We start from the raw sequence: 55318 nt of genomic DNA, 5'->3' as shown, positions 1-55318 counted from the left end.
AGAGATCGACGCCGGATTGCTGGGTGGGACGGCAATCTCCAGGACGTTGGTGGCGAAGTCGGTCGCCGTACCATCCACGAGTTTGGCATCGGCAAGCTTGGCCATGTTCTTGGTGTCGGCTGAGGCGAACACGTCAGCGGGGGCGCCTTGGGTGATCTGGGTGACCAGGTCGGAGGAGCCGGCGAAGCTCAGATTCACCTTGGTGCCCGGGTTCTTGGCTTCGAAGTCCTCGGCCAATTGCGTGAAGGTCGTTTTCAGGGAAGCTGCGGCGAAGACGGTGATCTCCCCTGATAGCTGCCCCGACGTGGCACTGCCGCTGGTAGCAGGTTCAGTGGTGCCGTCGGCGCAGCCTGCCAGGCTTGCGACCAAGGCTCCCGCAACCAACAACGCTGTGAACGGCATACGGGTGATGCTCATATGATGCTCTTTCCCTGAGGGGTTTCGATGATGACTGTGGTGGCCTTGACCACGGCGGTGGCCACCGAACCAAGCTCCAGGCCGAGCTCGGTTACGGCTTCACTGCTCATGAGTGACACCACCCGGAAAGGACCGCATTGGAGCTCTACTTGCGCCATGACCTTGTCCGCGGTAATCCCCGTGACCAAGCCGACGAACCGGTTCCGGGCCGAGCTTCCTGTCCGGGAGGGATCATCGGGAAGGTGGGATTGCTCGCGGGCAAGCGTTGCGAGTTCAAGCCCGTCCACTGCGAGGCGTCCGGCCGGGTCCTTCTGGGCGGTCAGCGTTCCGTTTTCCGTCCAGCGCCTCACGGTGTCGTCGCTGACACCGAGGAAGCGGGCGGCCTCGGAGATTCGTATTTGCGGCATGGAATGAGTGTAGTTCCGTATTTGCGGGTTGGGTGCCGTCTTTTCAACGCAAACGTAATATGACTGCTTAGGGCCGCGGCGCACCCCTTCCCGCCGGGCGCACCCTTTCGGCGTGACGGGCGCTACCTTTGCCGCCCGACGCAACCTTAGGCGCTGGTGCGTTAGGCGCGAAGTGGTGCGCCGCCGTCGTACGCAACCTCAGCACCTCGGACGAACTTACTCCGCCTCACGGGTGAAACCCGCCGAAACGGCGCCGACGCCATGTCCGGGCACCCTAGTGTTGAGGACATGTCCACGAGCATCCAAGCCCTCCGCCCCGCAGCCGCACCAATCGTTGCCGCTGCCATGCTCGTGTCGCTGATGATTCTCGACGAGCACGGCTTCGATTCTGCGAGCGCCGTCCTGTTTGCGCTGACGGCAGCGGTGGCCGCCGCGGAATTAATACCGGTTCCGGCCTTCATCTTCGCGTTCGCAGCCTTGGGGCTCCAGGCGTTCGGAGTCTTCCCGAGCGTGATGATGACCGGCGCGACACAGTTCGTCATGCTCCCCGTTCTCGTCTTCTTCGCAACCCTGGGCTGGAAGGAACCGCAACGGTGGCCGCTCCCCGTCGCCGCTGTCGCCGCCGCGGGGATGGTGGCAGTGAACTGGTTCGCTGACACCAGCTGGATCAATTTTGTGTTCGGCAAACAACTCGCTGAAGCAGGAACTTTCCGGATCGCGTTGTATGCCTTCCTGGTTTTTGCTTCCTTCACCGCCCTCAACCTTGCGGGGTGGGCGGCAGCAACCACTGTTCGGCAGGCTGCCGTCAACCGGCAGGCCAAAGAGCAAGCTGAATCGCGCCTCGAATCGACGGCCGGCGCGTTGGTCGTTGAGCAAGAGCGCAACAGGATCGCCCGGGAATTGCATGACGTCCTTGCACACTCGTTGGCCGTGATCACTGCGCAGGCCGAAGGTATCCGCTACGTCCACCGGACCGAGCCGGAATCAGTGGAGGAAGCGGCCGGCATCATTGCATCGTCGGCCAGGGGCGCGCTGCAGGAAACCCGGCGGCTCGTCCAGAGCTTCGGTTCTGAGCTCGACGGCCCTGCTCCCGGCACAGCGGACCTCCCAGCCCTCGCCGAACGGCTCCGCAGCAGCGGCATGCCCGTGGAACTTCACACCTGCGGCCTGAAAGGGCTCTCGCCCGTGGAGGATCTCACCGTGTACAGGATCGTGCAGGAGAGCCTCACAAATGCCTTCAAGCACGGAGACCGCAGCGCGGGCGCCACTGTGACGGCGCATCGCGACGGCACCGGCCTGCGTCTGACCATCCGCTCAAGGCTGGCCGACGGCGGAACGGAACTACCGCCGTCGGGAACGGGCCGCGGCATACCCGGCATGCGTGAACGCGCGACGGCGGCAGGCGGCCACCTCTCAACGGTCACCAACGGCCAACTCTTCGAAGTGGAGGCGATCCTGCCATGAGTAGGACAAAGATCCGTGTGGCACTGGTGGACGACCAGCCTCTCTTCAGCGCCGGCCTGAAGATGATCCTTCGCAGCCAGCCGGACCTGGACCTGGTGGGAGAGGCAACGGACGGCGAGCAGGCCGTTGCCCTCGCCGCGGAAGTCGGGCCGGACGTCATGCTGATGGATATCCGGATGCCAGTGATGGACGGGATTACCGCCACCCGCCGGATCACGGACAGCACGGGCCAGACCAAAGTCATAGTCCTCACCACCATCCAGCACGATGAGGCAGTGGTCCGGGCGATTCAAGCCGGTGCCGGCGGTTTCCTCACCAAGGATGCAACACCGGAATTCCTGCTGGCAGCCATCCGGACTGTGCACTCGGGCCACGCAGTCATGGCACCATCGGTGACGAATGAACTGCTTCGCGACTACACCACCCCTTCGGCCGCCAATTCGTCCGTACTGGAGCCGTTGTCCGCCCGCGAGCGCGATGTGTTCATGCTGGCGGCCAAGGGCCTGGCCAACGGGGAGATCGCGGCATCGCTGGTGCTCAGTGATGCCACCGTCAAGACCCACATCGGCAGCATTCTTTCCAAGCTCACTCTCAAGAACCGTATACAGCTGGTGGCATTTGCCTATCAGAACAGGCTGCTCGGCTAGTTCTACCTGACTTACCTAACGCCCCGGGACTACCGGGTCCGGCCACCGCATTGCCAAAAAGCAGACGATATTTCGTCGCGAAGGAGAACATTGAAGAAGAAGACCATTGGGGCAATGATTCTTGCCGCAGGTGCAGCCGCCACGTTGGCCGCCGCTGCCACACCTGGAGTTTCCTCCATGCTGACCAAGCCGGCCGACCATCCTGTCTCCGGCATCACCGCTGCCGCTGAGCAGTTTGCGTCCGAGGATGCGACGACACACAGAGGCGTGGCGGAAGCCATCCGGCTGTGCATGGCCAAAGCCGGCTATGACTACACTCCCGCCCCATCAGGACAGCAGCCAGTGGATTTGAAACACCACATCGGTTTCACAACGCTCACCGTTGAAACTGCCCGCGCTTCCGGCTACGCCTCGTTGAAGCCCCAGGGTCCCGGTGAGCCTGCCACGAATTCCGAACTGGGAAGGCTTTTTGCCGATCCTGCCTTCCAGACGGCATTGAACGGCGGCGGGCCCTCGGAGCAAAATGTGGTCCAGTCTTCGGAAGGGACAGGCATGCATTGGGGAGGGTGCACGGCCGAAGGCATTACAGCCATCTACGGCAATGCCAACGACTACATGCGGGCCACCGGCTTGGCGTTCAACTCGCTATTGGTTGCCACGAACGCTGCGGCTGCGGACGCCGACATCCATAGTGCGGTGGACGCTTGGAAAAAATGCATGTCCACCACAGCCTTCCCTTACAGCCTCCCCGATGAGGCCGCTTCCGCCGGATTGGACGCTGGAGGCCAGAAGGAGCTCAAGATCGCCGTCACCGATGCCACCTGCCGCGCGGACACCAACTTCGATGCCAAGCTCACCACCGTCCTGGATAAATACCTGACCACGCGGATGAAGGAGTTGCAGACCGAAGTGGCCGCAGTGAAGCAAATCCGCAGGGATGCCTCAGCGCGGGCAGCGGCCCTCTTGGGTTAGCCGGCGCGCTGGCATGGCGGTTGATACGCACCCTCACGCGCCCGGCGCGCCCTTTCGGCGTGACGGGCGCACCCGTACGCGCGCGACGCACCCGTAAGCACTGGTGCGCGCGGCGCGAAGTGGTGCGCCGCCGTCGTCGTGCGCCGTTGTGCTCTAGCCCCAAAGGACCCGCCGCCGTACCCTGTTCTAGGGAGAGAGTCTTAGGCGCGAAGGAGCGTCCCATGGAATGGATTCGTCCGGACAACCCCACCTATGACGAGGCCCGGAAACTCTTCAACGCGATGATCGACCGCAGGCCGGCCGTGATCGCCAAATGTGCTGATCCCGGCGAGGTTGCTGAGGCGCTCAGATACGCGCACAACCACAATCTGGACGTCGCGGTGCGTTCAGGCGGACATTCGGTGGCGGGCATGTCTACCAACGACGACGGATTGGTGGTGGATGTACGCCCGATGAAGTCCATCAGCGTCAACACGGAGGCAAAGACCGCTACAGCGGGTGCCGGACTCACGTGGGGCGAGTTCGACCGCGCAACCCAGCAGTACGGCCTGGCCGTTACCGGGGGCCGCGCGTCCACCACGGGCGTCTCCGGATTCACGTTGGGCGGAGGCTCGGGATGGCTGGAGCGGTCCTACGGCTTCGCGTGCGACAACCTTCTTTCCGTGGACCTTGTGACAGCTTCCGGAGATCGGGTGACCGCTTCTCCCGGAGAGAATCCCGAGCTGTTCTGGGCACTCCATGGTGGTGGCGGGAACTTCGGTGTGGCAACGTCCCTAACGTTCAAACTGCATGACCTCGGACCCACTGTGATGGCTGGGCTTATGTTGTTTCCCGGTGAGGATGCCACGGATCTCTCGCGGGCCTACCGTCAGCTCGCCCTGGACGCGCCCGACGCCGTAGGGACTGCACTCGTGTACCTCACCGCTCCAGCGGAAGAGTTCGTCCCGGAGGACATGGTGGGCAAACTCGCCGTCGGCATGGCCTATATCTATGCCGGCGATGTCGAGGCAGGCGAGGAACACGCCAACCCATTCAAGGAGCTCGGTCCGAGTGTGGACCTGGTGGCGCCCATGGGTTACGCAGGCTTCCAGTGCATGATCGATGATCCTCCGGATCTCTACAACTACTGGAGTGCCGACTACCACAACGAGCTCTCTGACGACGCCCTGGATGTTCTGGTGGACTCTGCCCAACGACTTCCGGGACCGAATTCACAGCAGTTGGTGGCACGTTGGGGCGGAGCAGTGGCTGGGCCCGCTGCGGCAAACACGCCGCTGCAACATCGCGGCGCAGCTTGGGTCAGCCACCCGTTCGGCCTGTCCGAAACGCGGGAGGGCGGTCAAGAGGCCAAGGCGTGGGTGAAGCAATTCAGGCAAGACATCGCTCCCCACACCACGGGCGGAGTGTGGCTGAACTTCATCGGCGACGAAGGCCAGGACCGCATCATGGCGGCCTACGGCGAACAGAATTACCGGCGGCTGTCCCGGGTGAAAGGTGAGTTCGATCCGGACAACGTATTCCGCGGCAACCAGAACATCCTGCCCGCCGAGCGCTGAGATATCCGTAGGCTCCTTCCCAGTTGCCGTGAACAGTACGGGCAGTGAAGCCCGGATTCCGGGGCGGCAGCACGGCGGTAGACGTCCCGACGGCCGGCAACTGGGAAGGAACGCTTGGGATTACACTTTGGCAATGGCCGTCTACATTGATCCGCCCTTGTGGCCAGCGCACGGTACCGTTTTTTCGCATTTGGTATCGGATTCATCGCTGGATGAGCTTCATGCCTTCGCGGCCGCCGCCGGAGTTCCGGAAAGGGCCTTCGACGGAGACCACTACGACGTTCCCGAACGTCGGTACGACGACCTGGTCCTCGCCGGCGCGATTCCCGTTGAGGCCCGGATCCTGGTCCGTAAACTCATTGCCAGCGGGCTGCGCATCCCCGCGCGGGAACGGAGCAAAGCATTGACGGTCCCCCTGATGGAGCGATGGAACAGCATCTTCCCCGGCCACGAGGAACTGGGCCTTGAGCTTCTGGAACGGTGGGGCGAAGACGGCAGGAAGTATCACAGCCGCACCCACCTCCTGGCAGTTCTTGAGGCCCTGGACATTCTGACCGAACCGGCCTTGCCTGCACGGACCGTTTCTTTGGCGGCGTGGTTTCACGACGCTGTTTACGAAGGTGTGGCCGGCCAGGATGAGGAAGACTCGGCCCTGCTGGCCGAGGACCGGCTGACGGCCGCGGGGCTCTCCCCTACCGATGTGGCCGAGGTGGGGCGGTTGGTCCGGCTCACGTCCTCCCACTCACCCAAGCCCGGAGACCATGCCGGGGCCCTCCTCTGCGACGCCGATCTCTCCGTCCTCGGAGGCGACGAGCAAGCCTATGCACGCTATCTGGCGGCCGTCCGCGAAGACTACGCCCACGTCAGCGACGCCGACTTCGCGAAGGGGCGCGCCGCCGTCGTCCGTCACCTTTTGGGACTTGACCCGCTGTTCCACGGCGAACGCGCCAAAGAGTTGTGGCTCGACGCCGCGCGCCGCAACCTCTCGGCAGAACTCGCGTGAGGGGTTCCGTCAGCGAACCTGGCGCGCCGCAGCGGCAACTTCCGTACGCCGTCCGCTTCGAATGGGGCCTCGACGGCGCCCGCGCGGTAGTGCCCGGAGCCGACCTTGCGGTGGTGGTTGACGTCCTGTCATTCACCACGTGCGTGAGTGTTGCGGTGGACCGCGGGGCGGTGGTGTTTCCCTACCCTTGGCGGGATGCGGCGGCAAGTGAGTTCGCCGCACACCATGAGGCGTTGCTCGCAGGGCCGAGGGACGCTGAGGGCTTGAGCTTGTCGCCGTCCAGCCTTCGCAAGGCGCACATGCTGGACCGCGTGGTGCTGCCGTCCCCCAACGGTTCGTCGATAAGCCACGAACTTGCGGCATCAGCACGGCAGGTGGTGGCTGTGTCACTCAGGAACGCGGCCGCCACAGCCGACTGGGTCCATGCCACGTTGCCTGCCGAGGCCGTCATCGCCGTGATCGCGGCGGGTGAAAGGTGGACCGATGGTGCGCTGCGGCCGGCTTTGGAGGATCAGCTCGGAGGGGGCGCCTTCATTGCCGGACTTGCAGCCGCGGGACGTCGCAGCTTTTCTCCCGAAGCGGAGTCGGCTGCTGCGGCGTTCGATGCCGCAGAACCCCGGCTTGCGGCTGTTCTGCGCGGCTGTTCCAGTGGGCGGGAACTGGTCGATGCCGGTTTTGCTGAGGATGTGAGCATCGCGGCGGAATTGGACGGGAGTTCAGTTGTGGCTTTGATGCGCGACGGGGCATTTCGACCGGTTTAGTGGGTCTCTGCGGTTCGGCTCTTCAGCCGTGCGCGAGGAGTTCGAGGCCGACAACCGCCAGACCCAGCAAGAACTCGGCACCCAACGCAATGAGTTTCTTCCACCAGGCCAATCTTCACCCTTCGTACGGCCAGTTAGCCGATCAGGACCAAGGCAGTGATCAGGGCGATGGTTGACGCACGCAGTGAAGCTTCAATGGTCCATCGACCTACGGCCGCTACGGCGATGAAGACCAGTGGCAAAACGATCGCCCCAAACGCACCGAAGCTGATGCGCGCCATGTGCTGGATTGAACGGTGTTGGTCACCCGCCAAGGTTATAGGGGGTTGCAGCTCCGAGATAGCATAGAGGTGTGACCTCCTACCTCTTGGAATCCTCCCGACCTGAGCTCCCGCTGGCTTTACCCGACGTTGAGCATGTCCTGGCTGTCCGGGGCGTCGGCGGATACCGTCAGTACCGCATCCCTGCCCTCGCCGTCAGCACGCAGGGCACCGTGTTGGCCGCCTACGACGGCCGGCCCAACTTGGACGACCTCCCCAATCCCATCGATCTCCTCCTGCGCCGCAGCTACGACAACGGAGTCACCTGGGGCACGCAGCAGGTAGTCCGCACGGGCTCGGGGCTGCAGGGATACGGCGATCCCAGCCTGCTGGTGGACGCTGACACAGGAAGAATCTTCATGTTCCACGCCGCAGGAACCCACGCCGGTTTCTTCGAAGCCGTCGCCGGTTTGGAGCCGGACGACGACATCCAGCACGCGGACCTCAGCTATTCGGACGACGACGGCGGAACCTGGCAGCACCGCCGGCTCACCGCGCAACTCAAGCACGGTGCCATCACTGGCCTGTTCGCCGCCGCCGGCCAAGGGATCCAGATGCACACCGGTCCTTTCAAGGGCCGTTTGGTGCAGCAATATGTGGTTCTTGTCGACGGCACGATCATGGCTGCGTCTGCGTTCAGCGACGACCACGGCGAGACCTGGACTCTGGGTGGTTTGGTTGATGCCGGCCCCTCCGGAATGGGGCCCAACGAAAACAAGGTGGTCTGCCTGGACGACGGCCGGCTCCTGCTGCATTCCCGGGCAACCCCGTGCCGTCTGTCTTCCGTTTCAGAAGACGGCGGCCTTTCGTGGAGTCCGCTTCAGCCTGTCGCGGATTTACCGGATCCCAGCGATAACGGCTCCCTGACCCGTTTCGACGGCCTGCCAGGTGATGATTCCCTCTCCACGCCGGGCACGTCCCAGTGGCTGATGGCCAGCAACAACCAGGATCCACATCTACGCCGGAACACCGTTCTCAGTCTCTCCCCCAATAACGGCGCGAGCTGGCCCGCCAAACTGATGGTGTGCCCGGGAAGTTCGGCGTACTCCACCGTCACGAGGCTGCCCGACGGGAACATTGGGGTTCTCTATGAACGGCAGGGGTATCGGGAGATCGTGTTTGCTTCCATCCCAGCGCATCAGTTGACGGACCAGCTTTCCGCTGGTCCACGCGCAGTTCCGGGTACTTTGGAACCCGCCGGCCTGGTCTTCGACATGGAACTGCGGTCCATCACCCCTGGCAGGCCGGCCGAATGGCAGAACTCCGGCGACTTCCATGTGGTTCCGTCCACCAGTGATGGCCAATGGGACGTGCAGACGTGGAAGGAAATCGGCCAAGGCTACGCCGGGGACCAGGTCCTTGGCACGCGCGAAGCCCAGGACCTCAACTACGGCCCGATCATTCCCGGTTACAAGACCGGCGACATCCTCGCCTTCACTGGGCGGGTCCGCAATAGCGGCACCGAGCCGATGACCGGCGTCGTGCTCCGCGGTCCGCACAACAACCTTGGCGACTTCCCGCCCGCGGACCTTCCGGCGGGCGAGGACGTCTTGTACTTCACGCCGACTTACACCATCACGGATGCGGACTTGGAGCAGGGCGCCTTGGAAGTCGCGTTCACCATAGAGGCCGACGGCGGGACCGTGCGTTTGGTGCGGCGGTTCAGTTTCGATCTGCACACCGGTGCCGTGGCGGCTAACTAAGGGTGCCGCTGCTCAGCGGTAGGTGTTTCCTAGCGGCAGGTGCTTCCTAGCGGTAAGTGCTGACGAACGGCTGGTTGGTGGGGACAATCTGCTTGCCCAGCGGCATCAGGGAGACCGGGATGAGCTTCAGGTTGGCGATGGCCAGCGGGATGCCGATGATGGTGATGGCCATGGCCACGGCGGTCACCACGTGACCGATCGCGATCCAGATGCCCGCAACGAGCAGCCAGATCACGTTACCGAGGAGCGCGAACACCCCGGCACCGCCCGGCTTCTCCACCACCATTTGGCCGAAAGGCCACAAGCAGTAGGCACCGATCCGGAACGAAGCGATGCCCCACGGGATGGTCACGATGAGTACGCAGCAAATGATGCCCGCCGCGAAGTAACCCAAGGCCAGCCAGAACCCACCGAAGACAAGCCAGATGATGTTAAGGATCGTTTTCATAGTTCTTATTGTCCCCTGCGGGTCTGACAAAAAGCCTAGGGGTCTGCCCTGATTCTTCCCTTACCTGTGGAGGTGTTTCTGCGCGGCTCAGGCCAGCAGTTCGTCCAACTTGTCGAACGAGGTGCCCCAACCGTCGCGGGTCATGTCCACCCACTCCTGGGATTCGAACGGTCCCTGTGTGACGTTCATGCGGGTACGCCCGTTGAGGTCTTCGAATTCCAGGCGCATCTCCTCGAACTCGTGATCGGCGTCCGGAGCAGCTTTGGCTTTAGCGACCAGCAGAGCCGGGGTTTCCAGCTCCGTAATCACGGCTTCAATGGGGGCTTCCTGCTCGCCATTCTCGTCCGACCACACCATGACCACCTGCCAGATGCCGCCCACCCGCGGCTCAACGATGATTTTCTCCCGGGGAGCCGCCACCTCCACGGGTCCGAACCACTGAGCAAGCTTGTCCGGCTCCATCCAGGCGTCGAAAACCTTATCGCGAGGCGCGTCAAACTCACGGCTCATGGTCAGGGTGAAGTGTTCCGTGCTCATTGCTTGGCTCCTGGTCTCCGTGTGATTCGTTCTGTTGGGAGCGAGTCTAGAGGGTGCCACCGACAACTCCGGCCCTCTCTTACCTCACCACCGGAAATGTCGCGGGAAGTGAGAGAGCGATCCGTTCAAGCGCGCGGGATGTGAGAGAGCGATCCGTTCAAGCGCGCGGGAAGTGAGAGACCGTCAGGCTTTCGCGGCTTCGACGAACGCGCGGATCTTGGCCAGGTCCTTCACGCCGCGGGATGACTCGACACCGGAGGACACGTCCACACCCCACGCGCCGGCCGCAGTTGCTGCGAAGGCCACGTTGCCGGATTCAAGTCCACCGGCGAGCAGCCACTCGCGGCCGTCGAGCCCCTTGGCACGGACCGATGCGTAGTCCCAGGCCTCCCCCGACCCCGGCACCGCGGCGTCAACCAGGAACACCTCCTCGCCCAGATCAGCGAACTCGTCCTGTGAGGCACCCATGGTGACGGCGCGGATAAGCCGCATCCCGGCGTCGTGCACTGTCTTGACGTCGTCGGCAGTCCGGTGACCGTGGAGTTGGACCCACTCCAGACCCGCTGCCCGGGCCGTGGCAACGGCATCAGCCGCAGACTCGTGCCGGAACACGCCCACTGCACGAACACCTTCCGGAACCAGCGGGTGCAAAATGCGCACCTGATCCGGGCTGACTTCGCGAGGGCTGGCGGTGAGCACGAATCCAACGGCGTCCGCACCGGCGTCGACGGCTTCACGGACTGACTCCGGCGTGCTCAAGCCGCACACTTTGACGAACATTCCCGCTCCTCCAGCCAAACTCGCAACGTTTTCCACATATGACGTTAGCAAGCCGCATTGCCATCGCAGAAGCGGGGTCCACCACTAGGCTGGTTGGATGGAGATCATCCGCTTTGCCGACATCCATCCCGAACCGTGGCGCAACGGGGGCGGGGTGACGCGTGAACTCGCCAGCCATCCGAAGGCCGCATCAGCCCAGGATGGGGCATGGGATTGGCGCGTCAGCATCGCCGACGTCTCCAAAGCCGGAGATTTCTCCGGCTTCCCGGGCATGGAGCGCGTGATCACCATCGTCGAGGGCGAATTGCTGCTGCTCACGGTAGACGGATCCGAGCACCCCCTCGAGAAATACCGTCCGTTCCGTTTCTCGGGAGAGGCTGCGTCGGGGGCCACTCTTCCGACAGGGGACATCCGGGATCTGAATGTCATCGCCCGTGCGGGAGCTTTCAAGGGCTACACGTCCATTGTGGAGATCTCCAAGAAACGCGCGCACCCGGTCTTCGAGGGCCAGCTTGCCGTCCTGCTGGAGGGCAAGGCCACTGTTGCGCCCGGCGCCGCTGTGGAGGAAGAGTCCGACGGCGAAGCCCCGGCACCCAGCGCGGCCGAACCTATCGAGCTGTCACGGTACGACGCCGTAGTCGGCTCCGATACCCAAAGCCCGGAAATCTCGGGCCGCGGATTCATTGCTGTCATCTCGATCGACCATGTGGAGGCCCACGCCTGAGGTGGTGACGTTAACCACCAGAAGTGGCCACCCCGCACGGGAGTTGCTAGCCTGAAATGAAGGTTCCGCTCTGGAACCTCCGGACGACGGTTCAGTACCCGGAATGCGACAAGACTGGCCAAAGGAAATGTCATGTCGTGGATAATTCTCATTCTTTCCGGAGCACTCGAGGCCGTCTGGGCCGCAGCGCTCCACCGGTCCAAGGGCTTCCGTAAACCCGTTCCCACTGTCGTCTTCCTGGTGTCCGTTGTTGCCAGCATGGCCGGACTCGCCATCGCGATGCAGTCCATCCCCACAGGCACGGCTTATGCAGTGTGGGTTGGCGTCGGTGTCGTACTGACCGCAACGTACGCGATGGTCACCAAGGTTGAACGTGCGACGACGGCCCGGCTGCTCCTGCTCGCCGGCATCGGCGCGTGTGTGGTCGGCCTGAAGGTGGTGGCGTAGCCATGACTGCGAACACAGCCAACACTGACAAAACCAAGAACTCCGGCAACGGAATCTTCTGGATCATCCTCTTGGCTTCAGCACTGCTCGAAGCCGTCTGGGCCACTGCTTTGGGCCTCTCGAACGGCTTCACCCAGCTCACGCCAACCGTGGTCTTCACTATTACAGCGGTGTTGAGCATGCTCGGACTGGGCATCGCGGTCAAACGAATCCCGCTGGGCACTGCCTACGCGGTGTGGGTTGGCATCGGCGCAGCACTAACCGTTGGCTGGGCCATGATCACGGGTGTGGAGTCCGCAAGCCCGCTGAAGCTGCTCTTCATCGCGGGAATCGTGGGCTGTGCTGCCGGGCTGAAGGCCTTGCCTGCCGATAAGCCTGTGGCCAAAGCCGAGTAGCGAACACTCCGCGGTGGGCGCTGGCCCATTTCGACGGCTCGCTGCGCATTAGACGTCTCCTACCATCGAATGCGCAGCAAGCCATCGAATCGGGCAGGGCAACACCGCCGACTTACTCCAAGTCGGGGGCCCCAGCAGGAATACCCGCCGTGGCCACAGAGTTCACGCCAACAAAGGGCCTCTGGAACACCTACGCGCATTGGAGAAGTTGATGACTGCAGTTCAGCTCGGCGACGGCCTCAAGGTCAGCCCCCTCGGTTTCGGCGGAATGGCACTGACCCCGGTCTACGGCGGAATCGATCCTGAAGAAGGCCTACAAACACTGAGGCATGCGGTGGACGCAGGCATCACGTTCATCGACACCGCAGACGTGTACGGTGCGGGCAGCAACGAGGAACTCGTGGGCAGGCTCTTGAAGGAGCGCCGCGACGAAATCCAGGTGGCCACGAAATTCGGAATTGAGGGCAACCCCGCGGACGGGTACACGGGAGTCCGCGGGGATGCGCCCTACATCAGGCAAGCGGCGGAAGCGAGCCTCCGCCGCCTGGACACTGATGTGATTGACCTCTACTACCTGCACCGCCGGGACCTCCGCGTTCCGATAGTGGAAACCGTGGAGGCTATGGCGGAGCTGGTCCGTGAGGGCAAGGTCCGGCACCTCGGGCTGTCGGAAGTGACGGCCGAGGAGCTCAGGCAAGCCAACGCTGTCCATCCCATTGCCGCGGTCCAGAGTGAATGGTCAATCTGGAGCAGGGATGTGGAGCTCAACGTTGTTCCTGCAGCCAAGGAACTTGGCGTGGGATTCGTGCCGTATTCGCCGCTGGGCCGTGGTTTCCTGACGGGAACCGTCAGCGCGGGCGATTTGGGCGAGAACGATTTCCGCCACAAGATCCCCCGTTTTGGTGACGAGGCACTGGATGCGAACCAGGCCGTGGTGGCCGCGGTTCGCGAGGTAGCCAGCGGGCTGGATGCAACTCCGGCCCAGGTAGCCCTGGCTTGGCTGTTCGCCCAAGGTCAACGCCTTGGGATTTCCGTGGTTCCCATCCCCGGCACGCGCAAAACGCACCGGATCGACGAGAACCTGGGGGCACTGTCCCTGCAACTGGGGACAGCACAACTTGAGGTGCTCGACCAGGCCGCGGCCGCCGTCGTGGGTTCACGATCTGCCGACCCCAACTGGGTGTCGCAGGGCCGCGAAGCCAACCCGGCAACTGCATAGACTGACACGATGGATTCGCTTATTCACTCATTGCGTGACGTCACCATTCGCAGCATCTCCGTCAGCGAGATGAACAACAACGTGTACCTGTTGACTTCGAAGTCCACGGGCGCGCAGCTGTTGATCGACGCCGCCGACGACCTTCCGGCCATCGAGCAGCTTCTCGAGGACAGTGCCGCGGACACAGCCACGAACCCGAAACTGGTCCGGATCGCCACCACCCACCAGCACTGGGACCACGTCCGGGCTCTGCCGGAACTGGTCGCCGCTACCGGCGCAAGCACTTCCGCAGGAGCGGACGACGCCGATGCGTTGCCGGTTCCGGTGGATGTCCGGCTTGGTCAGGGCGACGTTGAGCGGTTTGACGACATCGAGATCACGGCGGTTCACTTGCGTGGACATACCCCGGGCTCGATTGCTTTCGTGTATCAGGATCCAGACGGTCCGGCCCACATTTTCAGTGGGGACTCGCTGTTTCCGGGAGGCGTCGGCAACACACAGAAGGATCCTGCACGCTTCACTTCACTGTTGAACGACGTGTCGGAACGACTGTTCGACGCCTATCCGGACGAAACCCTGGTGCACCCTGGCCATGGACTGCCCACGACGCTCGGCGCCGAGCGGCCACACCTTGAAGAGTGGCGCGCCCGAGGCTGGTAACTTGCGGGGCCTGCTCTGCACGCTAAACCTCAGGAATAGCGCGCAGAGCGGGCCTCACAACGTTGAGACCTGGTCTTGCGGGGCCTGCTCTGCGCTCCATTCCTTCCGGATAGCGCGCAGAGCGGGCCTCACAACGGGAGGTTAGCGGCCGCGACGCTCGTTGGACGCGGGAGCCGATGCACGACGCGGGCCGCTCCGGGCCGGACGACCTGCGCCGGAGCCACCGCGACCGGAGTTGCCGGAGGCACCCGAACCGTAGGATCCACCGGACGTAGCGCCCGTGGCGGAAGACCATACGGCCTTGTTTCCACCGGTGCGGGTGCTCGTGGTGGACGCCGTGCGCGGAGCCGAAGCTGAGCGCTGACCGGTAGCCGGACGACCGCTGCGGCCGTTCTGGCCCTGCGAGCCGGGAACGTCGTTGCGGTGAGTGGAAGCTGCCTTGCCGCGACCGCGTGAGCTGCGGGCGACGTCGTCGTTCGCTGCTGCACGGCGATCCGCGCGGTTGGTGTCCGTACGAACCGGCTCAGCGCCAACCTTGCCGCGTCCGCCGCGACCGCCACGGCCACCCGCGGTGGGTGCAGCCTGGGTGGAACGACGTGCGCGCTTGCGCTGGGCGTTGGCGCCGGTGGACGTGCCGCCACCCTGCGGGGCTTTCGCTGCGAGGAGTGCTGCACGGGTGCGGGGGTCAACCTTGTCCGCGATGTCGCCCACGAGCTCGGCAACCAACGGGGAGTTGGCCGTGACGCGCTCGAAGTTGACGTCGACGCCGGCAGCCTTCATGAGCTTCTTGACGTCGCTCTGCTGCTCGGGGAGCGTCAGGGTGACCACGGTGCCATCGGAACCGGCGCGGGCCGTACGGCCTGAGCGGTGCAGGTACGCCTTGTGCTCTGTGGGCGGGTCAACGTGGATGACGAGTTCGACGTCGTCAACGTGTACGCCGCGGGCTGCGACGTCGGTGGCCACCAGGACGCGGACGTCACCGTTGGAGAACTCGGCAAGGTTACGGTCGCGGGCGTTCTGCGACAGGTTGCCGTGAAGGTCGACGGCGGGGATGCCTGCGTCCGTGAGGGTCTTGGCAAGCTTGCGGGCGTGGTGCTTGGTCCGCATGAAGAGGACGCGGCGGCCGGCGCCGGAGGCCAGTTCAACGATGAGCTGCTTCTTGACGGTCTGGTCGTTGACCACCAGGACGTGGTGTTCCATGGTGGTGACAGCGGCCTGGGGATCGTCCACAGAGTGCGTAAGCGGGTTGGACAGGTAACGGTTGACCAGCTTGTCAACACCGTTGTCCAGCGTCGCGGAGAAGAGCAGGCGCTGACCCTGGGTAGGGGTCATGTCCATGAGCTTCTTGACAACCGGGAGGAAGCCGAGGTCGGCCATGTGGTCTGCCTCGTCCAGCACGGTGACCTCAACGGCTTCGAGGGTCAGGATGCGCTGGCGGATCAGGTCTTCGAGGCGGCCCGGGCAGGCGATGACGATGTCGACGCCGGCGCGCAGCGCCTTTTCCTGGCGGGCCTGGGAGATGCCGCCGTAGATGACCGTGGTGTTCAGGCCCATGGCCTTGGCCAGCGGCTCGATGGTGGCGTTGATCTGGGTTGCCAGTTCACGCGTCGGTGCAAGGACGAGGCCCATGGGGCGGCCCGGCTTGCGGAAGTGCTTTGCTTCGCGCTCGGCCAAGCGGGCCACGAGCGGGATGGCGAAAGCGATGGTCTTGCCGGAACCGGTGCGGCCACGGCCCAGAACGTCGCGACCTGCGAGCGTATCCGGGAGGGTCTTCACCTGGATGGGGAATGCCTCTTCGATGCCATCTGCGGCAAGAGACTCAGCAATGGGCTTGGGCGTGCCAAGGGCAGCAAAAGTAGTCATAAACTTCATGTCTTTCGGGCGGTGTCCAGTTGCGGACATCGGCCCCCGACGCCGGTTGGGCCAGGGGTTCGCCGAGGAAAAGTCAGGTGGTCTACCGATTCGCTTCAACAGCGGTGGTCGGGACCAAATAGAACGCGTTCATCGACGCAGGATGTGCCTCTCACATGAAAAATGCCCCGCCGCGCAGCCTTTCAGGCCACCTGCTTTAGGGCGTCACCGCACATCAAGTGTTCCCAGCTTAGCAGTGATCGGCGCGAAGCCTTGCATCGGGGCAGGTCACGGTGCCGTTGCGGGGCCCGCTTTGCACGGCTCAGGGCCCGCGAAACGCGCAGAGCAGGCCCCACAACCACCCCCCACGCGTTGCGGGGCCCGTACTACACCCTTCCTGGCACGAATACCCTGCAGAGCGGGCCCCACAACTACCCCCCATACGTTGCGGGGCCTGCTTAGCGCGGCCCAGGGCCCGCGAAACGCGCAGAGCAGGCCCCACACCCCCCCGCCTTGCGGGGCCTGCTTAGCGCCGCTCAGGGCCCGCGAAAAGCGCAGAGCAGGCCTCACAACGCGTCAGGCGTGGTGCGTGAGTTCAGCGTCGGGTGTACTTGCTTCGGCAGGTGGCACGCCCCGCCTAGCGCCCTCCCCCGCAGCACGGGCGGCGACCCTCGGCGCGATCAGCACCCCGACGACGGCGATCACCGCCGTCAGCGCGAAGACCCCCGCAAACGAGTTCGTCGTCGTAAAGGCAGTAAAGACGAGTCCCGTGAGAGCCAGGGCGAGCGCGCCGCCGAGGGAATCGGAGATGGACATGGCCGCGCTGTTGAAGCCTTGGTTTTCCGGGGTGGACAGCGCCAACGTCATCACGGACAGCCGCGGGTACATGAGGCCCATCCCGGCGCCGGCGAGGATCCAGCCCCCGATCGCCACGGCCGCGGGCAGTGCAAACGCAGCCGTCACCAGCGTGGAGATCACGGCAACCAGCACCAGCGCGGCCCCGATTTTTACGGCGAGCGCGTCTGCCAGACGAGCACCAAGACGCCCCTGAACGGCAGATGCCCCGGCCCAGGCCAGTGCGGCGCCGGTCAGCGTCAGTCCAGCAAAGGTGGGCGTGAACGCGTACCGCTCAGTCAGCAGGTACGGGAGGTACACCTCGGCCCCAAAGAACGCCGCGGACGCGAGCCCACGCACCAGGATCACGCTGGGCAACCCTCTCCGGGCGGTCAACGTTCCGCGGGGCACCAGTGGACGGACCGCCATCAGTGCAAGGACAAGCGCGACGACGGCAATCGCCCCGCCCACGCCCGGAACCTCTGCTGACAGGTTCAGTCCGAGGACGGCAACGGCTGCGAGCGCAGCCCACCCCATGCGGCCAAACGCCCACGGGACGGGCTCGGCGGCGGGTTCGGAAGAAGACCCGGAACCCATCCCCCGCACGGCCGGAACCACCATCAGCAGCGCCGGGACCACCAGCCCCACAACGCCCAGGAACACCCAGTGCCAACTGCTCAACTGGGCCACGACACCTGCGGCGAAGGGTCCCACCAAAGACGGAACCACCCAGGAGGCAGCGAAGGCGGCGAAGATCTTGGGATGCAGCGCGGGCGGGTACACACGGGCCACCAATACGTAGAGGGCCACTGTCATCGCGCCCCCGCCAAGCCCTTGAACCAGCCGACCCAACACCAGGATTTCCATGGAGCCGGCCATGCCGGCAATCAGCAGTCCCACCACGAACAACGCCACCGAGGAATACAGGGGCGCCGCCGGACCACGACGATCCGACCAGTTCCCCGCTGCCACCATGCCCATCACGCCTGTTGCCAGCGGTCCTGCAAAGGCCAGCGCATAGAGGCTGGCTCCGTCGAGGTCGCGGCTCACCAGCGGCATGATGGTGGTTACTGCGAGGGACTCGAACGCGCTGAGGAATACCAAAGCGCAGGCGCCCACGGTGGCCAGCAGGTAGGGGCGGCTCAGTATCCCGGCCGTTGAGGTGTCAGAGGTCATGGTGGTTACCCTAGAACCTCAACTAATGTTGAGGTCAATCCATCGCCCTCCACCGGAAGCAATGTCATGTCGCAAGCCGCAACACACCGGCCCCTCACCATCGGCGAGCTGTCCGAGCGAAGCGGGGTGTCGCCGTCGGCCCTTCATTTCTACGAACGCAACGGGCTCATCGAAGCCGAGCGGACTGCCGGCAACCAGCGGCGGTATCGCCGCGACACGCTACGGCGGGTCGCGTTCATCAAGACCTCCCAGCGGGTGGGCCTGCCGTTGAAGGACATCCGCGAAGCGTTGGATTCCCTGCCGGACGGCCGGACCCCCACCAAACGGGACTGGGCAAGGTTGTCGCTGCGGTGGCGCACGGAGCTCGACGAACGCATCGCCGCGCTCCAGCACCTCCGCAACGATCTTGACGGGTGCATCGGCTGCGGCTGCCTGAGCCTGAAGTCGTGCACGTTGCAGAACCCCTCGGACGAGCTCGGCGCTTCAGGGGCCGGGGCGCAGCGCTGGAGTTTGCCGGAACAGCAACAGGCATTGCCTTCTGTCCGCCCGTAGCGGCACGCTTGGCATATGACTGAAAAGACCCACGACGGCGGTACTCCCCTGAGCGAACAGCCCACCAGCGCAGGCACCCACCAGCACGGGCACCAGCACGAAGGCGCCCAACAGCGCGGCCTCAACCTGCACGAGGACGCCGACAACGCCGTGGACATGTGGGACGGCATGTACCGGGAGCGGACCATGGTCTGGAGCGGGAATCCCAACCCGCAACTCGTGGCCGAAGCCACGGACCTGAAGCCGGGAAAGGCACTTGATCTGGGCTCCGGGGAAGGCGGTGACGCTATCTGGTTGGCCCAGCAAGGCTGGACCGTGACCGCTTTGGACGTGTCCGCCGTCGCGCTTGAACGGGCAGCTGCGCATGCCGCGGAAACCAGCCACGGGGACCGGATCACGTGGCAGCAGCAGGACCTTGCCGAGTGGAAGCCGGAGCCGGTGTTTGATTTGGTCTCGGCCCAGTTCCTGCACTCACCCCTGCTGCCGTGGCGTGATTCCGTGGCGTTGGCGGCGGCAGCAGTTGCGCCGGGTGGCACGTTGCTGGTGGTGGGGCATCATCCCCATGGGCTGCCGTCGTGGAGCCACCATCACGATTCCGGCATGTTCTTCACTCCGGAGCAGCTGGCCGGTGCGTTGCGGCTGGACCGTGAGCCGTGGTTTGTCGATGTGCTCACCGACAGGCGACGCGCCGTTGAAGGTCCCGACGGCGAGTCCGGTACCACTCTGGACACGGTCCTCAGGGCCACCAAGCACGCCTAAATGCCGTTGGGCAGCAGCTCCGCGTAGGGCGGGACCACGATTCCTGTGGCGGTGGAGTCCGGGTTCAACATCCACCCGACCCGCTTGGCTGTGTTCAACATGACCACGCTCTCCACCAGTTCGATGCCCGGGATGCGCTGCTGCACCGTGAGTTCCATTTCCAGGACTTCGGCCAGGGACCTCAGCCACATGATGATGGTGAAGTTGGTGCGGCCCGTGGTGGACGCAGCGAACCGGACATTCCGAATGGCACGCGATTCGACGGCCGCTGCCTCGTGCCGGCCCGGCGGGACGTTCGCGAACCACTGGATAGTCACGGGGTAACCCGAGAATTGTTGGGCAACTTCGCAGCGGAAGGACAACGTCCTGCTGGCCAAAACCCTCCCCAGTTGCCGCTGGACCGTGGCCGGATTCCTCCCCAGGGCCCTGGCGATTTCCGCCGCAGTGGCCCGACCATCCCTGGCAAGGAACGGTATCAACGCCAAGTGGCTCTCCGGGAGCGGAGTGGCCGTTGCATCGGGCCCCAAGGGATTGGTGGATTCGGGTCCTGCGAGCGCCCGGAGTGCCTGTTGCTCAGCCTTGGTCAGGACGTTGAGGCGCCATGCGTAACCGCTGATGTGGATGCGGGTGCACAGCGCCGTCTGGTACTTGGTGAGTCCACGGATTTCCTTCAGCCTCGGCAAGAACTGTGTGGTGAACTGCTCCAGATTCTGGGTGATCACCGTCAGCGTCAGGTCTCGGTTACTCGCCGCCTCCTCCACTGTGATGACTTCGGCGAGCTCTGCCAGGGCCGCGGTCACGTCCGGTCTGAGGTGCATTTCGCAGTCAACGTCCACCATAGCCAGGCACATGTTTTTCGGATCACCCGTGAGGTGGGATGTGGTCCAAGCCGCTCCTGCCTCCCGGAGCCGGTCCCAGCGGGCCGCCAAGGTGGTGGCGTGGACACCCAGGACCTGCCCGGCGTCCGACCAGCTGAGCCGGGGTGATATTTGCAGGGCGTTGATCAGGCGCAGGTCTTCCTCGCTGAGTTCCATTCCCTAATTCTCGCAGATGAGTGCATGTTTCCTGATTATCTTGGCAAAGAATGCATATTTCCAGATGTTTTCGAGCTTGTGAAGCACGTCACCACACAATGGCATGAGGAAGAGATCCCCGGATAGACCCAGGAGAAAACATGACCATTGCTGCCGACGCCAAGGACTTGCGGGACGACATTGTCCGTCTCCGGCACGAGCTTCACCGTGAACCGGAAATCGGCCTGCAGCTTCCCCGCACGCAGGAAAAGGTGCTCAAGGCACTGGACGGCCTGCCGTTCGAGATCACCCTTGGTGAAGAAACGACGTCGGTCACAGCGGTTCTCCGTGGCGGTGCTACCCACGCTTCGGCTGAGAAGCCCGTGGTGTTGTTGCGCGCGGACATGGACGGACTTCCGGTCCAGGAGACCACCGGCGTGGACTACACCTCCCGCGTTGACGGCGCCATGCACGCCTGCGGCCACGACCTCCACACCTCCATGCTGGCCGGTGCTGCCACCCTCCTTGCAGAACGCCGGGAACAACTGGCCGGCGATGTCATCCTCATGTTCCAGCCCGGCGAGGAAGGCTTCGACGGTGCGAGCTACATGATCAAGGAAGGCGTCCTGGACGCAGCCGGCAAGCGCGCGGACACCGCCTACGGGATGCACGTGTTCTCCTCGCTGGAACCGCACGGCCAGTTCGTCACCAAGCCCGGCGTCATGCTCAGTTCCTCGGACGGGCTGGTTGTCACAGTCCTGGGAGCGGGCGGCCACGGCTCCGCTCCTTACTCAGCAAAGGACCCGGTCACGGCAGCCGCCGAGATGGTCACGGCGTTGCAGGTCATGGTCACCCGTCAGTTCAACATGTTCGATCCCGTAGTCCTGACCGTCGGTGTCCTGCACGCAGGGACCAAGCGGAACGTCATCCCGGAGACCGCCCGCATTGAAGCCACCATCCGGACCTTCTCCGAAGAGTCCCGTCGGAAGATGATGGAAGCAGTACCCAGGCTGCTCCACGGGATCGCGGCAGCCCACGGTTTGGAGGCGGACGTGCACTACCAAGAGGAATACCCCCTCACCATCAATGATGAGGACGAGACCACCACAGCGGAGAAGGTCATCGCCGGAATGTTCGGCGACTCCAGGCACACCCGGTTGGCCACTCCCCTGAGCGGTTCCGAGGATTTCTCGCGGGTCCTCGCCGAAGTCCCCGGCACCTTTGTGGGACTCAGCGCCGTTGCCCCCGGCGCCGACCACGCGACGTCGCCGTTCAACCACTCGCCCTACGCAACGTTCGACGACGGCGTCCTCACCGACGGTGCCGCGCTGTATGCCGAACTCGCGGTATCCCGCATCGCCGCCCTGGCCGGCAACTAGCGTCCACCCCCCTTTCCCCGCATCAGCTTGGAGAATCTCATGACCACCACCGCAGGAACGTCCCCCGACGTCACGGTCCACAAATCCCACGCGCGGACGCTCGTCGGAACCGGCATCGGCAACGCCGTTGAATGGTACGACTGGGCGATCTACGCAACGTTCTCACCGTTCATCGCCAGCGCCTTGTTCAGCCAGGCCGACCCCACGTCGGCTGTGCTGTCCACCTTGGCGATCTTCGCCGTCGGGTTTGTTGCCCGTCCGTTTGGCGGTTTCGTGTTCGGTTGGATCGGCGACAGGATCGGCCGCAAGACCTCCATGACCGTGGCCGTCGCGCTGGGAGCGGTGGGCAGCCTCCTTATCGGCATCGCGCCGACGTTCGCCGCCGTCGGCGCCTTCGCATCGGTGATGCTCCTGATCGCACGGCTCATCCAGGGCCTTGCGCACGGTGGTGAGTTGCCGTCGTCGCAGACTTACTTGTCCGAGATGGCACCCAAGGAACACCGCGGCTTCTGGGCAACCCTGATCTACACCTCCGGCACCGCCGGAATCCTGGCCGGAACGCTGCTGGGCGCCATCCTGACCAACGTCCTGAGCAAGGAAGAAATGAGCGCCTGGGGTTGGCGGATCCCCTTCCTGATCGGTGGAGCCCTGGGCATCTACGCCCTCTTCATGCGGGCCAAGATGAAGGAAACCGAGGCCTTCGAAGCTGAGGCTCCCAATGAGAAGCGCCTGCCGATCCTGCCGCAGATCATCAAGTACCGGAAGCAGGCGTTCCAGGTCATCGGCCTGACCGTGGGCCTGACGGTTGTCTACTACATCTGGGGAGTCGTGGCACCGAGCTACGCAGCCACTGCTTTGAAGATGGACCGCGGTGAAGCCCTGTGGGCCGGTGTCATAGCCAATGTGGTGTTCATTGCCGCCCTGCCGTTCTGGGGCAAGCTCTCGGACCGGATCGGCCGCAAGCCCGTGATCATCGTTTCCGCCGCCGGCGCCGCCCTCCTGCACTTCCCCATGACGTGGCTGCTCAAGGACTCGCCGTGGCAGCTCGCGGTATCCATGTCCGTAATGCTGTTCTTCATCGCCGGCAGCGCCTCAATCGTCCCGGCCGTGTACGCCGAACTGTTCCCGACCCACATCCGCACCATCGGCGTCGGCGTTCCGTACTCAATCTGCGTGGCTGTCTTCGGCGGCACGGCCCCCTACCTGCAGACCTGGCTCGGCAGCATCGGGCAGGCTCAGCTGTTCAACGTGTACGCAGTGATACTGCTGCTGGTGGGCATCGCGTTCGCCTTCTCCATCCCGGAGACCAAGGGCAAGGACCTGACCGTCTAGGCCCTCCTCCCCCAACTAGGTGACAGCACATGTTCCAATGAGCCCTCATTGCGACATGTGCTGTCACCTACTTGGGTTAAACGAAGCGGTCGCGGCCTGCCCGGTAGCCAAAGAAGGCAGCCAGGGACCCGACCACCAGGAACAAAATCCCAGCTGCTGCGAACCCGCCCGTTGCCTGATGTAGTTGGCCCACCATCAGAGTGCCAAGTGAACCTACTCCATAGCCAACGCCCTGCATCATCCCGGACAGGTGCGCTGCCGTGTGGGCGTCGCGGGTTCGGACCATGATCATGGTCAGGGCCACCGCAGTCAGCGATCCCTGGCCCAGCCCGTTCAACCCCGTCCAAACCCAGATCAGCTCCGTGGGGCCAAAGATCGTGAGGGCAAAACCGCCTCCGGTCATCAGCGCCACCACCATGTTGATGATCCGCTGATCCTTGAACCGCGTGGCTAAGGCAGGGGCAAACAGCGAGCCCAGCATCTGCAGCACGATCGATACCGAGACGATCAGGCCCGCCGTACTGCCATCGATCCCCCGCTCGCGGAGGATTGGCGCCATCCACGCGAAAACACTGAACGACATCATCGCCTGCAGGACCATGAACATGGTCACCTGCCACGCCACCGCTGAGCGCCAGACATTCACGCCACTGTGGACGGCCTGGTGCTTTACTGACGGCTGGCGGATTGCCAACGGCAGGAAAAGCAAAAGTACGACGCCGGCTGGCACCGCCCAGAACCACAGCGCCGAGGTCCAGTGGCCGGTTGCCGTAAAGACCGGATACGTGAAGCCCGCGCCAAGGGCGGCCGAGGCGCAGATCGCAGTGGTGTAGAGGCCGCCCATCAGGCCCAGGCGGTGCGGGAAATCCCGTTTGACGACGCCCGGAAGGAGCACGTTACAGAGGGCTATCGCGGCACCGCAGGCAGCTGTTCCGGCCAGAAGTGCGGGCAAGTGACCCACGCCCGGGAACTCCACGGGCCGCAGGAGCAAGCCCATGGTGAGGACTGCCATGGCTCCGAGGAGCACCCGTTCCGCACCGAACCTGCGGGCGAGGATGGGCGCCAGGGGTGCGAACACTCCCAGGAGCGTGACCGGAACGGTGGTGAGGACCACCAGCGACCAGCCCGGCAGGCCGGCGTCGGACGTGATCTCCGGGAGAACGGCTGAGAAGCTGGAGAAGACGGTGCGGAGGTTGAGCCCGATCAACACGAGGCAGACGCCCAAGTAGATCAAGCTCTTCTTGCCACCCAGTTGCGTGGGGTCCGCTGGTGGTTCCTCGTCGATCTCCGCGTCCACTGCTATGTCAGGCAGGACTGATTTCTCTGGGTAGCCGGGTGTCTTGGAAGAGGTCACACGTCCTATTCTGTCAGCACAGGTTCTTTCCGGGGCCTGCTGGGCGGGATGTGACCTGCGGGTGAGCCCCGGCAGAGTTATCCACATAAGAACGATTTCCCATGCCTCTGAGGCATGGCGATCCATAGCGTTGAGGGCATGGACAAGACCCCCGAACCTTCACCTTACTCCACATCTTCCGACCGCCCCCGTCCGGCATCTCAAAAGACGGCCAGAGCGTATTCGCGCCCACCGGGACTACGGGCAGGCATCTGGAGCTTAGCGCTTGCCATGGGGGTTCCGATTGTCTTCCAGATCGTCTTTCCTGTGGGAATATTCTTCATGTTCGGCGCTGAGTCACCTTCCTATGCAGTCGCTGCGCAGACCATCTTCTTGGTCCCCACCGGAACTTGCTGGCTCCTGGCGGTGGTCTGTGGTCTGGGCTGTCTCAAGCTGGCCAAACACCGCGACGCCGATGGGCAGCGGACCATCGCGTGGATGTTGGGGATCTTCGGGCTTTGTATTGCAGGACTCGAGGGGCTGGTGTTGCTCTTGCTGTTGCTATACGGCTGAGCTCCGGCTCCCACCTCGCACGCTGGACCGGCCCCTACCCATAGCCTCACCGGCCGAACTAACCCGTCCCCCTGAACCAAAGTATTCTGGAAAGGATGAGTGAAAACCCAGATTCCCCGCGACCCGTCACGCCCGGCACCCAGGCCTCCTTTGGTACCTATGGCGGCCGCCCCGTCAGCTTTGTGCGTCGCGGAACCCGTCTGCAGGGCCGCAGGCAGGCAGCGTGGGAAGAGCACGCCGAGCGCTGGGCCATCCAAGTCCCACGACATGTTGCCAACACTTCCGTTCACCCTGATTACACTTTTGACGCCGAGGCAGTATTCGGGCGCAAAGCACCCCTGATCGTGGAGATCGGCTCCGGCCTGGGCGATGCTGTGGTTCACGCCGCAGAGCAGAACCCGGACAAGGACTTCCTCGCGGTGGAGGTCTACACCCCTGGCCTGGCCAACACCATCATCAAGATCAACAGCCGTGGGCTGACCAATGTGCGCGTGGTGGAAGCCAATGCCCCGGAGGTTTTGGAGTCCATGCTGCCGGAAGGCTCGGTCAGCGAGCTTTGGGTGTTCTTCCCGGACCCGTGGCACAAGGCCCGGCACCACAAACGCCGGCTCATCCAGCCCGCGTTCGCTTCGGTCGCCGCCAAGGCCCTCGAAAAGGGTGGGTACTGGCGCATCGCTACGGACTGGTCCAACTACGCAGTGCACGTCCGCGAGGTGCTAGCAGACTCCACTGAGTTCGAGAACATGCACGAAGGCGAGCGCAGCGGCGAGGAGAGTCCGCTGACGCAGGTATGGCAGTCCGGCGTCGAATCTGTTGTGGGCGGCGCCCCGGTGAGGGAAGGCCGCGCACCGGTCAGCACCGAGCACACCGGTCCGAACGAGGGCGTGGATGCAGAAGGTGGCTGGGCTCCGCGGTTCGATGGCCGCATTCGGACCAGTTTCGAGAACAAAGCCCACGAGGCCGGGCGCATGATCTTCGACCTCACCTACCGCAAGATCTAGCCGAAGGACCTTTGGGGGAACCATGAGCTATCAGCCACCGGTGGACTACTACCAGCAACCTCAACGGACCGGTAACCGCGGCCTTGCCGCCGGGATCACCAGCATCATCGCAGCTGTGCTCTCGCCGATCGCAGCCGTGGTCAGCATCCCCTTGGGCATCGCAGCCGTCGCATCCGCCATGAGCCGTTACAACGAGGGCAACGATGCCTGGTGGTTTGGTGCACTTGTCCTGGCTGGGACTGCCGTGGTGCTGGCGATCGTTGCAGTGGTGAGCGGGCTGATCGCTGTCTTCCGGGCCGGGCGCATGAACGCGGGACGCATCACGGGCATCATCGGCTTGGCCATCATGGCGATCAACATCTTTGGCATTGTCTTCATGGTGTTCCTGGTGCTCGGCTCAGGTCAGGGGTTCTAATGCCGCAGGTGCGCGCCGAACGATTCATCCGGCTGGATCCGGAGACCGCCTTCGCCCTCTCCCAGACCACGGGCGCATTCCGGCTCACCTGGGACCCGTTCATTTCCGCCCAGGCTTTTCTGGACGGAGCCACGGCAGCGGGTAAAGGCGTCAGGACACGGACTGTCTCCCGTATGGGGCTGAAAATGGTCAGCGAATACGTCTCCTACTCACCACCCCGAAACGTGGGCATGACCATGGTGTCCGGGCCGTGGTTCTTTGAAAACTTCGGCGGTGGTTGGCGGTTCACGCCCGACGACGGCGGCACCCGGGCGGTCTGGAAGTACACCTTTTCGTGCCGGCCGGCGCTGATAAAGCCGTTGGCCGAGAGGATCGGCGGCTGGCTTTTGGGCCGGGAGATCGAACGCCGGATCGAGGCATTCGCCAAGGCCTGCGAGAACCCGGCGCTGGTGGCCGAACTGCGCGCCCAGGGAACCGGCGTTACAGAGCAATAGATCGGGAACCACCGCTACGGCACCGAAATCGAGGCCACCGTGTTCTCGGCTTCATCGCGAAGCTCAACCCCAGCGATGCCTGCCAACTGCACCGGAGTGGCCCCGGTGATCTTGATCCGGCCGCTCTGAGTGGCCGTCCATCCGCACGTGCGTTCTTCGGCGCCGTCCCGGCCCTTCACCCACAGATACAGGGTGCCTTCCAGTGGCATCGAGCGGCCCTCCACAGCGAGCTCGGTGCCCCAATTCTTTTTCACCATGCCCACGGTCAGCTGCAATCCGTTGTCCGACTGCACCGAGTAGCTTGCGTCCGGTTTCGGGGGCTGGTTCAGCAGAGGTCCGGCGAGGAAGCCGACTGCAAGGCAAGCAGCGGCAACCGCACCCACCATAGCCGCCCACCGCCGTCGTGATTTCCGCCTGCGGACCGACAAGTCCACCAGGACTTTTTCAGGAATCGCCTCGGGTTCCAACGGTGAGAGGGAGTCCGCACCCCCGGCGACCGTGAGGGCGACAGCGTCAGCCCGGGGAACCGCGTCGAGCAGTGCGGGCAGGCTTTCAAGCTCCTCCAGTTCACGGCGACACTCAGCGCAGGTGGCGAGGTGGTGCTCAAATGTACGGGCTTCATCGGCCTCGAGCCCACCCAGAAGGTAGGCGCCCAGTAACTGGTGGACGGAGTTGCCGGTCATCGTTCCACCCCCATTTCATCAAGGATTGTTCGGAGGGCTTTCACAGCGTAGAAAGCCCGGGATTTCACGGTTCCCGCGGGGATGTTCAGCTGCAATGCTGCCTCGCTGACGGTGAACCTTTGGTAGTGGAGGGCCACCAATACCTGCCGGTGTTCGTGACTGAGCCGGAGCAACGCTTCCTCCATGAGCACCCGGTTCAGGAGCTCGTCCACGCGTTCGGTGGCCGCGTGGTCCGGGAGGTCGTGCTCCCCGGCTTCGAGCGGGCGCCGCTGCGCCTTCCTGTAGTTGTCAATAATGACGTTGCGGGCCGTCCGGAAGAGGTAGCTGCGCAGGCTTCCTGTGATCTGAGGGGCATGTTGCCACACCTTGAGGATGGTTTCCTGCACGACGTCGTCGGCTTGGTGGGCGTCGGAGGTGCAGCTGAGAACGAAGCGTTTCAGGGCCGTGCCATGGTCGCGGTAGATCGCAGCCACTACGTCCTCGTCCAACGGCATGGCCACCTCCCTCACTGTTTTCCTCCGCCCCTTCGCCTATACGACGACGCGCACTGGTAAATGGTTCAGCTCCATGAACCATTCTTCCCCCACCGGCGTCGTAGGGGTTAGCGCCGGTCCGTTCCGGCCGGCTCGTCAAAGGAGCTAGACATGAAGAAACCACTCAGCTTTGGACTCAGTGCGTTGATCCTGACCGCCGCTCTGGCGGGCTGTGGCGGGAGCCCAGGGACCAGCACCATTGCTCCGTCCGCCGCCACCTCCACGGCGGCACCCACCTCCGCTTCGCCAACCTCGTCTTCCACCCCCGCTGCCGACGGCGCCGAAATGAAAGTTGCTTCCTCCAGCGTTGGACAGATCGTCGTGGACGGGAAAGGCATGAGCCTCTACTTCTTCACCAAAGACGTCAAGGACTCCGGAACCAGCGCCTGCACGGAAGCGTGCCTGGCCGCGTGGCCGATTTTCACCACGACGGCGGACTCCCCCTCTGTTGACGGCGTCACCGGAACGGTGGGAACCATTGCATCACCGGATGGCAAGAAACACGTGACGCTCAACGGCATGCCCTTGTACTACTACGCCAAGGACAAGGCTCCCGGGGACGTCACGGGCCAAGGCGTGGGCGGCGTCTGGTACCTGGTGAGCCCTGCCGGGGAGATGATCAAGTAAGGCGCTGCGCCGAGATCGCGGGAAGCCTGCCCCATAGCCGGAAGGTTCCATGCGAACACGCAGGTTTCCCGCGAACTGGCGTCCGCCACGATCACCTAAGTTCCCGAAGGATGCGTTCCTTGAAGACGCGCTCTTGAAACAAGTCCTTCCACTCGACCCTGATGAAGCGCCAGCCTTCTTCCATGAGCGCCTTTTCGCGCCGCCGCTCTTGGAAGATGACTTCATCCGTTGGTTTGAAGTCAAAGTATTTGGTTCGCCCGTCAAACTCCAAAGCTAGTTTTTCCTCTTTCCAAGCGAAGTCCATACGATGCCGGCCCAGCCGCGACTGCACCTCGAATTGTGGCTCCGGGGGCCGGATGCTGAGTCTTTGGATCAACTCACGGGTGAGCGTCTCACCGGCGGACTCTGAGCGCGGATCTGCATTGTCCAAAGCCTTGCGCAGCGTGCGGATTCCCCGCTTTCCAGGGGAACTTGTTGCCAAGGCTGTCAGCTTGTTTCTATCGGCGCCTATGCGGAGCCCGTGATCCACTATTACCAGTGCTTTGGGATAGCTCAGCATTCTGGCACTGTCAAAGATGGTGCGTTCAAGCGTCGTCGCGCGAAGACCCCGAACCACCGCAACGTCCTCCTCAGTGAACGTCTCCGTGTGTCCCGTGACGTCTTTGCCCCAACGGCCGGAGGAGGGCTGGACCGGGTGCAGGATGTGAACCTTGTCATCAACAGACCAAATGAAGAGGCCGTGAAGGCGTGCCGCCGATAGGTGGCTGTAGAGGAACCCGCCGGTTGACGTTGTCAGCGTTCCACGAGCGTGTGCCAGGATCCGCTCCATGGCCCGACTCGCCGGGCCCAGAGCCTTCCACTTGCTGCCCCTGATGTAGCAGCCGTACCTCACACGGTGCAGCTCACCCGAATCCAGCAGTGCCCTGATCTTTCTGCTGTTCAGGCCGAACCGAAGTAACTCATCGGTTCTCCACATGTACCCTCGTGCGGGAAGTGGGTGGGGCCGCGGGACAGCAGTTTCGACAGATGTTGTTCGATCCATCGGTTCAGCATGCTGACCAGCCTGGGGGTTACTGAAGAGGTACGAGTCGCTATGTGGACATCCAAGCGCCGGGACCCCGGGAACGCTGCGAAGTCGCTGGAAGTTAGCTAACGCACTCGCAGGCTTCCAGCGAAGTCAGGGACAGTGGCCGTCACAGGCAATCAGCACCCCCGTTGCTAGACTGCAAGCCACTCACTGGGGAGAGAAAATGGCAGAGAAGACAAAAACGAAGAACCCGCCGAACTTGGCATTCCTTGTCCTGCAAGAGGTCGCGTGGGCTTTGGGACTAGTGGCCATGACACTGCACACCATCGACCGCGGTCTGGACTGGATCTGGATTGGCCTGCTTGTCGGGTGGCAAGCATCCATCGTCTGGGGCTTCGTAAAGCTCAGGCGTGCCCAAATCACCTAGCCAACCGCCGTCGTCGTCCAAATCGCGCCGAGTTCGTGGGAAACCTACCGCATCGCCGCAAGTATCCGGGCGAGCTCGCAGGGTTTCAGCGAACTCGGCGAGGACCAACCGACTAGCCCCGGACACGCCCATACAGCTGCCGGACCAGGTGCTCGATGTCCGGCTCGTGCAAGGACAGGTCGGCAACCTCGGCCGTGCCGGAGATGGCAGCCAGAACAACCGCCGCCGAGAGCTTGCGGGGGTCGAAGGAGACGCTGTGTCGGATCCCGTCGGCCTCAATGCCCTCATGGACGGCACCATCAGGCAGCACAAATAGATCAGCCGAGTGCACGGGGGCGGTGAGGTCAACCACCATGGTGCGTACGGCTCCGGCGACGGCAGCCAAACCGGTGAGCGGACCGTCGTAGGCGATGGCGCCGTCGTCGACTACTAAAACGCGCTGGCACAAACGCTGGATATCGCTCATGTCATGGGTAGTCAGCAGCAGCGTGGTGCCGTTCTCGCGACGCTCCGCGTCCAGGAACTGGCGCAATTTCTCCTTGCTGATCATGTCCAGGCCAATGGTGGGCTCGTCCAGGATGACAAGTTCCGGCCGTAATGGCACTCAGCAGCAGCGATGCGCGGATGAGCCCGAAAACCGAGTTGGTAAAAGCCCCGGCGACGGCGGCAGTACGGTACGTGGAATGGCGGCGGAATGATGACCTGCCGAGTTCCCAATACGCACGCACCGATCGAGTCTACTCACGGGTGGCACCGAAATCGCCGGAAACGCGTCGAGGCCGCCGGTACGCTACGGCGATTCCGCAGCGTTCCGGCGATCTCGCGCAGAAAGACTTACGCGTCCGCGAATTCCTCGGACTCTTCGAACTCTACGGCCGCGATGATTTCCTTGGTCTCCGGGTGGATCATGAAGGCCTCCTCGTCGTCCTCGATCATGAGGTAGTCGCCGTGGTCGGTGGAGAAGTGCCAGGCGAGGGTCTTCACGCCGTCGTGCTCGTAGTTGGGATCGCCCATGGTGATCTTTTCCAAGGAGTAGCCGGCAACATCGCACAGTTCGCGGATGATGACCTCGAACTCCGGGGCATTGGCGATGGCTTCTTCTTCGGCTTCGGCTTGGCGCTCGGCGAGGTCCGGGATCAACGCGACGCGCTCGGCAATGTGTGCATCTATTTCTTCGTCGGTCAGGACAAGCAGTTCGGACTGGTCACGGAGGTAGGCCGAGTTGAGGTCGATGATGTCCTCTTCCTCGAGCAACGCTTCAAACTCGCCGTCGAGCTCGTCCAAGGCAACCACCGAGGAAGGCGGCGTTTCGGACTCGTCCAGTTCGCCGTCGAGGTAGGCCTCTGCTTCGTCCTCGGTCAGTGCATCGAACGTGGTCGCAGTGCGGTTGAAGAGGTCCAGGTGGCGGGTGGCGCCCATGCCTTCGAGGCCTGCGCGGACGTAAGCATCCACTTCCTCACGTTCCGGTGCGGTGAAGACATACTGGGCGAACCCACCGGACAGTGCCTGCGTCAGGTAGAAGTCCACAAAGTAGCTGTTGAGCGCAGGGGCGGCAATTTCGTCACTGTTGAGGAGCTCCTGGTACATCTGATTCACGACGTTGACGTTGGAATCCACTACATCCGCGTTGCCGGCTTCGAAGCTGGTCTTGTTCAGGACGACGGGGTACTCGTTGGTAGTCATGGGAATTCCTCACTGCTGAAAGCTGGTGGTGCTCCGGACACTTTCAACGTACGCGTGGGAGCGGCGCGGCAATCGAGGAAGAGGTTAACGGAGGGCGAAGTTTGGGAGCCGTTTTCTGCTGACTAAGATTGAGCAGATAACCTCCTGCCGAAAGTAGCCCGACGCATGCCGTCCCACACAGACGAAACCTGGGAACTGGCCATACAGACTCCTGCCATTAACGACCGCTCCCTGGCGGCCGGACTGGCCTATGCCATGGGCAGCCGGGTCAGCGGGATTACTTTCGACGCCGCCACTGGCCTTCTGATGGGCAAGGTCCGCGGGACCGGTCCGCAGCCGTATTCGACGTCGGCAAAACTGGTCCGCAAGCCCAGCGGCTGGAGCTGCACCGTGGGTATCTGCAGTTGCCCGGTCCGCAAGGACTGCAAGCACGTGGCCGCGCTGCTCTTCACTGCGGAGGACCACCCCACCATCCGGGCCCAGCTCCTTTCCCAGGCGCCCGGAATTCAAACCTCGAGGGTCGGCTCGGGCCAGCAGGGCGGCACCGCGCGTCCTGCCTGGGAACAAGCCCTCAACAGGCTGATCACCAAGCCAGGCACTGCTCCGAGCGCGGCTGGCATCCAGCTCGCGCTCCAGTTCGAGGTGGAAGAGCCCGCCGCGCACTTCTCCTACACAGGCCGCCGCGACCCCATGCGCAGTGTCCGCCAACTCAAGGCCCGTCCCGTGATGATGGGCGCCAAGGGCAAGTGGATCCGTGGCGACGTCTCCTGGAACAACCTCAGCTACGTCAGCTTCCGGCGGGAATTCAACGAGGTCCACGTCGAATGGCTTCAGACGTTCCTCGCCGCCCACGGTTCCAGCAACGGCCGCCAGCAACCGTCGGGGGCCATGTGGTTGAGCCTGAACGACTTCGCTGCCAAGAACCTCTGGACCCTCCTCGCCGACGCCACCAAAGCCGGCATCCCTCTCATCCACTCCGCTGGGAGCGAGCCCGTCAGCGTGGAGACGCAACCCGCCGTCGTCGGACTGAGTTTGGCGCGTCTGGGCGCCGCCCCGGACGCCACAACGGAAGCGCACGACGGCGGCCTGCAATTGGCGCCGTCAGTCACCGTGGGCGGGGAGCCCGTTGACGCCGCCACCGTGGGCTTCCTGGGCAAGCCGGCCAATGGAATCTTCTTCACGCATTCCGGGGACATCCTGCCCGGGGTGCCGCAGCAAAAGAACCTGATTACCTTGGCACCGATCGAGGGTGGCATCACTGACGAACTCCTGGAATTCGTCATGGACGGCCAAACGCTTCAGATTCCTTCCGAGGATGAGAGCCGCTTCCTGACCTCGTTCTACCCCAAATTGCGACAGTCCACGCCGGTGCAGGCCGCCGACGAATCGGTGGAGCTGCCCACCCTGGCTGTTCCCACGCTGTCCCTGCTGGCCAATTACGGCAACGATCACAAGGTCCGGTTGCACTGGGAGTGGCACTACAAGTCCGGCACGCTGGTCACGGCGCAACCGCTTTGGCGGCACCCTGACGACCGCGGCTACAGGGACGATCCTGAGGAAGCCCGCATTCTTGAGTCTCTTGGCCGGCCGTGGGATGTGGTGTCGGCGTTGGCCGAGTCGGCAACGGGCGGTTGGGGCGCTCCGCGGCTCGCGGCGTCAGCGGAACTGGGCGGTTTGGACACACTGGCGTTCACCGAAGAGGTCCTCCCTGCGCTGAAGGAACTGCCCGACGTTGTTGTGGAAACCTCCGGTGACATCGCGGATTACCGTGAAGCTGCCGAAGCTCCCGTGGTGTCCATCTCCACGAAGGAAACGGCCAGCGGCGACTGGTTCGACCTCGGCATCGTCATCACGCTCGAAGGCGAACCCGTCTCCTTCGCCGCGGTGTTCTCCGCCCTCGCGGCTGGAATGAGCCGCATGCTGCTGCCCAGTGGCGCGTACTTCTCCTTGGATCTGCCGGAGCTGCACCAGTTGCGCGCGTTGATCGACGAAGCCCGGTCCCTGCAGGACAACCCGGACAACAAGGACGGCACCCTGCAGATCAGCCGCTTCCAAGCAGGGCTCTGGGATGAGCTGGCGCAGCTCGGGATTGTGGACGAACAAGCGGCCGCGTGGCGCGAAGCCGTGGGGGGATTGCTCGACGACGGCGTGACCGGGCTGCCGCTGCCGGCAGGCCTCAACGCTGAGCTGCGTCCGTATCAGCTCGAAGGATTCAACTGGCTCAGCTTCCTGTACAAGCACAGCTTGGGCGGGGTTCTGGCGGATGACATGGGCCTGGGTAAGACAGTGCAGGCCATTGCGCTGATCTGCGCGGCGAAGGACCTGGCTGAGGAGACGGCTGCCGCCGCACAGGGTGATGCTGCTGAGGTGACTCCGCGTGCTCCTTTCCTGGTGGTGGCACCCACCAGTGTCGTGAGCAACTGGGCCTTGGAAGCGCAACGGTTCGCCCCTGGGCTGGTGGTGCGCACCGTTGGTGAGACTTTCGCCAAGAGCGGCCTGTCCCCTGTCGACGCATTGGCGGGTGCCGACGTCGTTATTACCTCCTATGCCCTGTTCCGCATTGACTACGATGCCTACGCGTCGTTCCACTGGGCCGGGCTCATGCTGGACGAGGCGCAGTTCGTGAAGAACCACCAGTCCAAGGCGTACCAGTGTGCGCGCAAGCTCCCGGCACGTTTCAAGCTCGCCATCACGGGCACGCCGCTGGAAAACAACCTCATGGAGTTCTGGGCCCTGACGTCGATCGTTGCGCCGGGGCTGTTCCCGAGCCCCAAGCGGTTCGCGGAGAACTATCAAAAGCCGGTGGAAAAGAACGGCGACTCGGCGCAACTGGGCAAGCTCCGGCGTCGTGTGCGTCCGCTGATGATGCGCCGCACCAAAGAGCAAGTCATCAAGGACCTGCCGCCCAAGCAGGAGCAGATCCTGGAAGTGGTGCTCAACCCGCGGCACCAGAAGGTCTACCAGACACACCTGCAGCGCGAGCGCCAAAAAATCCTCGGCCTGATCGACGACGTGAACAAGAACCGCTTCACGATCTTCCAGTCGTTGACGTTGCTGCGGCAGCTGAGCCTGGACGCATCGTTGGTGGATTCTTCATTGTCCGGCGTGCGCTCCTCCAAGCTCGATGTGTTGTTCGAGCAGCTGGAGGACGTCATTTCCGAAGGCCACCGGACTCTGATCTTCAGCCAGTTCACGGGGTTCCTTGGAAAGGTACGCGAGCGCCTGGACGAAGAGGGTGTGGAGTACTGCTACCTCGATGGCAGCACCCGGAACCGCGGCGACGTGGTCAGCGAGTTCAAGAACGGTGCCGCTCCGGTGTTCCTGATCTCGCTGAAGGCCGGTGGCTTCGGGCTCAACCTCACCGAGGCCGACTACGTGTTCCTGCTGGATCCGTGGTGGAACCCGGCGTCCGAAGCCCAGGCCGTGGACCGCACCCACCGTATTGGGCAGGCCAGGAACGTCATGGTCTACCGATTGGTTGCGAAGGACACCATCGAGGAAAAGGTTATGGCGTTGAAGGCCAAGAAGTCACAGCTGTTCGCAGATGTGATGGAAGGTGACGCCTTGGCCGGTGGCTCGTTGACGGCGGATGACCTGGCGGCGCTGTTCGCGGAGTGACCTCCCCAAACAGCGCGCACTGCGTCACCCGACGTGTGTGGAAGCTGCCTGAATGATCGTGGCGAGATCGCGGGGGCGGCTCCACATGGGCCAATGCCCCGTGGGGAGGTCAATGACGTCGAGATTCTCGATGTTCGCGACTTCTGCAAACATGGCATGGCCTGCGTGGGCCAACTCCATCACCTGCGCGCCAGGGATCGAGCAGCACACCAGAGTGGTCCGGACCTTGCGGCGGGCATCGTTCATGAGCTCAACGGGCTGACGGAGCACAGGGCCAGGCTCGGGGACGGCCCGGACACGAAAACGCTCAAGGACCTCTGTGCTCAGGCCTTCGAGACTTGCCTGCTGTGCGAGGACGTCGAGGGACGGCAGCGGAAGCTCCTCCACCCCTTCCGGGAGATCAGGAGCGAAGACGCTCCCTGGTGCAAGAGGGCCGGAGTCAACCCACACCACCAGATGAACAAGCTCAGGGTGTCGGTCCAGGACAAGGCTGACAGGGGCGTTGGCCCCACTGTGAGCCACGAGAACAGCGGGCCGATCTTCGGTAACTCCAAGGCGGGCAAAGTTCTCCAGGACCGCTGCAGCTTGATCGTCCAAGGTCTTTGTCGCCCGCTCAGGATCGTCCCCATCGAGACCAGGGAGCGTCACCGCAACTGCGCGGGAGTGGTCGCTTTGCAGGTGTTCAAGGACTTCATCCCACGCCCAAGCACCCAGCCAGTGGCCGGCGATGAGGATGATGTCCGGATTGCTTGTAGTTGTTGTCATGTCACTACCCTCGCAGGCGCTACGGACAAGGGTGTGTCACTATTTATGTCATGAATTTGATATGGGCTGACAGGTGAAGCGTGCAGAACGCCTCCATGCTCTTTCCGAGTTGCTGCGTCGCAGCGGAGCGCGGGGGGTCTCCGCCGAGCGGTTGGCGGGAGAGTTCGAGGTATCCGTGCGCACTGTCAAGAGGGACCTGGATGCGTTGGAGAGCAGTGGTGCGCCCGTTTGGTCGCGCCCTGGACCCGGTGGTGGGTACGGGTTGGCCGCTGGCGCTTCCCTGCCGCCTGTCAGCCTGTCCCCAGCGCAGGCCGTGGCGCTCATGGCGGCCGTGTCCGCTGCACCCGACGCCCCTTATGCCGATCTGGCAGCAGCCGGGATCCGGAAGATCCTGGATGTCCTCGATCGCAAGACCCGGGCAAGAGCCGACGACCTGGCTGGCCGTGTCTGGGTGAACGCGACTCCCCTCTCCTCGCGCGCCATCAGGTCGGCTCTGGAGGAGGCGATGTCCGAGCAACGGGTCATCCGCATGCGCTACACCTCGGGAGATGGGAGCACCACCATCCGCGACGTCGAACCCGTACTGTTCGCCTCAACGAATGGCCAGTGGTACTTGGTTGGATGGTGTCGACTTCGCGACGCCATGCGGTGGTTCATGGTGTCCCGCATTGAGCGAGCCAGCGTCACCAAGACGGCTTGCAGCGGCCACACCATCCACGAAGTCGGGGAACCTCCGGCGAACGCCAGGCCTGTGCACGGTTCGTTGGATCAGCCTCGCAGCACCTAGTCGTCCAGCCTCACACCGCGCAACAACAGCATGGTCCCGCCCACGGCCACCGCGGATGCCAGGAACACGCCTGCGGCACCGAGCCCTACCGCTACAACGCCGATGACGCTGGGCAGGACCACTTGGCCCACCCTGTTCCCGGCGAGCCGCAAGGCCAGGGCCCGCCCGCGCTGGCCTTCAGGCGCTTGGGCAGAGAGCCAGGACATCGTCAGGGGCTGGCCGATTCCCAGCCCCAATCCGAGGAACGCCATCACGACGAAGAGCAACCACTCGGGCATCGGGACGGCGGCCACCCCCAGAGCGGCCGTGGAGATCGCCAGGCTCATGATCAGCAACTTCATGCGCCCCAGCTTGCGGGACACGCTGCCCAGACCCAGCCGGGACACCATGGAAAACACGGCGCGAACGGTCAGCATAAGGCCCACGGTTGCTGCGGTCAGGCCCCGCTCCGCGCCCAATGCCGGCAGGTAGACAACGGTCAGGTCCACCACGGCCAGGACGGTGGCGCTGGTAGCCAAGGCACGGACCACCCCGGGTGTCCTGAGGAGTGCGGCCGCGCTGCCCTTGGGAGCGCCCTTGGCTGTGCGCCTACCCTGGCTGACCTTCGAAGAAATCACGAACGTGGTCAGGAACATCACCAAGCTCATGGCAGTGGCGAGGAGGAAGATCGCCTGCGTGTTCGGGCGAACGGAAGCACCGCCCACGACGGAAATGGCCAACGGTCCCAAGGCCTGGCCCAGGGACGCGGCGAAGGTCAGGTATCCGAAGGCAGAATCCAGGCGAGACGACGCCGCGTTGTTCGCGACCACCGCTTGCTGCCCCACCACGCAGGCCAACTGCCCGGCCCCCAGAAGCGCGGTTCCCGCTACGAGCGCAGGGACTGACGTCCCCCAGAACAACAGAAAAGCGGAACAACCCAGGACGACGGCGGCCCCGATCGCCATGAGCCGACGCTCACCAAGGCGGTCCACCAGTCCGCCGATGGGCAGGGCGAGCAGCAGGGGAAACACAGCGTAGCTGGCGGCGAGAAGGCCAAGGGCGAACCCGGGGACATCCAATTCGAGTGCGCGGTACGTGGTGGCCGGCCGGACCAGGAATGTGACGGCCTGGATGAGCGTCGAGTGGACCAGGAGTGCGGTGGATGACCGCCGTCCGAGTTCGCCGATCATTCGACTACGAGGCCGGAGCTGGAGATGACCCGCAAGGTCTCATCCCGTGCACCGATGACATGGTGGAAGGCCACCTTGGCTGCCTTCTCCGCATCCTTTGAAGCGATCGCTTCGACCAAGAGCCGGTGATTGGCGAGTGCTTCGTCGCGGCGTTCGGGAGCGTTGTTGGTGAAGTACCGGTAGCGCTCAACCTGGCTGGCGATCTGCTCATGGAAGCGTTGGGCCCAGGAGTTCCCGGCGATCCTGGCGATTGCAGCATGCAGGGCAACCCCGTACTTCATGGCCTCGTCGGCGAACTCCACCATCGCAGCATTGCGGGCAAGTAGCCCGCGGAGTTCTTCAAGGTCCGCGGCGGTGGCATTGGCGCAGGCCTCCCGTGCCATCAGGGATTCCAACGCTGCGCGAACGTCGTAAAGCTCGGAAATCACCTTCTCATCCAGCGCGGGAACCAGGACCCCTCCGGTGGATTGCTGTTCCAGCAGGCTCTCGGAAATCAGGCGGCGGATGGCTTCGCGAAGGGGCGTGCGGCTGACTTGCAAGGCAGTGGCCATGGCGGGTTCGTAGATGCGCTCACCCGGTTTCAGTTCGAGGCTGAGGATCCGGCGCTTCAACTCGCCATAGACAAGGTGCGCCCCCGTGTTTCGTGGTTGTTCTGCCATGCTGCCGCCTCAAGGGAAGGTGTACTTGTATACATCTATACAACCACGGGTCAGCGTAGGGCAAAGTTGTTACACCTGTGACCACTTCTGACTGACCACGAACGAGCGTGTTCGAGTGCCTTGTGACGCTCCCAAGAGCCTCATAGTCTCGGCTTGCCGGGCCTTCCCGCGAAGCCCTGCACCATCACCCCGAACCCCGACGATGAGGTCCACCCATGGCGTTTTCCGCGCGAAGAATCCGAAGGCCAGTGGCAGTCCTGGCAGCAGCCGTCACTGCAGCCGCCGGCCTGGCACTCATGCCCGCAACCACACCACAAGCACACGCAGACGACGCAACAGCGGTCACCATCACCCCGAACCCCGCCACCAGAGGCGAAGCGTTCGAAGGGTGGGGAACCAGCCTGGTGTGGTTCGCGAATGCGACGGCGGGCTACTCCCCCGAGCTCCGGGAGGAGCTGTACCAGAAGGTTTTCGGGGAGGACGGACTCAACCTCAACATCGCCCGCTACAACGTGGGCGGCGGCAATGCCTCAGACGTAGCCAACTACCTCAACGACGGCAGTGCTGTGGAGGGATGGTGGAAGCCGGTGGCCGAAGCGCAACCCGGCCAGCCGGCGTCGAACCTTTACAACCCGGACGGAACCGTGGACAAGACGCAGGCCAACAAGCTCGCGTTCTTGAACGAGTGGGATCCGGACGATCCCGCGTCCTACAACCCCGACGCCGATCAGAACCAGCGGTGGTGGGTGGAACGCCTCGCCGCAGACCAGCAGATCACCCACTGGGAAGCGTTCAGCAATTCCCCTCCGTGGTTCATGACCAAGAGCGGCTATGTCTCCGGCCAGGTCAACACCAACAAGGGCGAGAATCTGCTGCCTGAAGCGGAAGCCAAGTTCGCTGCCTACATGAGGAACGCCGTCGAGCTCCTCGAAAAAGGCAGCGGCATCACGGTGGACACTATCGACCCTTTCAATGAGCCGAACTCGGGTTACTGGGGTACGGACATCAATGCCGCCACCGGCAAGCCGCCCACCACGTACACCCAAAAGCAGGAGGGTGCGCTGATCTACCCGGCCGCCCAGGACCGCGTGACCAAGTTGCTGGCTGCTGAGCTCAAAAAGGGCACCACGGACGCCGTCATCTCCGCGATGGACGAGACGGATCCCACCAAGTTCATGACCAACTGGAACGGCTACAGCCAGGAAGCCAAGGACGCTGTTGCGCAGCTCAACGTCCACACCTACGGCACCAACGACCGTCGTCGGGTCCGCGACCTCGCCGGTTCCACGGACAAGCCACTGTGGATGAGCGAAGTGGGCGGATTCTGGACCGGCAACCCGGTGCTCGGCGACTCCACCAGCGGCTGGGACCGCTCCAACATCACCAACGGCCTGGGCATCGCCGGCCGGATGGTCAACGATCTCCGTGAGCTGGACCCCAACGCGTGGGTCTTCTGGCAGCCTGTGGAGGACACGTACAAGCAGGAGAAGGCAGACAAGGGCTGGGGCTCCATCTACATCGACTTCGACTGCAATTACGAAGGCCGCGAAGGCTTCTCCAACCGCCGCATCAACGACGGCGCATCCCAGGACCAAGCCAAATGCAAGGTCCTGACCAACCAGAAATACAACACCACCCGGAACTTCACGCACTACATCCGGCCCGGCGACTTCCTCATCCAGAACGACAACGCCAAAACCGCCAGCGCCCTCCGCGCCGACGGCAACGGCGCAACGCTGGTCCACTTCAATGACACCCCGACGGCGGAAAAGGTCACCATCGACCTCAGCCGCTTCGGCAGCATCGCACCCGGCGCCAAAGTCACTCCCGTGGTCACCACGAAGTCACCTCTGGATGACATCGAGAAGAACGCACTCGTCAAGGGCGCTCCAGTCGCCGTCGACACCGCGGCAAAGTCCGCCACGCTCGAGGTTCCTGCTGCGTCTGTGGTGACGTTCGTCGTCGACGGCGTCAGTGGGGTTTCAGAGGATGCTGCGCCTGTGCGGGACGGCCGCAGCTACCACCTCAGCGGTGAGGCGAGCGGCAAGTACCTGACCGGGCGTGCGAATGGCTCGGCCTCTATTGAGGAACTGGGCACCGACGCTGCAGGCGTGGCTCCGCAGATGTGGACGTTCAACGCGGTGGGTGCATCAAGCGATCGTCGATGGGTTGTTTCCAGCGCGGACGGACGGGTCCTTACCGGCAACGGTGGCGTGCTGAACGGGAGCCAGGGCGGTGCGGCAACACTGGCTTCTCTGACGTTGGACCAGGCCAAGGCGACTCCTTCTGCACAGTGGATCGTCACCACTGAGAACGGCAAGCAGTGGTCCCTGGTGAACGCCGGTGCCGCGATTGCCTTGCAGGTCTCGGGCAACCAGACCGCTGCCGGAACGTCCGTGGCACTTGCTTCATCTACCGGAACCACCTCAACCGCCTCGGCCAGCCCGCATCAGGCGTGGGCTTTCACGGATATCGCTGATTTGAAGCTCCTGGGTGTTTCGCCCGTTGAACTGAGCACGCTCACGGGCGTTGCGCCTAACCTTCCTTCTACAGTGATTCCGCTGTATGAGGCGGGTCCCGGCAAGCCGCTGGCTGTGACGTGGTCCGCCGTTGATCCGTCTGTTTGGCAGAAGGAAGGCAAGGTAACCCTCCGGGGTTCCGGCGTCGATCCCTATGGCCAGGCTTTTGACGACGCGCTCCTCACTGTGACGGTTGGGCAGTACGTCGCAACAGATCCCGCATCCGTGACAGTTGGTGTTGGTTCTACCGTGGCTGCAGTTCAAGCTGCGGCACCTGCTACGGTCGCCGGACAAATCGGTAACGGGCCCGCCCGCAACCCGATTCCTGTTATGTGGGACTGGGCTTCGCTGTCTGAATCTGCACTGCAGACCGTCGATTCGGTAACCGTGCCTGGCAAGGCCGGCTCACTGTCCGCGACACTCACCATCGTGGTAGTGGACCGGGTTCCCAGCAGCAACATCTGCAAGGACGACCCCACCACGTCCGCGACCGCCAGCTATACCGAGGGCTCCTACATCGCGAAGAACACCTGCGATGCCAACGCCTCCACCCGCTGGTCCAACTGGGTGAGCGGCGGCCGTGCTGGTGACAGCCTGAGCTACGGTTTCAGCCGCGACTACACCGTTTCATCCGTTACTGTGGCGTCCGCGGAGAAAGCTGCGGCGAGCCTTAAGGTCCAGTACCAGGACGCCTCCGGGGCATGGAAGGACACTTCGGCCGGGACCATCACTGGACTCTCGACTTCTGCGCCCACGACAGTTCGCTTCGACCCCGTGACCACCCGCGGCATCCGCGTCTCCTTCGTGACCACGGCGTCGTACACCAAGATCGCCGAGGTAGCCATCGCGGGTTCACGTTTGGCTGACGCCGGACTAGCCGACCTCGGCAGGCTCCTCGTCAACCAAGCGTCCGTCAACGGATTCGACCCGGCGACCACCGACTACCGGGTGCTGGCCGCGACGGCGACTCCCGCCGTCGTCGGCTACCCGCTGGACACGAACGCGAAGGTGACCGTCAAGCAGCCCACCGCTGAGGATCCGGCGGCGGTAGTCACCGTGACGGCGCCGGATGGAACGACCAAGGAATATCGCGTGACTGTTTCCACCGGCAAGGACGCATGCAAGAGCGATGGATGGAAGACCAGTCCGTCGCCAGTGTTCACGAACCAGGGGCAGTGCGTGAGCTACTTCGCGGCTGGGAAGTAGGGCTCCTCGGTAACGGTTCGGGTCTCCTCCTGCTGAGCGCGGGAGGGGGCCCGAACGGCTTAGTCACGCACCCAGCGGTACGGCGTCGTCGTCGAGACCTTGAGCAGCCCGGACCGTTCCAGGATTGGCCGTGAGAATTCGGTGGAATCGCTGTGGATGAGGGTCTTGCCCAACTCGAGTGCTGCATGGGCACGGCGAGCCGTCAATGCCCGGTAGATCCCTCGGCCGCGCCACTCTTTTCTAGTGGCCCCGCCCCAGATACCGGCGAAGGCCGTGCCGGGCACTGGCTCCAAGCGTCCTGCGCTGACGATTTGTCCGTCAGCCTCCGCCACCCACAACTGCATCCCGTCATCGAGGGAGAGGCGGCGCAGCAAAGCATCGGCCATCTCATCCGAGACCGGCTCGCCAAAGACCTCGTCCTGCATCGCGCTCATAGCCCGCACGTCCGGTTCCTCCCTGACCTGCCGCAGGGTCACGCCGTCGGGAAGTGGCACGGCTGTGCTCAAAGCCTTCGCTTCCCCGATCATGATGGACTCGGGCTCGTCCTGGGTGAAGCCGTTTTCGTCGAGGGCCTCGTGCAAACCCGGCGCGTGATCATGCCCGCGGGATTTCCATTCAACCCTGGTGATGTCAGGTTCAGCGCGGAAGTAGGCCACCGACTCAGCGACGAGCCGCTTGATGGTCTGCGAGTCCGCGTCACCGAGGTCCTGGTACGTGACGAAGCCCCGCCCCTTCATGAAGGTCACCAAGCGCACGGGTCCGTGTTGGGTCACTTTGAGGGCGCTCGGGGTCTCGGCGTCGGTGCGGAGGTCCTGGTCATATGCCGCGAGGAAGCGTGCTCGATCGTCGGTTTGGCTCATCCCGCGAGCCTACTGCAGGGGTGGGCCCGCCCGGATGTCGCCCGATTCGATGGCTCGCTGCACACAAGACGGTAGGAGTCGTCTAACCCGCAGCTAGACGTCGAAACGGGCGGGCTGTCACGCTCTACCCCACCTCAGAGCGACCCGGCCAGCTGCCCGATTCGATGGCTCGCTGCACACAAGACGGTAGGAGTCGTCTAACCCGCAGCTAGACGTCGAATTGGGCGGGCTATCACGCTCTACCCCACCTCAGAGCGACCCGGCCAGGCGCCCGATTCGATGGCTTGCTGCACACACGACGGTAGGAGTCGTCTAACCCGCAGCTAGGCGTCGAATTGGGCACGCCACAGCCGGGAGAGCTCCACGGAGGCGCCGTCCGAGAACACGAACCGGCCATCCCCATCCCCTTCCCCGGCAACAAACGTGACACCCGCATTCGTCGAAGCACCCCCGTCACCCGCGAGGACGACGACGGCGGCGTAGTCGCCGTCGTGCGCGGTGCCCGAAGTGCCCACCCAGGGAATGGTGAGTTCGGACCCCATGGGGTGGGGTCCAGAGCGGACGAACGTCCCGGATACATCCAAGGCCAGACCAAACCCAGGCACGGCATGCACAGAGCCCACCACCGGAGACGCAGCATCCACCGGCCAGCCGCCGATCCGCAGCGCAGGCCCCAAAGCGCCCGAAGCCCCGGATACACGCACCAGCCGAAGCTCCACTGCCCCACGCGTTACCGACACCACGGTGACCGAGGGCCCTGGAGTCGCAACGCCGGCCACCCCGCTGCCGTGATCGGGACCGGCGTCGGGATCGGGTTCGATCCAGTGAGCGCTGAACCGGGAAGCGCCCACCTGAACGCCGCCCTCGGAGTACGAGCCGAGGTATTCAAACCCCGTCCGATGCGTGAGCCGGCCAACGGAATCAGTGAACGCCACCGCATTGTCCAAGGACTCCGCCGTGAGGTCGGGGAACGTGTGGGTGGAGTACCCGATCCGCGCGTACAGCGGCGAGTCAGCCACCACAGCACCAGCAACGGCGTGATCCGTGGCATGGTTCCGTATCCGGACCACGCCGTCGGCACGAGTCCCATCCACCTGCCATCCCGGTGCAGCGATGATCCGCTGGGTGTCGGCAACTTCAACGGGCAAAGGAGCCTCAACGGAAGTCCACGCCGCGTGATCCGCCGGCAATGCCAGCCCGAGCATCCCCTTCGCTGCCCAATACGGTGATCCTGCCCCGGAGTAGGCCTGCTTCATGCCGGCAAACTCGCCGTGCCAGCCGATGGACAGCAACCCGTCCTCCGTGATGGAGCCATGCCGGGCAAAGTAGTCGAGCATCCCGGACGCTGCCCGGCGCGCCATGCCGGGGGCCAAGCGCGTGTGCCCGGACAACTCCCCTACCCAGAACGGCGCGGCGGCAGCGAACCGGTAGATCAGACTCCGGCCTTGAATAAGGGGTGCACCGTTCGCGCCAACAAGGAATGCAGCGTCGTCCAGGAAATCAGCCAGCCGGTCGCCGTCGAGCGTTTTGCGGGCGGCAACGCGCGGATCATCAGGCGCCATCAACGCCCAGAGCTGCGGATACACCTGGAACGCCCAGCCCACATAGTGGTCGTAGGCGCGCTCGGGACCGTCCGCGAACCAGCCACCGCCCCGGTACAGCGAGTCGTGGATGGCGAGTCCGGCGTCGATGTCTTCGTCCGAATACCGCCCGCCCACGGATGCCAGGAACGTCTCCACCACAATCTGGAACCACACCCAGTTGATGGGCGGGTATTCCTCGCCGATCACGGTTTCGAACCAGGCAATCAGCTGCTCCTGCACTCGCTCCGGCAGCTTGTCCCACAGGACGTCGCGGGTCAGCGCCAGGCCAACAGCCAACGACGCCGCCTCAACCTTCGCCTGCCCCAGCTCACCTGGTGTCGGCCACCGGTCCGGGTTGGCGGGGTTGGTTCCAGCGTCGAGTCCGGCGGCGTACCACTCGGCGATCCAGCCCGTACTGGCGGGGTCGCCCGCCATCCGGAACGAGGCCAGCAGGAACGTCCGTGCGAAGGCTTCCAGCGAATCACTTCGCGGGCCGTAGCGGCTGTTGGCTCCGGGCAGGTGGATGTTGGCGTGATCGTCGGTGCCGAACTGATGGGCCGAACGCAGGAGGTGATCCGCATACGCGCACCAGTGCTCACGGGTCAGGCCGGTGTAAGGGGAAAGCTTGTGATCCAGGGGCGGCAAAAGCATCACAGCGAGTCCTCCAACACAACTCCGGCGAGCCCCCGCGGCGCGCCCAAGGACGAATCGCGCACAATCAGCTCGGGGTTCAAGTCAATACGATGCACGGGGCGCATCCTTCCTTCGGCCAGGCGTGCAGCCATCAGCTGCACCGCCACTTTGCCGACATAGCTTTTGGGTGGCCGGACCGCGGAGATGGCGGGCTCGGCAAGGTAGGCAACTTCGTCGTCGTAACCAACGATCGCCATGCTGCCGGGAACATCCACACCTCGGTCAACGCAGTGCTGCACGAACGCCACAGCCTGGGTGTCCGAGTGCACCAGCATGGCCGTGGTTCCGGTGGAACGGCACAGGTCCAGGACGTGATCGAAGTGCTTGGCGCGATCGCCATTGTCCAGCTTGGCAGAGTCCTCATGGACGGACTTCTCCAGCGGAATCTTGAGCGCGGCAAGGGCCTGTTTCCAACCGCGGACCACATGCGGACTGGTGGGACTGGTGGAATCCGTGAGGCATCCGATCATTCGATGCCCCTCCTGCCACAGATGCCGCACGGCCATCCCGGCGCCAAACGAGTGATCCGTCGCGACCCACTCCAGACGATGCGCGGGGATTTCCGACGGCGCCCGCCGTTCAGCCAGGATCACCGGAATGGGCAGGGCATTGAGCCACCGCAGCAACTCCTTCCCGTGCTCACCGCCCATATCGGGGGCAACGATCAGCCCGTCGATGTTCTGGGTATCCAGCAACGCCTGGACCTGGCGGCGGTTGTCGGCAGCGTCGTAGGCGGAGCCACGGACCAGGATGCGGAGGTTCTGCGCTTCGGCCTCGCCGCGCGCCCCGGAAATCACCTGCGGCCAGTAATAGTCCAGCGACGGAACCACCATGCCGATCGAGTAGCTGTGCGCCGACGGCCGCCCCACAGCCACCGAACGGTCCAACGGGCTGGGCAGCGTGGCGCCGCCATGCACGCGGGAGACGAGTCCTTCGTCGGCGAGGGTGTTCACATCACGCCGGATAGTCAGCTCACTGACGCCCAACTTCGCGGCAATATCGCGCACGGTGATGGCGCCATGTGCACGCAGCTCCTCCATGAGCCGTTCACGGCGTTGCAGGGAGAAGAGGGACTTGCCGCCCGCTTCCGGGGTCTGTTCAGAACTCAAGATGTTGCCTCCACTGTGAGGGTAAACGCGCCCGAAGCGCGGTTTTCGGCGGGCATACGGAAACGGATCCGGGTCAGTTTTTCGCCCCAGATGTCGCTGAGGAGAGGATCGTCGAGGTGCCATTCGTCCACGAGTACGACGGCGGTGGCCGGCTTCCAGCGCAGGTGCAGGCCGTTGGTGGTCTCCGCAGCCGGAATACCGTCGGGCGCGATGGTCGCCGTTGCTTCTTTACCGACGGTGACGGTGCCGGCAACCAAGTAGGTGATGTCGACGTCGGGCGTTCCCTCAGGCGGGTGCGTTCCCTCGGGCGCCTGCTCGGGCAGGTTCCAGCGGTCGTCAATCACCACGGACCCCAGCTCCCGGTTCATGAGCGAGGTACGGATCCATTGCTCAGCGTGGTCCAAGCCATAGGCCGCCCCGAGTCCAAGTGCGAGGGTGGGTTCCTCGGGAGTCGGCTCTTGGAGAACGGTCGCCGCGAACGAAGACCCGGTCCCCTGCTCCAGCCCGAACGGCGCAGGCACGCTGTGCCAGGCACTCTGCATGGCCCGAATCTGGTACCGATCAGGTCCGAACGTTTGGGCGGTGTACGTGGGCTGGCCGGCGTCGACCAACAGGGGCACGCCGTCCACCGCGACCACCACGGAGCCGACGTCGCGGTGGTTGTGGTGCTCGCCGTTGTGTCCGCCCTTGGCCGCGAGGGTGAGCCCGTCGGATGAGCCCGGTGTTTGCCGCGCCACCATGATCTGGACCGACGGCAGGTACGTCCCCCAACCAGGTCGCAGATCAGGCCGTTTTGAGGGCTCAGAACGGCCTGATCTGCTACTGAGTTGGGTGAGGACGCGGCCCAGTCCCGCGGTGGCTTTGGGTTCGGGTTCGACGGCGGCAAAGGCGGCGGCGTGCGCGGCGGCCTCGGAGTCCCCCAGCCGGACAGCCCAGCGATGCAGCATGTCCCACGGGAGTCCGTCGTGGGCGCGGGCTGGGCCGTCAGCGACGTTCAGGAACCAGCGGCCACCGAGGTGCATGCGGTGCGGGAAAGCGACCAGTGCCCGGATTACCGGCAGGTCCGGATCGAGCATACCGCCGCTTGCCTCCTCCAGCAGGGCGAGACCTTCCAGTGCCCGGCCGGCGCCGTTCCACCAATAGGCGAAGCCTTCGTCGATGGCACCGTCAGCTGGAATGGAGGCGAGGAAGCGGTCCAGGCCCTCAATGCAGCGGGCTACCACCTCCGCCTGCAACTCAGGGTCATCAATCAGGACCAATGCCGCGGCGATGATGTTCGAGTGGATCCACGGATTCCAGTTATGAACGTCGCCGTCCAACCCCAGCCAGTGCCAGTCGAGCCGGTCCAGGAACGGCCGGATGACCCGTTCCTGTGTCTCCAGGCGGATACGACGGCGCAGCCCGGGAGCACGCTCATCCAATCGCGAACCCAGCACATGGTCCAGCCACGCCAGCTGCGCCACGACCTCCCCGGCGCCGAGATCCAGATACGGCCGGGAACGGTCAGGGACCACGTCGCCGCTGCGGGTGAACACGTCGTCGTGTGCGGCCCAGCTCCACGAACTTTGCTCGCACAGGAGGTAGGCGCCATCAATCACTTCATCGAGCCACCCGTCATCAGAGGAACCAGCCACGGCGGCCATCACGACGGCGCGGGTCAGGCGTTGCTGCCGGCTCGCCACAAGTCCCTCGTAGGCCGTGCGGTTGCCGTCGCGGAAGTAGCGCGCGTAATGGGACACGAGCGGTTGGGGCCAGGGGCTCCCCTTTTCTGCCGATGCTTGGCCGCGCAGTTCCGCAAGGGGCCGGTCAGCAGCGAGCTGCCATCCGGCGTCGGACGCTTGACGAACGGTGAGGCGGTCCCGGGAGCCGCGAAGCGACTCCATGAGGGCGGCCTTTGCGGCCAACGGGCCCCACGCAGTGAGTAACGGGTAACGATGTGGCGCTTCAACGGCGGCGGTGCCGGTTGCCATAGGAATTCTTCTCTCATTTGTTCGATCTTGAATGTTTTAGATCAAGTTCGATTGAGTTGAATGAACAGTCTTGTTTATGAGTATGTACTGATTATTAGATGTGATGCAACACATAAATCACGGTCGAACAGGCCGCCGAAAATTTCGAAGGGAGGATCCCCTCAATGTCGCTCAAGCCCCAGGCACTGCTGGTCATGAATAGCGGAACCTTTGCTGACCAGTTCGATTCCACGCGACTGGAGCGGCTGTCCGGAATGGTGGATCTCGGCGATCAGCCGTGGACGGATTCCCTGGACGAACCCGGCTTGCAGGGCCGTTTGGAAGAGATGGAAATCCTCCTGACCAGCTGGGGAGTGCCGCAGCTCAACGCTGAGCGTTTGGAGCGCATGCCCAAGCTCCGGGCAGTGTTCCACTGTGCAGGAACAGTGCGCAGCTTCGTCAGTGAAGAACTGTGGGACCGCGGCATCACCGTCACCAACGGCGCCGACGCCAACGCGATCCCGGTGGCCGAGTTCACGTTCGCTTCGATCGTCCTGGCAGGCAAAAAGGCACATGTGCTGGCCAACGACGCCCGCACGCACCGGGAAGACTGGAGCTACATCGGCGACCGTGGCGAACTGGGCAACATCGGCCGGGTCATCGGCGTCGTCGGGTTCTCCCGCATCGGACGCAGGGTGGTCCAGCTGGTCCAGCAACTCCAGGACGTCACCTGCCTGGTGAGCGATCCCCACGCAGATCCGCTCGACGTAGCGGCGGCCGGCGGCAAGCTGGTCACCTTGGAAGAACTCCTGCCCGTATCTGATGTGGTCACCATCCACGCACCTGCACTCCCTGAAACCCGCAACATGATCAGCACGGCCCAGCTCAGCGCCATGAAGGACCACGCGACGCTTATCAACACGGCCCGTGGCTCGCTGGTTGACACGGCGGCCCTCGAGAAAGAGTGCGCCACCGGCCGGATCACGGCGCTGCTGGACGTCACGGAACCCGAGCCGTTGCCGGCTGGGTCCACCCTGTACGACCTCCCCAACGTGATCATCACCCCGCACATCGCAGGTTCGCTCGGGACCGAAACCCGGCGGATGTCCGATGCCGCACTGGATGACCTTGAACGGTACCTCGCCGGCAAGGACCTCCTGGCCCAGGTAGTACACGCAGACCTCGGCCTCAGCGCCTAATCCCAGAACAAAGAAGCCGCATTTGCGGCAGACTTAAACCCCTACTAAGGAGAACGCAATGAAGCGCACAACCCTCGCCGCAATCGCCCTTGCGGTGACTGCAGGGCTCGGACTCACCGGCTGTGCCGGCGCTGCCGGTCCCGCCGAACCGCAGGCGGCCGAAGGCAAGACCCGGTTGACCGTCTCGGTCTGGAACTACGAGGGCACCCCGGAGTTCAAGGCCCTCTTTGACGGCTATGAGGCCGCCAACCCCAACGTGGACATTGAACCCGTGGACATCCTGGCTGATGACTACCCCCAGAAAGTCACCACCATGCTTGCCGGTGGGGACACCACCGACGTCCTCACCATGAAGAACGTGATCGACTACTCCCGTTACGCCAGCAACGGCCAGCTGCAGGAAATCAACAGCGTGGTGGACAAGGTGGGCAAGGACAACCTCGCCGGCCTGGACGCCTTCGACATCGACGGCAAGTACTTCGCTGCTCCCTACCGCCAGGACTTCTGGCTCCTGTACTACAACAAGGACCTGTTCAAGGCTGCCGGCATCGAGGAGCCCAAGGACCTGACGTGGGAGAAGTACACCGAGATCGCCAAGAAGCTCACCACCGAGGCCGGTGGAAAGAAGACGTACGGCACCTACCACCACATCTGGCGTTCCGTGGTCCAGGCCATCGCAGCGGCCCAGAACGGTGCTGACCAGAACAGCGGCGACTACGGCTTCATGGAGGACCAGTACAACACCGCGTTGGATCTCCAGAAGTCCGGCACCACCCTGGACTTCGGCACTGCCAAGAGCCAGAAGACCAGCTACCGCACCATGTTTGAGACCGGCCAGGCTGCCATGATGCCCATGGGCACCTGGTACACGGCAGGCATCCTGCAGGCCAAGAAGGACGGCAAGACCAACGTCAACTGGGGCCTGGCTCCACTGCCGCAGAAGAACGACGACGGCAAGGTCACCACGTTCGGTTCGCCCACAGCTTTCGCCGTGAACAAGAACGCCACCCACTCCGATGAGGCCAAGAAGTTCATCGAGTGGGCTGCCGGTGAAGAGGGCGCCAAGGCGATCTCCAAGATCGGTGTCGTCCCGGCCCTGCAGAACGAGTCCGTCACCGCTGAGTACTTCAAGCTTGACGGCCTGCCTACCGACGAGCTCTCCAAGAAGGCTTTCGCCCCGGATCAGACCGCCCTGGAAATGCCCGTCAGCGACAAGTCTGCCGCTACGGACAAGATCCTCAACCAGGAGCACGACCTCATCATGGTCGGCGAGCGCTCCGTCACTGATGGCCTCGCCGAGATGGGCAAGCGCGTCACCAGCGAAGTCCTGGGCAAGTAAGGCCAGGCAAGCAACTGGTTCCGGTGCTGCGTCCCTGGACGCGGCACCGGAACCGGACCTGAATTCTCCGGATCCTGAAATGGAGGAACGCCCCCGACGCCGGGAGCGGTCATCATGACTACAGAAACAATCACCCAGGCACCTGCCCCCGTGCACAGCCGCGGCAACAGGAAGCAAGCCAGGCGCAACACGCTGATCGGCTGGACGTTCATCCTTCCGAACTTCCTTGGCTTCCTGGCCTTCACCCTCATTCCAGTCGTGGCCGCTTTCGCGCTCTCCTTCATGGAATGGACCTCATTCAGCGCTCCCAAGTGGGTTGGCCTGGCCAACTTCGAGCGGATGTTCGCGTCCGACTCCTTCTGGATCGCTCTGCGGAACACCCTGGTCTACGCCTTGGGGCATGTCCCGCTCACCATGGCCCTGGCCCTCATCCTGGCCATGCTGCTGAACCGCAAGCTCAAGGGCATCGGCTTCTTCCGCGTTGCCATCTTCTTCCCCTACATCACCTCGCTGGTGGCCGTTGCCGTCGTCTGGAACATGCTGTTCAGCCCGGACAGCGGCCCCATCAACCAGTTCCTCGGTGCCATCGGCATCGCCAACCCGCCGGGCTGGACCTCCAGTTCCGATTGGGCCATGCCGGCTGTCATCATCACCAGCGTGTGGCGCGACATGGGCTATTACATGGTCCTCTACTTAGCCGGCCTGCAGGCGATCCCCACCGAACTGTATGAAGCCGCCGAAGTTGACGGTGCCAGTGCTTGGCAGCGTTTCTGGAACGTCACCATCCCGTCCCTGCGTCCCACCACGTTCTTTGTGGTGGTCATGCTGACGGTTTCCAGCTTCAAGGTGTTCGACCTCATTGTGGTCATGACCAACGGCGGCCCCGGCCGCTCCACCACAGTGCTGTCCCAGCTGATCTACCAGGAGGGCATCGGCGAAGGTAAGTTCGGTTACTCCTCGGCCATTTCGCTGGTCCTGTTCATCATCGTGCTGACGGTTACCGTCCTGCAGTTCAAGATCCAACAGCGGAGGGAACGCTGATGACCAACATGGCCGAAGACCTCAAAGCCACTCATGTGACGGACGCAGCGCCGCTCCCGAACGGCGCACCTACTGCGGAAGACCGCCGTCGTACTGACCGCAAACGCTCCCCGCGCGAGCAGAAGAAGCGGACCGCGAACATCGTGATCTACGGTGTCCTGGTGGTCCTGGTGGCGGCGCTGATGGTGCCGTTCATCTGGATGCTTTCCTCGTCGTTGAAGGAGAACAACCAGGTCCTCACGGTTCCCATCCAGTGGATTCCGCAAGAGTTCGTGTGGAGCAACTACACGGACATCTGGACCCGTATCCCCATGATGGGCTACCTGCAGAACTCCCTGTACCTCGCCGTCATCATCACCTGCCTCCAGGTCCTCACGGGCTCGCTTGCCGCCTATGGTTTCTCCAAGGTCCGCTTCCCGGGCCGCGACGTGCTGTTCCTCGCATACATCGGCACCATCGCCGTTCCGTGGCAGGCCTACATGGTGCCGCAGTACATCATGATGCAGAACCTTGGCCTGACCAACAGCTTCAACGCGTTGATCCTGCTGCAGGCTTTCGGTGCGTTCGGCGTGTTCCTGATGCGCCAGTACTACATGACCATCCCGGACGAACTCTGCGAAGCGGCCCGCATCGATGGCCTGAGCGAATACGGCATCTGGGCCCGCGTCATCCTACCCCTGTCCAAGCCGGCCCTCGCCAGCCTGGCGCTGCTCACGTTCGTGAACACGTGGAACGACTACATGGGTCCGTTCATCTACCTCACGTCCAACCGCCTCTGGACCGTCCAGTTGGGCTTGCGGTCCTTCGTGGGCCAGTTCGACGCTGAGTACGCCATGATCATGACCGGCTCCGTGATCTCCGTGATCCCGATCCTCATCATCTTCCTCATCGGCCAGCGCTACTTCATCCAGGGCATCGCGACCAGCGGGATGAAAGGATGAGTAGTGTGAGCGCTAAACCACGGCGGTGGGCCGGGCCAGGATTCGAGACCTTCGGGAATATTTTCGGGTTCATTTACACCTTCCTGGCCGGCAACGCATTGCTCGCCGTGGCCAACGCTCCGCTGGTCCTCAGCCTTTCGCTGGTGGCCGACCCCGCCTCTGCGTGGCCGTTCTTCCTGGCGCTCTCGGTCACCGTTGCGCCGTCACTCGCCGGCATCTTCGCCGCCTTCAAAGCCTTGAACGACGACGGCGGCGCGGTCAAGCCGGTTGCCGCTTTCCTTCGGGGATACAAGCGCAGTTTCGCGAAAGCCGCACTGCTGGGCGTGGGTGCCGTGGCCCTGCTGCTCTTCCTCGGCGTGGACCTGGCCGTCATCCAGAACAACGCTTCCACCCTTCCCGGTGCGGCTCTTTTGGTGCCGCTGATTGTCGTAGCAGCCGCCGTGACGGTGAGCCTTGCCGTCACGGCGATTGCCGGCGTCGTACTTCTGCCTGAGGCGAAGCTGAAAAGCATCTTCAAGGCTTCGCTTTATCTGGTGGCGCAGCGCTGGTACCTCAGCCTGGCCATGCTGATCCTGCTGGGGATCATCGTGTCCGCCGCCGTGATGCAGCCGGTCCTGGGTATCGCGTTGGCGCCGGCACCGCTGCTGTTCGTGATCTGGAGCAACGCCTCGTACGCTTTCCACGCCGTGCTGCGTACTCCGTAAAACTGTTAGGACTTTCCTTGGACACGTTCGAAATCGGCGATCAGGACTTCCTCCTGAACGGCGAGCCTTTCCGCATCCTCTCCGGTGCCATCCATTATTTCCGGGTTCACCCCGATCTGTGGGCGGACCGGATCCACAAGGCCCGGTTGATGGGGCTGAACACCATCGAAACCTACGTGCCGTGGAATGAGCACTCGCCTTTTCCGGGCGCTTTTGTTGCCGACGGTGGGCTTGATCTTGGGAGATTCCTGGACCTGGTGGCCGATTCCGGGATGAAGGCGATTGTCCGACCCGGCCCCTACATTTGTGCCGAATGGGACAACGGCGGGCTGCCCGCGTGGCTGTTCACCGACCCCACCGTGGGTGTCCGCAGCAGCGAACCCGGCTACTTGGCGGCCGTCTCTTCCTACATGGAGTCCGTGCTGGCTTTGGTGGTGCCACGCCAGATCACACAGGGCGGCCCAGTAATCATGTTCCAGATTGAGAACGAGTACGGTGCTTACGGGAACGACAAGGAGTACCTGCAGCATCTGGTGGACCTGTCCAAGCGCTCGGGTGTTGATGTTCCGCTCTTCACCTGCGACCAGCCGTTCGGGACCATGATCGAGGACGGATCGCTGCCCGAACTGCACAAGACCGCGACGTTTGGTTCCCGTGCTGATGAGCGGCTGGCCTTCCTGCGGGAACGGCAGCCTACCGGACCGCTGATGTGCGCAGAGTTCTGGAACGGCTGGTTCGATAACTGGGGAACCCACCACCACACCACCGACGCCGCTGCTTCCGCCGCCGAACTCGATGCCCTGCTCACTGCCGGGGCTTCAGTGAACATCTACATGTTCCACGGTGGTACCAACTTCGGCTTCACCAACGGTGCCAATGACAAGGGCATCTACGAGCCCACCATCACGTCCTACGACTACGATGCGCCCCTCTCCGAAGACGGGCAGCCGACGGCCAAGTACTTCGCATTCCGGGACGTCATTGCCAAGCATTTCCCGGTTCCGGCCGAGGTGCCTGCTCTCCGG

53 protein-coding genes and 1 riboswitch (2 of these 54 running past the window's edge) are annotated in these 55318 nt (G+C 63.7%); of the genes, 31 read left to right on the top strand and 22 right to left on the bottom strand.

Annotated features, from left to right (window positions below):
- Positions 1-417: the 5' portion of a molybdate ABC transporter substrate-binding protein gene (gene modA, locus AB4Y77_RS08870; protein WP_311213526.1), read on the bottom strand. The gene continues 384 nt to the left of window position 1, outside the view; only the first 417 of its 801 coding nucleotides appear in the window; its start codon is at positions 415-417; its stop codon lies off the left edge, out of view.
- A complete protein-coding gene (locus AB4Y77_RS08865; protein WP_311213525.1) occupies positions 414-824 on the bottom strand; it encodes a TOBE domain-containing protein in 411 nt (136 codons plus the stop codon). Before AB4Y77_RS08865 ends, modA begins: the two co-directional genes overlap by 4 nt.
- 288 nt (positions 825-1112) lie before the next feature.
- Here AB4Y77_RS08865 and AB4Y77_RS08860 point away from each other — a divergent pair, with 288 nt between their 5' ends.
- The 6 genes from AB4Y77_RS08860 (at position 1113) to AB4Y77_RS08835 (ending at position 7227) form a co-directional block, all read left to right on the top strand.
- Complete coding sequence (locus AB4Y77_RS08860; RefSeq protein ID WP_442013639.1) at positions 1113-2288, top strand: sensor histidine kinase; 1176 nt, start codon at positions 1113-1115, stop codon at positions 2286-2288.
- On the top strand, positions 2285-2935 hold the full coding sequence (locus AB4Y77_RS08855; protein ID WP_311213523.1) for a response regulator transcription factor: 651 nt from the start codon (positions 2285-2287) through the stop codon (positions 2933-2935). The genes AB4Y77_RS08860 and AB4Y77_RS08855 overlap by 4 nt, the downstream gene beginning before the upstream one ends.
- Positions 2936-3025: 90 nt before the next feature.
- Positions 3026-3907, top strand: coding sequence for a hypothetical protein (locus AB4Y77_RS08850; protein WP_311213522.1), 882 nt, complete (start codon positions 3026-3028; stop codon positions 3905-3907).
- 221 nt (positions 3908-4128) lie between these two features.
- A complete protein-coding gene (locus AB4Y77_RS08845; RefSeq protein WP_442013638.1) occupies positions 4129-5463 on the top strand; it encodes an FAD-binding oxidoreductase in 1335 nt (444 codons plus the stop codon).
- Between the two features lie 133 nt (positions 5464-5596).
- Complete coding sequence (locus tag AB4Y77_RS08840; protein ID WP_442013637.1) at positions 5597-6466, top strand: DUF4031 domain-containing protein; 870 nt, start codon at positions 5597-5599, stop codon at positions 6464-6466.
- The gene (locus tag AB4Y77_RS08835) at positions 6463-7227 is read left to right on the top strand and encodes a 2-phosphosulfolactate phosphatase (protein WP_442013636.1); all 765 of its coding nucleotides are present in this window, start codon (positions 6463-6465) and stop codon (positions 7225-7227) included. The genes AB4Y77_RS08840 and AB4Y77_RS08835 overlap by 4 nt, the downstream gene beginning before the upstream one ends.
- Positions 7228-7361: 134 nt before the next feature.
- Here the strand turns inward: AB4Y77_RS08835 and AB4Y77_RS08830 are convergent, their stop codons facing one another.
- On the bottom strand, positions 7362-7508 hold the full coding sequence (locus tag AB4Y77_RS08830; RefSeq protein ID WP_311213518.1) for a hypothetical protein: 147 nt from the start codon (positions 7506-7508) through the stop codon (positions 7362-7364).
- Positions 7509-7579: 71 nt separating this feature from the next.
- Between AB4Y77_RS08830 and AB4Y77_RS08825 the strand changes: the two genes are divergently transcribed.
- Entirely contained in the window at positions 7580-9250 is a 1671-nt protein-coding gene (locus tag AB4Y77_RS08825; RefSeq protein WP_442013635.1) for a sialidase family protein, read from the top strand.
- Between the two features lie 46 nt (positions 9251-9296).
- On the opposite strand, the gene AB4Y77_RS08820 is transcribed toward AB4Y77_RS08825, so the two are convergent.
- The 3 genes from AB4Y77_RS08820 to AB4Y77_RS08810 all read right to left on the bottom strand — a co-directional run bounded on the left by AB4Y77_RS08820 (position 9297) and on the right by AB4Y77_RS08810 (position 11015).
- Positions 9297-9698, bottom strand: coding sequence for a YccF domain-containing protein (locus tag AB4Y77_RS08820; protein ID WP_442013634.1), 402 nt, complete (start codon positions 9696-9698; stop codon positions 9297-9299).
- Positions 9699-9785: 87 nt separating this feature from the next.
- A complete protein-coding gene (locus AB4Y77_RS08815) occupies positions 9786-10235 on the bottom strand; it encodes an SRPBCC family protein (RefSeq protein WP_442013633.1) in 450 nt (149 codons plus the stop codon).
- Between the two features lie 183 nt (positions 10236-10418).
- Positions 10419-11015 carry a phosphoribosylanthranilate isomerase gene (locus AB4Y77_RS08810; RefSeq protein ID WP_442013632.1) on the bottom strand — a complete coding sequence of 199 codons (597 nt, stop codon included), beginning with the start codon at positions 11013-11015 and terminating at the stop codon, positions 10419-10421.
- 97 nt (positions 11016-11112) lie between these two features.
- On the opposite strand from AB4Y77_RS08810, the gene AB4Y77_RS08805 reads away from it, so the two are divergent.
- The 5 genes from AB4Y77_RS08805 (at position 11113) to AB4Y77_RS08785 (ending at position 14460) form a co-directional block, all read left to right on the top strand.
- Positions 11113-11739, top strand: coding sequence for a HutD/Ves family protein (locus AB4Y77_RS08805; protein WP_442013631.1), 627 nt, complete (start codon positions 11113-11115; stop codon positions 11737-11739).
- A 57-nt stretch (positions 11740-11796) separates the two neighbouring features.
- Positions 11797-11862, top strand: a riboswitch (guanidine-III (ykkC-III) riboswitch).
- A 9-nt stretch (positions 11863-11871) separates the two neighbouring features.
- Complete coding sequence (locus tag AB4Y77_RS08800) at positions 11872-12186, top strand: DMT family transporter (RefSeq protein ID WP_089596307.1); 315 nt, start codon at positions 11872-11874, stop codon at positions 12184-12186.
- 2 nt (positions 12187-12188) lie between these two features.
- The gene (locus AB4Y77_RS08795) at positions 12189-12581 is read left to right on the top strand and encodes a DMT family transporter (protein WP_311213513.1); all 393 of its coding nucleotides are present in this window, start codon (positions 12189-12191) and stop codon (positions 12579-12581) included.
- A 211-nt stretch (positions 12582-12792) separates the two neighbouring features.
- Positions 12793-13800, top strand: coding sequence for an aldo/keto reductase (locus tag AB4Y77_RS08790; protein WP_442013630.1), 1008 nt, complete (start codon positions 12793-12795; stop codon positions 13798-13800).
- A gap of 9 nt (positions 13801-13809) precedes the next feature.
- Entirely contained in the window at positions 13810-14460 is a 651-nt protein-coding gene (locus tag AB4Y77_RS08785; RefSeq protein WP_442013629.1) for an MBL fold metallo-hydrolase, read from the top strand.
- Between the two features lie 141 nt (positions 14461-14601).
- Here AB4Y77_RS08785 and AB4Y77_RS08780 read toward each other — a convergent pair whose 3' ends face one another.
- Positions 14602-16323 carry a DEAD/DEAH box helicase gene (locus AB4Y77_RS08780; protein ID WP_311213510.1) on the bottom strand — a complete coding sequence of 574 codons (1722 nt, stop codon included), beginning with the start codon at positions 16321-16323 and terminating at the stop codon, positions 14602-14604.
- A gap of 564 nt (positions 16324-16887) precedes the next feature.
- Positions 16888-18321, bottom strand: coding sequence for an MFS transporter (locus tag AB4Y77_RS08775; protein ID WP_442013628.1), 1434 nt, complete (start codon positions 18319-18321; stop codon positions 16888-16890).
- A 66-nt stretch (positions 18322-18387) separates the two neighbouring features.
- Here AB4Y77_RS08775 and soxR point away from each other — a divergent pair, with 66 nt between their 5' ends.
- Both soxR and AB4Y77_RS08765 read left to right on the top strand, forming a co-directional pair.
- A complete protein-coding gene (soxR, locus tag AB4Y77_RS08770) occupies positions 18388-18873 on the top strand; it encodes a redox-sensitive transcriptional activator SoxR (protein WP_442013627.1) in 486 nt (161 codons plus the stop codon).
- 15 nt (positions 18874-18888) lie between these two features.
- Positions 18889-19632, top strand: a complete 744-nt coding sequence (locus AB4Y77_RS08765; RefSeq protein WP_442013626.1) for an SAM-dependent methyltransferase — start codon at positions 18889-18891, stop codon at positions 19630-19632.
- On the opposite strand, the gene AB4Y77_RS08760 is transcribed toward AB4Y77_RS08765, so the two are convergent.
- Positions 19629-20666, bottom strand: coding sequence for an Lrp/AsnC family transcriptional regulator (locus tag AB4Y77_RS08760; protein ID WP_442013625.1), 1038 nt, complete (start codon positions 20664-20666; stop codon positions 19629-19631). The two genes, AB4Y77_RS08765 and AB4Y77_RS08760, sit on opposite strands and share 4 nt — an antisense overlap.
- 140 nt (positions 20667-20806) lie before the next feature.
- Here AB4Y77_RS08760 and AB4Y77_RS08755 point away from each other — a divergent pair, with 140 nt between their 5' ends.
- Together AB4Y77_RS08755 and AB4Y77_RS08750 are read left to right on the top strand one after the other, a co-directional pair.
- Positions 20807-22024 carry a M20 metallopeptidase family protein gene (locus AB4Y77_RS08755; protein ID WP_442013624.1) on the top strand — a complete coding sequence of 406 codons (1218 nt, stop codon included), beginning with the start codon at positions 20807-20809 and terminating at the stop codon, positions 22022-22024.
- A gap of 39 nt (positions 22025-22063) precedes the next feature.
- Positions 22064-23356: an MFS transporter gene (locus AB4Y77_RS08750; RefSeq protein ID WP_311215188.1), complete on the top strand. Its 1293-nt coding sequence runs from the start codon at positions 22064-22066 to the stop codon at positions 23354-23356.
- 76 nt (positions 23357-23432) lie between these two features.
- Here the strand turns inward: AB4Y77_RS08750 and AB4Y77_RS08745 are convergent, their stop codons facing one another.
- Positions 23433-24710: a CynX/NimT family MFS transporter gene (locus tag AB4Y77_RS08745; protein WP_442013623.1), complete on the bottom strand. Its 1278-nt coding sequence runs from the start codon at positions 24708-24710 to the stop codon at positions 23433-23435.
- Between the two features lie 270 nt (positions 24711-24980).
- Between AB4Y77_RS08745 and AB4Y77_RS08740 the strand changes: the two genes are divergently transcribed.
- The 4 genes from AB4Y77_RS08740 (at position 24981) to AB4Y77_RS08725 (ending at position 27172) form a co-directional block, all read left to right on the top strand.
- Positions 24981-25262, top strand: a complete 282-nt coding sequence (locus tag AB4Y77_RS08740) for a hypothetical protein (RefSeq protein ID WP_442013622.1) — start codon at positions 24981-24983, stop codon at positions 25260-25262.
- 95 nt (positions 25263-25357) lie between these two features.
- A complete protein-coding gene (gene trmB, locus AB4Y77_RS08735; RefSeq protein ID WP_311215184.1) occupies positions 25358-26263 on the top strand; it encodes a tRNA (guanosine(46)-N7)-methyltransferase TrmB in 906 nt (301 codons plus the stop codon).
- A 22-nt stretch (positions 26264-26285) separates the two neighbouring features.
- A complete protein-coding gene (locus tag AB4Y77_RS08730; RefSeq protein ID WP_311215183.1) occupies positions 26286-26678 on the top strand; it encodes a hypothetical protein in 393 nt (130 codons plus the stop codon).
- On the top strand, positions 26678-27172 hold the full coding sequence (locus AB4Y77_RS08725) for a type II toxin-antitoxin system RatA family toxin (protein ID WP_442013621.1): 495 nt from the start codon (positions 26678-26680) through the stop codon (positions 27170-27172). Before AB4Y77_RS08730 ends, AB4Y77_RS08725 begins: the two co-directional genes overlap by 1 nt.
- Before the next feature lie 14 nt (positions 27173-27186).
- Here the strand turns inward: AB4Y77_RS08725 and AB4Y77_RS08720 are convergent, their stop codons facing one another.
- Positions 27187-27855 (bottom strand): zf-HC2 domain-containing protein, encoded by a 669-nt coding sequence (locus tag AB4Y77_RS08720; RefSeq protein WP_442013620.1) that lies wholly within the window; start codon positions 27853-27855, stop codon positions 27187-27189.
- Entirely contained in the window at positions 27852-28349 is a 498-nt protein-coding gene (locus AB4Y77_RS08715) for a sigma-70 family RNA polymerase sigma factor (RefSeq protein WP_311215180.1), read from the bottom strand. Before AB4Y77_RS08715 ends, AB4Y77_RS08720 begins: the two co-directional genes overlap by 4 nt.
- A gap of 150 nt (positions 28350-28499) precedes the next feature.
- Here AB4Y77_RS08715 and AB4Y77_RS08710 point away from each other — a divergent pair, with 150 nt between their 5' ends.
- Entirely contained in the window at positions 28500-29015 is a 516-nt protein-coding gene (locus AB4Y77_RS08710) for a COG4315 family predicted lipoprotein (protein ID WP_442013619.1), read from the top strand.
- 91 nt (positions 29016-29106) lie between these two features.
- Here AB4Y77_RS08710 and AB4Y77_RS08705 read toward each other — a convergent pair whose 3' ends face one another.
- Positions 29107-30057: a type IV toxin-antitoxin system AbiEi family antitoxin domain-containing protein gene (locus AB4Y77_RS08705; RefSeq protein WP_442013618.1), complete on the bottom strand. Its 951-nt coding sequence runs from the start codon at positions 30055-30057 to the stop codon at positions 29107-29109.
- A gap of 208 nt (positions 30058-30265) precedes the next feature.
- On the opposite strand from AB4Y77_RS08705, the gene AB4Y77_RS08700 reads away from it, so the two are divergent.
- Positions 30266-30469 (top strand): hypothetical protein, encoded by a 204-nt coding sequence (locus AB4Y77_RS08700; RefSeq protein WP_442013617.1) that lies wholly within the window; start codon positions 30266-30268, stop codon positions 30467-30469.
- 112 nt (positions 30470-30581) lie between these two features.
- Here the strand turns inward: AB4Y77_RS08700 and AB4Y77_RS08695 are convergent, their stop codons facing one another.
- Positions 30582-31073 (bottom strand): hypothetical protein, encoded by a 492-nt coding sequence (locus AB4Y77_RS08695; RefSeq protein ID WP_442013616.1) that lies wholly within the window; start codon positions 31071-31073, stop codon positions 30582-30584.
- A gap of 230 nt (positions 31074-31303) precedes the next feature.
- Entirely contained in the window at positions 31304-32152 is an 849-nt protein-coding gene (locus AB4Y77_RS08690) for a DMP19 family protein (RefSeq protein ID WP_442013615.1), read from the bottom strand.
- Positions 32153-32317: 165 nt separating this feature from the next.
- Here AB4Y77_RS08690 and AB4Y77_RS08685 point away from each other — a divergent pair, with 165 nt between their 5' ends.
- Positions 32318-35770, top strand: coding sequence for a DEAD/DEAH box helicase (locus AB4Y77_RS08685; RefSeq protein WP_442013614.1), 3453 nt, complete (start codon positions 32318-32320; stop codon positions 35768-35770).
- A gap of 24 nt (positions 35771-35794) precedes the next feature.
- Here AB4Y77_RS08685 and AB4Y77_RS08680 read toward each other — a convergent pair whose 3' ends face one another.
- Positions 35795-36535: an alpha/beta fold hydrolase gene (locus AB4Y77_RS08680; RefSeq protein ID WP_442013613.1), complete on the bottom strand. Its 741-nt coding sequence runs from the start codon at positions 36533-36535 to the stop codon at positions 35795-35797.
- Positions 36536-36608: 73 nt separating this feature from the next.
- On the opposite strand from AB4Y77_RS08680, the gene AB4Y77_RS08675 reads away from it, so the two are divergent.
- On the top strand, positions 36609-37322 hold the full coding sequence (locus AB4Y77_RS08675; RefSeq protein WP_442013612.1) for a helix-turn-helix transcriptional regulator: 714 nt from the start codon (positions 36609-36611) through the stop codon (positions 37320-37322).
- Here AB4Y77_RS08675 and AB4Y77_RS08670 read toward each other — a convergent pair.
- Together AB4Y77_RS08670 and AB4Y77_RS08665 are read right to left on the bottom strand one after the other, a co-directional pair.
- Positions 37319-38491, bottom strand: a complete 1173-nt coding sequence (locus AB4Y77_RS08670; protein WP_442013611.1) for an MFS transporter — start codon at positions 38489-38491, stop codon at positions 37319-37321. The genes AB4Y77_RS08675 and AB4Y77_RS08670 overlap by 4 nt on opposite strands.
- On the bottom strand, positions 38488-39150 hold the full coding sequence (locus tag AB4Y77_RS08665) for a GntR family transcriptional regulator (RefSeq protein ID WP_442013610.1): 663 nt from the start codon (positions 39148-39150) through the stop codon (positions 38488-38490). The genes AB4Y77_RS08670 and AB4Y77_RS08665 overlap by 4 nt, the downstream gene beginning before the upstream one ends.
- 248 nt (positions 39151-39398) lie before the next feature.
- On the opposite strand from AB4Y77_RS08665, the gene AB4Y77_RS08660 reads away from it, so the two are divergent.
- Positions 39399-42875 carry a discoidin domain-containing protein gene (locus AB4Y77_RS08660; protein ID WP_442013609.1) on the top strand — a complete coding sequence of 1159 codons (3477 nt, stop codon included), beginning with the start codon at positions 39399-39401 and terminating at the stop codon, positions 42873-42875.
- A gap of 59 nt (positions 42876-42934) precedes the next feature.
- Here AB4Y77_RS08660 and AB4Y77_RS08655 read toward each other — a convergent pair whose 3' ends face one another.
- From AB4Y77_RS08655 to AB4Y77_RS08640, 4 genes are all read right to left on the bottom strand, one after another.
- Complete coding sequence (locus AB4Y77_RS08655) at positions 42935-43735, bottom strand: GNAT family N-acetyltransferase (RefSeq protein ID WP_442013608.1); 801 nt, start codon at positions 43733-43735, stop codon at positions 42935-42937.
- Positions 43736-44058: 323 nt separating this feature from the next.
- Positions 44059-45969 (bottom strand): DUF2264 domain-containing protein, encoded by a 1911-nt coding sequence (locus tag AB4Y77_RS08650; RefSeq protein ID WP_442013607.1) that lies wholly within the window; start codon positions 45967-45969, stop codon positions 44059-44061.
- Entirely contained in the window at positions 45969-47120 is a 1152-nt protein-coding gene (locus AB4Y77_RS08645) for a LacI family DNA-binding transcriptional regulator (RefSeq protein ID WP_311215166.1), read from the bottom strand. The genes AB4Y77_RS08650 and AB4Y77_RS08645 overlap by 1 nt, the downstream gene beginning before the upstream one ends.
- On the bottom strand, positions 47117-49090 hold the full coding sequence (locus AB4Y77_RS08640) for a heparinase (protein WP_442013606.1): 1974 nt from the start codon (positions 49088-49090) through the stop codon (positions 47117-47119). Before AB4Y77_RS08640 ends, AB4Y77_RS08645 begins: the two co-directional genes overlap by 4 nt.
- 164 nt (positions 49091-49254) lie before the next feature.
- Here AB4Y77_RS08640 and AB4Y77_RS08635 point away from each other — a divergent pair, with 164 nt between their 5' ends.
- The 6 genes from AB4Y77_RS08635 to AB4Y77_RS08610 form a co-directional block, all read left to right on the top strand.
- Positions 49255-50268, top strand: coding sequence for a hydroxyacid dehydrogenase (locus AB4Y77_RS08635; RefSeq protein WP_442013605.1), 1014 nt, complete (start codon positions 49255-49257; stop codon positions 50266-50268).
- A 58-nt stretch (positions 50269-50326) separates the two neighbouring features.
- Positions 50327-51607 (top strand): ABC transporter substrate-binding protein, encoded by a 1281-nt coding sequence (locus tag AB4Y77_RS08630; protein ID WP_442013604.1) that lies wholly within the window; start codon positions 50327-50329, stop codon positions 51605-51607.
- 114 nt (positions 51608-51721) lie between these two features.
- Entirely contained in the window at positions 51722-52648 is a 927-nt protein-coding gene (locus tag AB4Y77_RS08625; protein ID WP_089596338.1) for a carbohydrate ABC transporter permease, read from the top strand.
- The gene (locus tag AB4Y77_RS08620; RefSeq protein WP_091552267.1) at positions 52648-53589 is read left to right on the top strand and encodes a carbohydrate ABC transporter permease; all 942 of its coding nucleotides are present in this window, start codon (positions 52648-52650) and stop codon (positions 53587-53589) included. Before AB4Y77_RS08625 ends, AB4Y77_RS08620 begins: the two co-directional genes overlap by 1 nt.
- A 5-nt stretch (positions 53590-53594) precedes the next feature.
- Positions 53595-54293 (top strand): DUF624 domain-containing protein, encoded by a 699-nt coding sequence (locus AB4Y77_RS08615; protein WP_442013603.1) that lies wholly within the window; start codon positions 53595-53597, stop codon positions 54291-54293.
- 17 nt (positions 54294-54310) lie between these two features.
- Positions 54311-55318: the 5' portion of a glycoside hydrolase family 35 protein gene (locus AB4Y77_RS08610; protein WP_442013602.1), read on the top strand. Its footprint extends 741 nt past the window's final position; only the first 1008 of its 1749 coding nucleotides appear in the window; it begins with the start codon at positions 54311-54313; the stop codon falls past the right edge of the window.

It is taken from the genome of Paenarthrobacter sp. YAF11_1, assembly GCF_052113445.1.
In the GTDB taxonomy this organism is placed as follows: Bacteria; Actinomycetota; Actinomycetes; order Actinomycetales; family Micrococcaceae; genus Arthrobacter.
This window is presented reverse-complemented; position numbering and strand designations above follow the sequence as displayed.

What these genes read in the sequence shown, in the direction of transcription:
- AB4Y77_RS08665 (WP_442013610.1), bottom strand. Translation starts at nt 39,150, where the DNA reads ATGGCAGAACAACCACGAAACACGGGGGCGCACCTTGTCTATGGCGAG.
- AB4Y77_RS08755 (WP_442013624.1), top strand. Translation starts at nt 20,807, where the DNA reads ATGACCATTGCTGCCGACGCCAAGGACTTGCGGGACGACATTGTCCGT.
- AB4Y77_RS08865 (WP_311213525.1), bottom strand. Translation starts at nt 824, where the DNA reads ATGCCGCAAATACGAATCTCCGAGGCCGCCCGCTTCCTCGGTGTCAGC.
- AB4Y77_RS08670 (WP_442013611.1), bottom strand. Translation starts at nt 38,491, where the DNA reads ATGATCGGCGAACTCGGACGGCGGTCATCCACCGCACTCCTGGTCCAC.
- AB4Y77_RS08720 (WP_442013620.1), bottom strand. Translation starts at nt 27,855, where the DNA reads ATGACCGGCAACTCCGTCCACCAGTTACTGGGCGCCTACCTTCTGGGT.
- AB4Y77_RS08750 (WP_311215188.1), top strand. Translation starts at nt 22,064, where the DNA reads ATGACCACCACCGCAGGAACGTCCCCCGACGTCACGGTCCACAAATCC.
- AB4Y77_RS08685 (WP_442013614.1), top strand. Translation starts at nt 32,318, where the DNA reads ATGCCGTCCCACACAGACGAAACCTGGGAACTGGCCATACAGACTCCT.
- AB4Y77_RS08785 (WP_442013629.1), top strand. Translation starts at nt 13,810, where the DNA reads ATGGATTCGCTTATTCACTCATTGCGTGACGTCACCATTCGCAGCATC.
- AB4Y77_RS08620 (WP_091552267.1), top strand. Translation starts at nt 52,648, where the DNA reads ATGACCAACATGGCCGAAGACCTCAAAGCCACTCATGTGACGGACGCA.
- AB4Y77_RS08830 (WP_311213518.1), bottom strand. Translation starts at nt 7,508, where the DNA reads ATGGCGCGCATCAGCTTCGGTGCGTTTGGGGCGATCGTTTTGCCACTG.
- AB4Y77_RS08715 (WP_311215180.1), bottom strand. Translation starts at nt 28,349, where the DNA reads ATGCCGTTGGACGAGGACGTAGTGGCTGCGATCTACCGCGACCATGGC.
- AB4Y77_RS08730 (WP_311215183.1), top strand. Translation starts at nt 26,286, where the DNA reads ATGAGCTATCAGCCACCGGTGGACTACTACCAGCAACCTCAACGGACC.
- AB4Y77_RS08815 (WP_442013633.1), bottom strand. Translation starts at nt 10,235, where the DNA reads ATGAGCACGGAACACTTCACCCTGACCATGAGCCGTGAGTTTGACGCG.
- AB4Y77_RS08725 (WP_442013621.1), top strand. Translation starts at nt 26,678, where the DNA reads ATGCCGCAGGTGCGCGCCGAACGATTCATCCGGCTGGATCCGGAGACC.
- AB4Y77_RS08810 (WP_442013632.1), bottom strand. Translation starts at nt 11,015, where the DNA reads ATGTTCGTCAAAGTGTGCGGCTTGAGCACGCCGGAGTCAGTCCGTGAA.
- AB4Y77_RS08765 (WP_442013626.1), top strand. Translation starts at nt 18,889, where the DNA reads ATGACTGAAAAGACCCACGACGGCGGTACTCCCCTGAGCGAACAGCCC.
- AB4Y77_RS08855 (WP_311213523.1), top strand. Translation starts at nt 2,285, where the DNA reads ATGAGTAGGACAAAGATCCGTGTGGCACTGGTGGACGACCAGCCTCTC.
- AB4Y77_RS08805 (WP_442013631.1), top strand. Translation starts at nt 11,113, where the DNA reads ATGGAGATCATCCGCTTTGCCGACATCCATCCCGAACCGTGGCGCAAC.
- AB4Y77_RS08680 (WP_442013613.1), bottom strand. Translation starts at nt 36,535, where the DNA reads ATGACAACAACTACAAGCAATCCGGACATCATCCTCATCGCCGGCCAC.
- AB4Y77_RS08775 (WP_442013628.1), bottom strand. Translation starts at nt 18,321, where the DNA reads ATGACCTCTGACACCTCAACGGCCGGGATACTGAGCCGCCCCTACCTG.
- AB4Y77_RS08820 (WP_442013634.1), bottom strand. Translation starts at nt 9,698, where the DNA reads ATGAAAACGATCCTTAACATCATCTGGCTTGTCTTCGGTGGGTTCTGG.
- AB4Y77_RS08650 (WP_442013607.1), bottom strand. Translation starts at nt 45,969, where the DNA reads ATGCTTTTGCCGCCCCTGGATCACAAGCTTTCCCCTTACACCGGCCTG.
- AB4Y77_RS08790 (WP_442013630.1), top strand. Translation starts at nt 12,793, where the DNA reads ATGACTGCAGTTCAGCTCGGCGACGGCCTCAAGGTCAGCCCCCTCGGT.
- AB4Y77_RS08845 (WP_442013638.1), top strand. Translation starts at nt 4,129, where the DNA reads ATGGAATGGATTCGTCCGGACAACCCCACCTATGACGAGGCCCGGAAA.
- AB4Y77_RS08840 (WP_442013637.1), top strand. Translation starts at nt 5,597, where the DNA reads ATGGCCGTCTACATTGATCCGCCCTTGTGGCCAGCGCACGGTACCGTT.
- AB4Y77_RS08760 (WP_442013625.1), bottom strand. Translation starts at nt 20,666, where the DNA reads ATGGAACTCAGCGAGGAAGACCTGCGCCTGATCAACGCCCTGCAAATA.
- AB4Y77_RS08630 (WP_442013604.1), top strand. Translation starts at nt 50,327, where the DNA reads ATGAAGCGCACAACCCTCGCCGCAATCGCCCTTGCGGTGACTGCAGGG.
- AB4Y77_RS08655 (WP_442013608.1), bottom strand. Translation starts at nt 43,735, where the DNA reads ATGAGCCAAACCGACGATCGAGCACGCTTCCTCGCGGCATATGACCAG.
- AB4Y77_RS08710 (WP_442013619.1), top strand. Translation starts at nt 28,500, where the DNA reads ATGAAGAAACCACTCAGCTTTGGACTCAGTGCGTTGATCCTGACCGCC.
- trmB (WP_311215184.1), top strand. Translation starts at nt 25,358, where the DNA reads ATGAGTGAAAACCCAGATTCCCCGCGACCCGTCACGCCCGGCACCCAG.
- AB4Y77_RS08740 (WP_442013622.1), top strand. Translation starts at nt 24,981, where the DNA reads ATGGGGGTTCCGATTGTCTTCCAGATCGTCTTTCCTGTGGGAATATTC.
- AB4Y77_RS08640 (WP_442013606.1), bottom strand. Translation starts at nt 49,090, where the DNA reads ATGGCAACCGGCACCGCCGCCGTTGAAGCGCCACATCGTTACCCGTTA.
- AB4Y77_RS08800 (WP_089596307.1), top strand. Translation starts at nt 11,872, where the DNA reads ATGTCGTGGATAATTCTCATTCTTTCCGGAGCACTCGAGGCCGTCTGG.
- AB4Y77_RS08780 (WP_311213510.1), bottom strand. Translation starts at nt 16,323, where the DNA reads ATGACTACTTTTGCTGCCCTTGGCACGCCCAAGCCCATTGCTGAGTCT.
- AB4Y77_RS08705 (WP_442013618.1), bottom strand. Translation starts at nt 30,057, where the DNA reads ATGGATCGAACAACATCTGTCGAAACTGCTGTCCCGCGGCCCCACCCA.
- AB4Y77_RS08700 (WP_442013617.1), top strand. Translation starts at nt 30,266, where the DNA reads ATGGCAGAGAAGACAAAAACGAAGAACCCGCCGAACTTGGCATTCCTT.
- AB4Y77_RS08860 (WP_442013639.1), top strand. Translation starts at nt 1,113, where the DNA reads ATGTCCACGAGCATCCAAGCCCTCCGCCCCGCAGCCGCACCAATCGTT.
- soxR (WP_442013627.1), top strand. Translation starts at nt 18,388, where the DNA reads ATGTCGCAAGCCGCAACACACCGGCCCCTCACCATCGGCGAGCTGTCC.
- AB4Y77_RS08625 (WP_089596338.1), top strand. Translation starts at nt 51,722, where the DNA reads ATGACTACAGAAACAATCACCCAGGCACCTGCCCCCGTGCACAGCCGC.
- AB4Y77_RS08795 (WP_311213513.1), top strand. Translation starts at nt 12,189, where the DNA reads ATGACTGCGAACACAGCCAACACTGACAAAACCAAGAACTCCGGCAAC.
- AB4Y77_RS08635 (WP_442013605.1), top strand. Translation starts at nt 49,255, where the DNA reads ATGTCGCTCAAGCCCCAGGCACTGCTGGTCATGAATAGCGGAACCTTT.
- AB4Y77_RS08690 (WP_442013615.1), bottom strand. Translation starts at nt 32,152, where the DNA reads ATGACTACCAACGAGTACCCCGTCGTCCTGAACAAGACCAGCTTCGAA.